Annotated in this window: 56 protein-coding genes and 1 riboswitch (2 of these 57 cut by a window edge); of the genes, 14 read left to right on the top strand and 42 right to left on the bottom strand. The window is 71.5% G+C overall.

The annotated features are described in order from the left end of the window. From QIS99_RS04460 to QIS99_RS04440, 5 genes are all read right to left on the bottom strand, one after another. Positions 1–553, bottom strand: the 5' portion of a protein-coding gene (locus tag QIS99_RS04460; RefSeq protein ID WP_282510566.1) for an enoyl-CoA hydratase/isomerase family protein. Its footprint begins 290 nt before the window's first position; 553 of the gene's 843 nt are visible here — the first part of the coding sequence; its start codon is at positions 551–553; its stop codon lies beyond the left edge, outside the window. A gap of 2 nt (positions 554–555) precedes the next feature. After that, entirely contained in the window at positions 556–1,926 is a 1,371-nt protein-coding gene (locus tag QIS99_RS04455) for a cytochrome P450 (RefSeq protein WP_282510564.1), read from the bottom strand. A gap of 456 nt (positions 1,927–2,382) precedes the next feature. Next, positions 2,383–3,012 (bottom strand): LutC/YkgG family protein, encoded by a 630-nt coding sequence (locus QIS99_RS04450; RefSeq protein ID WP_282510562.1) that lies wholly within the window; start codon positions 3,010–3,012, stop codon positions 2,383–2,385. Continuing rightward, positions 3,009–4,697 carry a LutB/LldF family L-lactate oxidation iron-sulfur protein gene (locus QIS99_RS04445; protein ID WP_282510560.1) on the bottom strand — a complete coding sequence of 563 codons (1,689 nt, stop codon included), beginning with the start codon at positions 4,695–4,697 and terminating at the stop codon, positions 3,009–3,011. The genes QIS99_RS04450 and QIS99_RS04445 overlap by 4 nt, the downstream gene beginning before the upstream one ends. Then, the gene (locus tag QIS99_RS04440) at positions 4,694–5,476 is read right to left on the bottom strand and encodes a (Fe-S)-binding protein (protein ID WP_282510558.1); all 783 of its coding nucleotides are present in this window, start codon (positions 5,474–5,476) and stop codon (positions 4,694–4,696) included. Before QIS99_RS04440 ends, QIS99_RS04445 begins: the two co-directional genes overlap by 4 nt. Positions 5,477–5,784: 308 nt before the next feature. On the opposite strand from QIS99_RS04440, the gene QIS99_RS04435 reads away from it, so the two are divergent. After that, entirely contained in the window at positions 5,785–7,458 is a 1,674-nt protein-coding gene (locus tag QIS99_RS04435; protein WP_282510555.1) for an L-lactate permease, read from the top strand. A gap of 88 nt (positions 7,459–7,546) precedes the next feature. Here the strand turns inward: QIS99_RS04435 and QIS99_RS04430 are convergent, their stop codons facing one another. Next, entirely contained in the window at positions 7,547–8,293 is a 747-nt protein-coding gene (locus QIS99_RS04430) for a FadR/GntR family transcriptional regulator (protein WP_282510554.1), read from the bottom strand. Positions 8,294–8,412: 119 nt separating this feature from the next. Further along, positions 8,413–9,624, bottom strand: coding sequence for an MBL fold metallo-hydrolase (locus QIS99_RS04425; RefSeq protein ID WP_282510551.1), 1,212 nt, complete (start codon positions 9,622–9,624; stop codon positions 8,413–8,415). Positions 9,625–9,849: 225 nt separating this feature from the next. On the opposite strand from QIS99_RS04425, the gene QIS99_RS04420 reads away from it, so the two are divergent. Continuing rightward, positions 9,850–10,413, top strand: coding sequence for a carboxymuconolactone decarboxylase family protein (locus QIS99_RS04420; RefSeq protein ID WP_282510549.1), 564 nt, complete (start codon positions 9,850–9,852; stop codon positions 10,411–10,413). A gap of 57 nt (positions 10,414–10,470) precedes the next feature. Here the strand turns inward: QIS99_RS04420 and QIS99_RS04415 are convergent, their stop codons facing one another. Further along, positions 10,471–11,292, bottom strand: coding sequence for an SGNH/GDSL hydrolase family protein (locus QIS99_RS04415; protein WP_282510547.1), 822 nt, complete (start codon positions 11,290–11,292; stop codon positions 10,471–10,473). Positions 11,293–11,504: 212 nt separating this feature from the next. Beyond that, positions 11,505–11,957, bottom strand: coding sequence for a MarR family winged helix-turn-helix transcriptional regulator (locus QIS99_RS04410; protein WP_282510545.1), 453 nt, complete (start codon positions 11,955–11,957; stop codon positions 11,505–11,507). 79 nt (positions 11,958–12,036) lie between these two features. Between QIS99_RS04410 and QIS99_RS04405 the strand changes: the two genes are divergently transcribed. Further along, a complete protein-coding gene (locus tag QIS99_RS04405) occupies positions 12,037–12,936 on the top strand; it encodes an alpha/beta hydrolase (RefSeq protein WP_282510542.1) in 900 nt (299 codons plus the stop codon). A gap of 8 nt (positions 12,937–12,944) precedes the next feature. Here QIS99_RS04405 and QIS99_RS04400 read toward each other — a convergent pair whose 3' ends face one another. The 11 genes from QIS99_RS04400 to QIS99_RS04350 form a co-directional block, all read right to left on the bottom strand. Then, positions 12,945–13,145: a hypothetical protein gene (locus tag QIS99_RS04400; RefSeq protein WP_282510539.1), complete on the bottom strand. Its 201-nt coding sequence runs from the start codon at positions 13,143–13,145 to the stop codon at positions 12,945–12,947. Beyond that, on the bottom strand, positions 13,142–13,333 hold the full coding sequence (locus tag QIS99_RS04395; protein ID WP_282510538.1) for a hypothetical protein: 192 nt from the start codon (positions 13,331–13,333) through the stop codon (positions 13,142–13,144). The genes QIS99_RS04400 and QIS99_RS04395 overlap by 4 nt, the downstream gene beginning before the upstream one ends. Before the next feature lie 40 nt (positions 13,334–13,373). Further along, on the bottom strand, positions 13,374–14,180 hold the full coding sequence (locus tag QIS99_RS04390) for a protein kinase family protein (protein WP_282510536.1): 807 nt from the start codon (positions 14,178–14,180) through the stop codon (positions 13,374–13,376). A 67-nt stretch (positions 14,181–14,247) separates the two neighbouring features. Continuing rightward, positions 14,248–14,394 (bottom strand): hypothetical protein, encoded by a 147-nt coding sequence (locus QIS99_RS04385; protein WP_282510535.1) that lies wholly within the window; start codon positions 14,392–14,394, stop codon positions 14,248–14,250. After that, a complete protein-coding gene (locus QIS99_RS04380) occupies positions 14,391–15,515 on the bottom strand; it encodes a radical SAM protein (RefSeq protein WP_282510534.1) in 1,125 nt (374 codons plus the stop codon). The genes QIS99_RS04385 and QIS99_RS04380 overlap by 4 nt, the downstream gene beginning before the upstream one ends. A 235-nt stretch (positions 15,516–15,750) precedes the next feature. Beyond that, the gene (locus QIS99_RS04375) at positions 15,751–16,266 is read right to left on the bottom strand and encodes a hypothetical protein (protein WP_282510533.1); all 516 of its coding nucleotides are present in this window, start codon (positions 16,264–16,266) and stop codon (positions 15,751–15,753) included. Between the two features lie 102 nt (positions 16,267–16,368). Continuing rightward, the gene (locus tag QIS99_RS04370; RefSeq protein WP_282510532.1) at positions 16,369–17,223 is read right to left on the bottom strand and encodes a helix-turn-helix domain-containing protein; all 855 of its coding nucleotides are present in this window, start codon (positions 17,221–17,223) and stop codon (positions 16,369–16,371) included. Positions 17,224–17,249: 26 nt separating this feature from the next. Continuing rightward, positions 17,250–17,711, bottom strand: coding sequence for a DUF6879 family protein (locus tag QIS99_RS04365; protein WP_282510792.1), 462 nt, complete (start codon positions 17,709–17,711; stop codon positions 17,250–17,252). 40 nt (positions 17,712–17,751) lie between these two features. Next, positions 17,752–17,985: a hypothetical protein gene (locus tag QIS99_RS04360; protein WP_282510531.1), complete on the bottom strand. Its 234-nt coding sequence runs from the start codon at positions 17,983–17,985 to the stop codon at positions 17,752–17,754. A gap of 213 nt (positions 17,986–18,198) precedes the next feature. Beyond that, positions 18,199–18,603: a hypothetical protein gene (locus QIS99_RS04355; protein WP_282510529.1), complete on the bottom strand. Its 405-nt coding sequence runs from the start codon at positions 18,601–18,603 to the stop codon at positions 18,199–18,201. Positions 18,604–19,041: 438 nt separating this feature from the next. Continuing rightward, positions 19,042–19,686: a TetR/AcrR family transcriptional regulator gene (locus tag QIS99_RS04350; protein ID WP_282510527.1), complete on the bottom strand. Its 645-nt coding sequence runs from the start codon at positions 19,684–19,686 to the stop codon at positions 19,042–19,044. A gap of 135 nt (positions 19,687–19,821) precedes the next feature. On the opposite strand from QIS99_RS04350, the gene QIS99_RS04345 reads away from it, so the two are divergent. From QIS99_RS04345 to QIS99_RS04330, 4 genes are all read left to right on the top strand, one after another. Beyond that, positions 19,822–20,643 (top strand): class II aldolase/adducin family protein, encoded by an 822-nt coding sequence (locus QIS99_RS04345; RefSeq protein WP_408909475.1) that lies wholly within the window; start codon positions 19,822–19,824, stop codon positions 20,641–20,643. Positions 20,644–20,715: 72 nt separating this feature from the next. Next, complete coding sequence (locus QIS99_RS04340) at positions 20,716–21,990, top strand: MFS transporter (protein ID WP_282510525.1); 1,275 nt, start codon at positions 20,716–20,718, stop codon at positions 21,988–21,990. Beyond that, positions 21,987–23,267 (top strand): amidohydrolase, encoded by a 1,281-nt coding sequence (locus QIS99_RS04335; RefSeq protein ID WP_282510523.1) that lies wholly within the window; start codon positions 21,987–21,989, stop codon positions 23,265–23,267. The genes QIS99_RS04340 and QIS99_RS04335 overlap by 4 nt, the downstream gene beginning before the upstream one ends. Before the next feature lie 71 nt (positions 23,268–23,338). Continuing rightward, positions 23,339–24,988 carry an amidohydrolase gene (locus tag QIS99_RS04330; protein WP_282510521.1) on the top strand — a complete coding sequence of 550 codons (1,650 nt, stop codon included), beginning with the start codon at positions 23,339–23,341 and terminating at the stop codon, positions 24,986–24,988. 196 nt (positions 24,989–25,184) lie between these two features. On the opposite strand, the gene QIS99_RS04325 is transcribed toward QIS99_RS04330, so the two are convergent. After that, on the bottom strand, positions 25,185–26,090 hold the full coding sequence (locus QIS99_RS04325) for a M23 family metallopeptidase (RefSeq protein ID WP_282510518.1): 906 nt from the start codon (positions 26,088–26,090) through the stop codon (positions 25,185–25,187). A 4-nt stretch (positions 26,091–26,094) separates the two neighbouring features. Further along, positions 26,095–26,253: riboswitch (cyclic di-AMP (ydaO/yuaA leader) on the bottom strand. A 401-nt stretch (positions 26,254–26,654) separates the two neighbouring features. On the opposite strand from QIS99_RS04325, the gene QIS99_RS04320 reads away from it, so the two are divergent. Then, entirely contained in the window at positions 26,655–27,452 is a 798-nt protein-coding gene (locus tag QIS99_RS04320) for a tyrosine-protein phosphatase (protein WP_282510516.1), read from the top strand. A 52-nt stretch (positions 27,453–27,504) separates the two neighbouring features. Here the strand turns inward: QIS99_RS04320 and QIS99_RS04315 are convergent, their stop codons facing one another. The 17 genes from QIS99_RS04315 to QIS99_RS04235 form a co-directional block, all read right to left on the bottom strand. Further along, on the bottom strand, positions 27,505–27,621 hold the full coding sequence (locus tag QIS99_RS04315) for a DUF6126 family protein (RefSeq protein ID WP_282510790.1): 117 nt from the start codon (positions 27,619–27,621) through the stop codon (positions 27,505–27,507). Between the two features lie 62 nt (positions 27,622–27,683). Next, on the bottom strand, positions 27,684–28,301 hold the full coding sequence (locus tag QIS99_RS04310; protein WP_282510514.1) for a helix-turn-helix domain-containing protein: 618 nt from the start codon (positions 28,299–28,301) through the stop codon (positions 27,684–27,686). A gap of 62 nt (positions 28,302–28,363) precedes the next feature. After that, on the bottom strand, positions 28,364–29,764 hold the full coding sequence (locus QIS99_RS04305; RefSeq protein WP_282510511.1) for an aspartate aminotransferase family protein: 1,401 nt from the start codon (positions 29,762–29,764) through the stop codon (positions 28,364–28,366). Positions 29,765–29,836: 72 nt separating this feature from the next. Then, positions 29,837–30,859, bottom strand: a complete 1,023-nt coding sequence (gene hpnH, locus QIS99_RS04300; protein WP_282510509.1) for an adenosyl-hopene transferase HpnH — start codon at positions 30,857–30,859, stop codon at positions 29,837–29,839. Positions 30,860–30,866: 7 nt separating this feature from the next. Continuing rightward, positions 30,867–31,508 carry a phosphorylase family protein gene (locus QIS99_RS04295; RefSeq protein WP_282510507.1) on the bottom strand — a complete coding sequence of 214 codons (642 nt, stop codon included), beginning with the start codon at positions 31,506–31,508 and terminating at the stop codon, positions 30,867–30,869. Beyond that, positions 31,508–33,517, bottom strand: a complete 2,010-nt coding sequence (gene shc / locus QIS99_RS04290) for a squalene--hopene cyclase (RefSeq protein WP_282510505.1) — start codon at positions 33,515–33,517, stop codon at positions 31,508–31,510. The genes QIS99_RS04295 and shc overlap by 1 nt, the downstream gene beginning before the upstream one ends. A 198-nt stretch (positions 33,518–33,715) precedes the next feature. Beyond that, complete coding sequence (locus QIS99_RS04285) at positions 33,716–34,837, bottom strand: polyprenyl synthetase family protein (protein ID WP_282510502.1); 1,122 nt, start codon at positions 34,835–34,837, stop codon at positions 33,716–33,718. Next, positions 34,834–36,204 carry a hydroxysqualene dehydroxylase HpnE gene (hpnE, locus tag QIS99_RS04280; protein ID WP_282510501.1) on the bottom strand — a complete coding sequence of 457 codons (1,371 nt, stop codon included), beginning with the start codon at positions 36,202–36,204 and terminating at the stop codon, positions 34,834–34,836. Before hpnE ends, QIS99_RS04285 begins: the two co-directional genes overlap by 4 nt. Next, positions 36,201–37,157 (bottom strand): presqualene diphosphate synthase HpnD, encoded by a 957-nt coding sequence (gene hpnD / locus QIS99_RS04275; protein WP_282510499.1) that lies wholly within the window; start codon positions 37,155–37,157, stop codon positions 36,201–36,203. Before hpnD ends, hpnE begins: the two co-directional genes overlap by 4 nt. Before the next feature lie 8 nt (positions 37,158–37,165). Then, positions 37,166–38,068 (bottom strand): squalene synthase HpnC, encoded by a 903-nt coding sequence (hpnC, locus tag QIS99_RS04270; RefSeq protein ID WP_282510497.1) that lies wholly within the window; start codon positions 38,066–38,068, stop codon positions 37,166–37,168. 282 nt (positions 38,069–38,350) lie between these two features. Beyond that, positions 38,351–39,145: an ABC transporter ATP-binding protein gene (locus QIS99_RS04265; protein ID WP_282510495.1), complete on the bottom strand. Its 795-nt coding sequence runs from the start codon at positions 39,143–39,145 to the stop codon at positions 38,351–38,353. Beyond that, a complete protein-coding gene (locus tag QIS99_RS04260; protein WP_282510493.1) occupies positions 39,138–40,082 on the bottom strand; it encodes an ABC transporter permease in 945 nt (314 codons plus the stop codon). The genes QIS99_RS04265 and QIS99_RS04260 overlap by 8 nt, the downstream gene beginning before the upstream one ends. 110 nt (positions 40,083–40,192) lie before the next feature. Then, positions 40,193–41,107 (bottom strand): glycosyltransferase family 2 protein, encoded by a 915-nt coding sequence (locus QIS99_RS04255; protein WP_282510491.1) that lies wholly within the window; start codon positions 41,105–41,107, stop codon positions 40,193–40,195. Next, a complete protein-coding gene (locus QIS99_RS04250) occupies positions 41,104–41,883 on the bottom strand; it encodes a CDP-alcohol phosphatidyltransferase family protein (RefSeq protein WP_282510488.1) in 780 nt (259 codons plus the stop codon). The genes QIS99_RS04255 and QIS99_RS04250 overlap by 4 nt, the downstream gene beginning before the upstream one ends. Then, positions 41,861–42,928, bottom strand: coding sequence for an iron-containing alcohol dehydrogenase family protein (locus QIS99_RS04245; protein ID WP_282510486.1), 1,068 nt, complete (start codon positions 42,926–42,928; stop codon positions 41,861–41,863). The genes QIS99_RS04250 and QIS99_RS04245 overlap by 23 nt, the downstream gene beginning before the upstream one ends. Next, complete coding sequence (locus tag QIS99_RS04240; protein ID WP_282510484.1) at positions 42,916–43,668, bottom strand: phosphocholine cytidylyltransferase family protein; 753 nt, start codon at positions 43,666–43,668, stop codon at positions 42,916–42,918. Before QIS99_RS04240 ends, QIS99_RS04245 begins: the two co-directional genes overlap by 13 nt. Beyond that, complete coding sequence (locus QIS99_RS04235) at positions 43,665–45,494, bottom strand: DUF5941 domain-containing protein (RefSeq protein ID WP_282510789.1); 1,830 nt, start codon at positions 45,492–45,494, stop codon at positions 43,665–43,667. The genes QIS99_RS04240 and QIS99_RS04235 overlap by 4 nt, the downstream gene beginning before the upstream one ends. 476 nt (positions 45,495–45,970) lie before the next feature. Between QIS99_RS04235 and QIS99_RS04230 the strand changes: the two genes are divergently transcribed. The 3 genes from QIS99_RS04230 (at position 45,971) to idi (ending at position 49,100) form a co-directional block, all read left to right on the top strand. Then, entirely contained in the window at positions 45,971–46,912 is a 942-nt protein-coding gene (locus tag QIS99_RS04230; RefSeq protein WP_282510482.1) for a cation diffusion facilitator family transporter, read from the top strand. 202 nt (positions 46,913–47,114) lie between these two features. Next, positions 47,115–48,368, top strand: coding sequence for a bifunctional class I SAM-dependent methyltransferase/N-acetyltransferase (locus QIS99_RS04225; RefSeq protein WP_282510480.1), 1,254 nt, complete (start codon positions 47,115–47,117; stop codon positions 48,366–48,368). Between the two features lie 141 nt (positions 48,369–48,509). Further along, positions 48,510–49,100 (top strand): isopentenyl-diphosphate Delta-isomerase, encoded by a 591-nt coding sequence (gene idi / locus QIS99_RS04220; protein ID WP_282510478.1) that lies wholly within the window; start codon positions 48,510–48,512, stop codon positions 49,098–49,100. Positions 49,101–49,150: 50 nt separating this feature from the next. Here the strand turns inward: idi and QIS99_RS04215 are convergent, their stop codons facing one another. Together QIS99_RS04215 and QIS99_RS04210 are read right to left on the bottom strand one after the other, a co-directional pair. After that, positions 49,151–49,672 (bottom strand): ATP-binding protein, encoded by a 522-nt coding sequence (locus QIS99_RS04215; RefSeq protein WP_408909474.1) that lies wholly within the window; start codon positions 49,670–49,672, stop codon positions 49,151–49,153. 92 nt (positions 49,673–49,764) lie between these two features. Further along, positions 49,765–50,460, bottom strand: a complete 696-nt coding sequence (locus QIS99_RS04210) for an HdeD family acid-resistance protein (protein ID WP_282510477.1) — start codon at positions 50,458–50,460, stop codon at positions 49,765–49,767. Between the two features lie 95 nt (positions 50,461–50,555). On the opposite strand from QIS99_RS04210, the gene QIS99_RS04205 reads away from it, so the two are divergent. Further along, complete coding sequence (locus QIS99_RS04205; RefSeq protein WP_282510474.1) at positions 50,556–51,332, top strand: enoyl-CoA hydratase/isomerase family protein; 777 nt, start codon at positions 50,556–50,558, stop codon at positions 51,330–51,332. On the opposite strand, the gene QIS99_RS04200 is transcribed toward QIS99_RS04205, so the two are convergent. Further along, the gene (locus QIS99_RS04200) at positions 51,323–51,961 is read right to left on the bottom strand and encodes a DJ-1/PfpI family protein (protein ID WP_282510473.1); all 639 of its coding nucleotides are present in this window, start codon (positions 51,959–51,961) and stop codon (positions 51,323–51,325) included. The genes QIS99_RS04205 and QIS99_RS04200 overlap by 10 nt on opposite strands. A 51-nt stretch (positions 51,962–52,012) precedes the next feature. After that, positions 52,013–53,020 (bottom strand): GlxA family transcriptional regulator, encoded by a 1,008-nt coding sequence (locus QIS99_RS04195; protein WP_282510472.1) that lies wholly within the window; start codon positions 53,018–53,020, stop codon positions 52,013–52,015. A 113-nt stretch (positions 53,021–53,133) separates the two neighbouring features. Between QIS99_RS04195 and QIS99_RS04190 the strand changes: the two genes are divergently transcribed. Together QIS99_RS04190 and QIS99_RS04185 are read left to right on the top strand one after the other, a co-directional pair. Further along, positions 53,134–53,997, top strand: a complete 864-nt coding sequence (locus QIS99_RS04190; protein ID WP_282510470.1) for an SCO6745 family protein — start codon at positions 53,134–53,136, stop codon at positions 53,995–53,997. 187 nt (positions 53,998–54,184) lie between these two features. Beyond that, positions 54,185–55,492: the 5' portion of a Tex family protein gene (locus QIS99_RS04185; RefSeq protein WP_408909473.1), read on the top strand. It continues 1,161 nt past the right edge of the window; 1,308 of the gene's 2,469 nt are visible here — the first part of the coding sequence; it begins with the start codon at positions 54,185–54,187; its stop codon lies off the right edge, out of view.

The following is a 55,492-nucleotide window of genomic DNA, read 5'->3' as shown; positions in this document are numbered from 1 at the left end:
CGGCGATCAGCCGGCTCAGCGCGCCGCCCCAGGCCGTCGGCAGTCCGAGGCCGAGTTCGGGCATCCGGAAGGTGCAGTCGGCGGTGCCGACGCGCAGGTCGCAGTAGAGGGCCAGGGCCACTCCGGCGCCCACGGCGGGGCCGCGGACGGCGGCGATGGTGGCCACGTCGGCGGACTCCAGGCCGTCGAGGACCCGTCGGGCCTTCTCGGCGACCCGCAGGACGGCCTCGCCGGTGGCGTCGGCCTCGGCCAGAGCCTCCAGTTCGCGGCGGTCACCGCCGAGGCAGAACTCCGTCTCCTCGCCCGCGAGCACCAGCACGCGCAGGTCGCCGCGGACGCGCACGTGGGCGAGGACTTCTGACAGGTCGTCGAGGAGGGCTTCGTCGGCGACGTTCTTGGCGCCGTCGCGCCGCATGCGTACGTGCAGGGTCGCGCCACTCTCGGTGACGTCGAGGGTCTTCAGGTCCAGGGAAGAGGTCGGACGGTCCACGGGGAGCGCCTGCCGGTCCGCCGGGATCGCCTGCCGGTCCGCTGGGAGGGTCTGCCGGTCCATCGTCACGCTCCGAAAGAGTAGAAGCGCGGCTTGGGCGCGAGGCCCACCCGCAGACTTGCCATCCGGCGGAACGCCGCCCTCGACTCCCAGACCGGCTCGGCCACCACGCGCAGCGTGGGGAAGCGGGTCAGCACCTTCCGGAGCAGCACATTGCTCTCCAGCCTGCCGAGACCCGCCCCCAGACAGAAGTGAGCGCCCTGCCCGAAAGCGAGATGCCGGACAGGTCCGGGGCGTCGCACATCGAAACGATCGGGGTCCGCTATGAACCTCGGATCATGATGTGCCGAGCCTATGCACACGTACACCAACTGCCCCTTGCCTACGGCAATTTCTGACGGAGAGTCACTGCCGGACCCTACACGAGTGGTTATCGCGACCGCCGGGTCATACCTCAGAATCTCTTCTGTTGCTGCGGGAATCCCCTCGGGGTGGTATCGGAGCCAGTCGGCCTGCTCCGGGTTCCGGTCGAGGAGCCACATCCCGGCGTTGACGAGGTTCGAGGTGGTCTCAAGTCCCGCCATGATGGCGAAGCTTGCAAGGCGGGCCACGATGGTCGCGGCCTGCTCGGGGTCCTCCTCCGCCTCGGACCACGCGCGGATCCAGGAGGACAATACGTCGTCCCCCGGCGACTTGGTGCGCTCGGCCACCAGATCCTGGAAGTACGCCTTGAGACTGAGCGCGGACTCGTCCGCGAACGCCATCTGCGAGGCGGTGGGGAAGAGTTCCTGCGCCCAGGACTGCCCGTGCGTCCAGACGCACAGGTCGGCGAAGTCCGCGGCGGGCACCCCGAGCCAGTGTCCGACGGCGGCCACGGGCAGGCCGTCGCCGACGATCTCGGCGTAGTCCGCCGAGCCGTCCTCCTTCATCCGCAGTTCGAGCTCGTCCAGTACGGAGTCCACCAACCCCTCGATCACCGGGGTGAGCCGTTCGAGCGTCGCCCGGTCGAAGGTGTTGCCGAGCACGCGGCGCTGCCGGGTGTGCTCGGGCGCGTTGAGGAGCATCATCATCTGGCTGAGCTCGGTGTTCGCCGGCGAGTTCCACCGCACGTCGCCCTGCTGCTGTCGCCATTCGAGGTCCGGCGTGCGGAACGAGCGGTCGCGGAGCACCGCGTTGGCCGCTTCGTACGAGGTGACCATGACGCCGCCCCACGGCGAGGGCACCACATCGCCGCACTCCCGCAACTGTTCGTACGTCGGCCACGGATTGCTCTGCCCGTCCCCGAATTTGCGCGCCGACCGTAACCGCGAGAGCAGCACGGCGACCCGCCGGGTGGCGTCGGCCGCCGGCGGCGTCGCTGTTTCGGCCGGAACCGACCGCGTGGCGCGTTGCGGGGGAACGGATTGTGGACAGGCTATCGAGGCGTCAACGGACATGTGCTCCTCCAACCCACTGGGCAGGGCGCGTGCGCGTGCCGGATGAACTTGTAGGACTCATATGCCTGTTGACCTTGGCAGATCTCACAGGAAGCGTGAAGGACGCTTTTCCGCCACTGCGGCCGACGGGGACCGCCCGGTCTCAGCCAGCGAGACGTACGCTCCGCTTTTGAACCACCCAACACCGGCCGACCAGTGGTGTTCTTGAGACGTACGTGATTCCGGGTAACCCTTGGGGCTCCTGTTCACCGGAATCCCACCGTGTCTTGAATTCGCCCTACACGGAGTTTTCGATCGCGCGTTCGGCGGACAGTTAAACCTCGCCGTCCGCTCGTTCTGCGGCGGCGCCGACTCTGTCCGGCAATCGACGTTCGTGCGGGGTGCGTGCGGGGTGCGCCACTCCGCACGCACCCCGCACGCACCCCGCACGCATCCCGCCCCGTCGCCGCCCGTCCCCTACACGTCCGTGCGGATCACCACGTCCAGGGTGCGCGGACCGTGCACGCCCTCGACGCGCTCCAGCTCGATGTCGGACGTGGCCGACGGCCCGCTGATCAGCGTCGTCGGCCGCTCCGGCACGAGCCGCGCGACCGCCTCCGGCACGCCCGCCGCCACCGAGGACAGGTCGACCACGCACACATGCAGGTCGGGCACGAGCGACAGCGCCCGCCGCCCCTGGTCCGCCGAGCCGTCCAGGAAGATCGTGCCGGTCTCCGCGCAGCTGACCGCCGAACCCGTCACCACCCCGTCCAGCTCGTCGAGGCGCGGCGCCGGGATGTTCGAGTCGTCCTCCCTGACCTCGCCGTCGTACCCGGCGAGGAGCCCCCGGTCGAGCCCCGCGGGCACACCGACCTTCCGCGCTCCGCGCTCGCGCAGCACGTCGGCGATCACCTCGGCGGCACGGTCGGCGGTGCAGGTGTGCACCTGCGCCCGGTAGTCGGTGAGCCGGTCGACGAAGAGCGCGAGCCGCTCACCGTCGGGCAGGGTGCGGCCCGTGCGGTACTCGCGGGGGACGGTCACCTCGGGCCGGGGCGCGAGGGCCAGGGCGTCCCGTACGCGTCCGAGCACGGTCTCTCGTGCGGTCATCCCTGGTCTCCGTCCTCGTCGTCACGGCCGGGGCTTACGTGCTCGCCGTCATGGCCGGGGCTTACGTGTGTGCCGTCGCGGCCGGGGCCCACCTGCTCGGCGTCGCGGCCGGGGCTTACGTGTGTGCCGTTGCGGCCGGGGCCCACCTGCTCGCCGTCGTGGCCGGGCTTCCGTGCGCCTTCCTCTGCCGCCGCCCGCAGCTCCGCCGCGCCCTCGGCGGAGGCCAGCCAGGCGCGGAAGGTCTGCTTGGGCGGGGCCGGGATGTCCCGGCTGTCGGTCCAGCCTGCGAAGGGCGGCGGCAGGTGCGAGATCCTGCCGTCCCGCCCGGCGACCACCCGGCCCGCGCCGGCCGCCTTCTGCGCCGCGGTGTAGAGCCTCGGCCGCTTCATGACCTGGGCCGCGGCCTTCATCGCCAGCTTCTCCGCCGTCGTACCGGACTGCTCCGTGTGCTGATGCCGCAGCTCGACCAGGAGCGAGGGGATGTCGATCTTCACCGGGCAGGCGTCGAAGCACGCGCCGCAGAGCGTGGAGGCGTACGGCAGCGAGCTGTTGGGGTCGTCCTTGGCCGCGTGCATCCCGGCGAGCTGCGGGGTGAGGACCGCGCCGATCGGTCCGGGATAGGTGGAGCCGTACGCGTGGCCGCCCGCCCGCTCGTACACCGGGCAGACGTTGAGACAGGCCGAGCAGCGGATGCAGTTGAGCGCATCGCGGCCCACCTCGTCGGCGAGCGCGGCCGTGCGCCCGTTGTCCAGCAGCACGAGGTGGAACTCCTGAGGACCGTCGCCCGGCGTCACGCCCGTCCACATCGAGGTGTACGGGTTCATCCGCTCACCGGTCGAGGAGCGCGGCAGCAACTGCAGGAAGACCTCCAGGTCCTGATAGCGCGGCAGCACCTTCTCGATGCCCATCACCGTGATCAGCGTGCGCGGCAGCGTCAGGCACATCCGGCCGTTGCCCTCGGACTCGACCACGGACAGGGTGCCGGTCTCGGCGATCCCGAAGTTCGCCCCGGAGACGGCCACCTGGGTCGTCATGAACTTCTCGCGCAGGTACGCGCGCGCCGCGGCCGCCAAGTGCGCCGGTACGGAGTCGAGTTCGGGGTCGACGCCGGGGATCGCGGCGCGGAAGATCTCGCGGATCTCCTCCCGGTTGCGGTGGATCGCGGGCACCAGGATGTGCGAGGGCTTGTCGTCGGCGAGCTGCACGATCAGCTCGGCGAGGTCGGTCTCGTACGCGGTGATGCCCCGGCTCGTTAGGTGTTCGTTGAGGCCGATCTCCTGTGTGGCCATCGACTTGACCTTGATGACCTCGTCGCTGCCGGTCTCCTGGACGAGCCGGGTGACGATCTCGTTGGCCTCGACGCCGTCGCGCGCCCAGTGCACGGTGCCGCCGTGCTCGGTGACCTTGCGCTCCAACTCCTGAAGGAGTTCGGGCAGTCGGTTCATGGTGTCGGTCTTGATCGCCGAGCCGGCGTCCCGCAGCCGCTCCCAGTCGGGGAGTTCGGCGGTGACGTCGAGCCGTTTGCCGCGGATGGTACGGGTGGCCTTGCCGAGGTTGCGGCGCAGCTGCTCGTCGCGCAGCTCGTCGTGGGCGGCCGCGGGGAACTTCCGCTCGCCGCGCAGGTTGCCCGTCCCGTACGGGGAGCGGGGCGGGGCGGCGGGCATGCCGAGGAAGGTGCTGCTCATCGTGCGGCCTCCGACAGCTGATCGGTCTGCATGACGTACGGCGTACTGCGCGTCGAGGCGAGGATCTGCGCCAGGTGCAGCGTGCGCGTGCCGGACCTGAGGCGGGACAGGCCGCCGCCGATGTGCATCAGGCAGGACGAGTCGCCCGCCGTGCACACCTCGGCGCCGGTGGCGGCGACGTTGCCCAGCTTGTCCTGGAGCATCGCGGTGGAGGTGTCGGCGTTCTTGACCGCGAAGGTGCCGCCGAAGCCGCAGCAGGCGTCGGCCTCCGGCAGCTCGACGAGGTCGATCCCGTCGACCGCGCGCAGCAGCCGCAGCGGCTTCTCGCCGACCCGCAGCATCCGCAGCGAGTGGCAGGTGGGGTGGTAGGTCACGCGGTGCGGGAAGTACGCGCCGACCTCGGTCACGCCGAGCACGTCGACCAGGAACTCCGACAGCTCGTACGTCTTGGCCTGCACGCCCGCCACCCCGGCGCGCAGCGCGGCGTCGCCGTACCGCTCCGCCACGATCCCGTGCTGGTGGCGGACCGAGCCCGCGCAGGATCCGGACGGCATGACCACCGCCTCGATCGAGGCGTCGCCGAACTGCTCGGCGAAGCCGCGCACCAGCGGGAGCGGTTCGCGCTGGTAGCCGGTGTTGACGTGCATCTGGCCGCAGCAGGTCTGCTCCGGCGGGAACACCACGTCGTGGCCGAGGCGGGCCAGCAGGACGGCGGTGGATCTCACCGCCTCCGGGAAGAGCGTGTCTCCCAGACAGGTGGCGAAGAGTCCGATGCGCATGGGACCTCCTCGGTCGGTTCTGCCGTTCCAGAACGTTCCGGAACGCTCCGGAACCCTCCAGAACCTTCTCGAACGTTCTCACAGCGGGAATTTATGGTCCGACCATACTAGCCACCAGCCAAAAGCGGAACCACAACAGTTTGGTCGGACCTTATTGACATGCGACATCTTCGGTGCGCTACTGAACCCGTTCGTCTGCTGAGCAGCGTCCACCACCTGCGCAGCGTCAGCCAGCGCCAGCGATGCGACAGCGATGCGCCAGCGCCAGCGATGCGACAGCGACCGGCACAGTCCGAAGGAGCACGTACGTGACCACCACGCCACCGGCCGCACTCGCGGCCTACACCCCCGATGTGGCAGCCGTCGGGAACAGCCTCACCGCCAGCGCCCTGCTGGGCCTGGTCCCGCTCGCGGCGTTCTTTCTGCTGCTGATGGCGGCCAAGCGCCCCGCGCTGCAGTCCGCGCTCGGCGCGCTGCTGACCGCGCTGCTCGTGGCGGTGCTCGGCTACGGCATGCCGGTGCAGCTCGGCGCGCTGTCCGCGGCCCAGGGCCTGCTCTTCGGCCTCTTCCCGGTGATGCTGATCGTGGTGGCGGCCATCTGGTTCTACGAACTCACCGTCGTCAGCGGCCGGTTCGAGGATCTGCGCCGCTCCTTCAGCGCGGTCGGCCGCGCTGATCTGCGCGTACAGGCGATGCTGATCGCCTTCTGCTTCGGCGGGCTGCTCGAAGCCCTGGCCGGGTTCGGCGCGCCCGTCGCGATCACCGCGGCGATGCTGATGGCGCTCGGTCTGCCGAAGCTCAGGGCGGCCGTGACGGTCCTGGTCGCCAACACCGCGCCGGTCGCCTTCGGCGCGATGGCCATCCCGATCACCACCGCGGGCAACCTCACCGGCATCCCGGCCGAGGAGATCGCCGCGGTCGTCGGCCGGCAGAGCCCGCTGCTCGCCCTCTTCGTACCGGTGCTGCTGCTCTTCATCGTCGACGGCCGGCGCGGCGTACGGCAGTTGTGGCCGATCGCGCTCGTCACCGGGGCCGTGTTCGCCGTCGCCCAGTTCTGGTGCTCGGCGCACTTCGCGTACGAGCTCACCGATGTGGTCGCCGCGCTCGCCGGTTTCGCCGCGGCCGTGCTGATGCTGCGGTTCTGGGCGCCGCGCACGCCCGACGACCAGCGCTCACAGGTCGAGGCGGAGCCGCTCACCACGCGCCAGGTCGTCCTCGCCGTGCTGCCGTACGTCCTGGTGATCGCGATCTTCGGCCTGGCCAAACTGCGGGTCGGCGCGCTCGACCTGCCGCGGCTGCTCGGCGCCCTCAACGTCGAGGTGCCCTGGCCCGGCCTGTACGGCAACCTGCTCGCGCCGGACGGGTCGCCGGCCGGCAGCGCGGTCTACAAGGCGGAGATCCTGGGCAACCCCGGCACTCTGCTGATCGTCTCCGGGCTGCTCGTGATGCTGGTGTACGGCCGCGCCCGCGACGCCGACCGCTACCCGATGACGGCCCGGATGGGCCTGTCCGCGGCCATCCGCACGGTGACGAACATGCGGACCGCCATCGCCACCGTCGCGACCGTCCTGTCGCTGAGCTACGTCATGAACCAGTCCGGCCAGACCGTCGCCATCGGCACCTGGCTCGCGGCCGTCGGCGGCGTCTTCGCGCTGCTCTCCCCCGTGCTCGGCTGGCTCGGCACCGCCGTCACCGGCTCGGACACCTCCGCCAACGCCCTGTTCGCCACCCTCCAGCAGACCGCGGGCAGGAGCGCGGGCATCGACCCGACCCTGCTGGTCGCCGCGAACACCTCGGGCGGTGTCGTCGGCAAGCTCGTCAGCCCGCAGAACCTGACGATCGCCGCGACCGCGGTCGAGGAGCCCGGCTCGGAGCGGATTCTGCTGCGCAAGGTCGCGGGCTACAGCGTCGCGCTGCTCGCCGTTCTGTGCGTTCTGGTGTATCTGCAGTCACTGCCGGTACTGGGGTGGATGCTGCCGTAGGGCCGGCGTGGGGCTGGTGGGGCTGGCGTAGGGCCGGTGGGTGGGAGTGAGGGAGGACGAGGCGGAGCGGCACGGAGCGGCACGGGTCCTACCCGGCCGCCTCGCCGCCCTCGTCCTTCTCGTCGACGAGAGTGCCGTGGAAGCCGCGGATGTGCTTCTCGGCCAGGTCGGCCGCCTCGGCGCCCTGGCCGGCCCGCACCAGGCGCAGCAGTTCGGCGTGTTCGACGTTGAGACCGTCGGCCGTGGCGGGCCAGTCCTCGGCGGCCTCAAGGGCCCGCAGGATCAGCGGGCGGACCGATTCGCGTACGGCCGAAGTCAGCGTGGACGTCAGCTGGTTGCCGGAGCTGCGGGCGATCTGGACGTGGAACCGGGTGTCCAGATCGTTGAACTCGGCCACCCCGACGGACGGTTCCTGCATGCGTACGAGCAGGGCCTCGGCCTCGTCGAGATCCTCGGCCGAGGCGTGTTCGGCGGCGGCCGCGAAGCTGGACCGCTCCAGGACGACCCGGGCCTCCAGGACGTCCTCCAGGCGGTAACTGCCGAGGGCGAAGTGCAGCCGGAGGAGGCGGCCGAGGGCGTCGTCGGGGTTCCTGACGATCCGCGCCCCGGCGTCCGGCCCCCGCCCCGCCTGGGCGACGAGGACGCCGATGGTCTCCAGTACGCGCAACGCCTCACGCAGCGCGGAACGGCTGACGCCGAGCACGGGCGCCAGCTCCCGCTCGGGCGGCAACCGGTCCCCGGCCTTGAGCTCACCGGCGAACACCCGCTGCTCGATGCTTTCGAGCACGAGCTCGTGCGTGCGGGACTGCCGCACGGGTTGCCACTCGACAGACATCCGCCACTCCCTCGATCGGCCGGTCCACCCGAACTCTCACTATGTCACACAGGCCATATGGTCAGACCAAACTGCCGACGCCTCCCACCGCACCAGCGACGGGCTCGGCATGCGGCGGCCTACCGGGCGCGGGCACGGTCATCGGGGAGGTCGGTCGCCTCGGCGATCTCGCGCGCGCTGCCGACCTGCTCCGCCGCCCGCCCGGTCCGCCACGGCCGGGCGGCGAACGGTGGGGACACGGGGCGCCACCAGGCCTCGGTGGGCAGCTCCCCCGCGGGCTCGAACGGCTCGCCCGGCCGTGGCGCGGCGATCGGCTGGGCGGCCCGTCCGGCGGCGTGTCCGGTCCACTCGCCGGGCTCGGCCCACGGGTGCGGCGCCAGGTTGAACGTGCCCCAGTGGATGGGAAGGAGCGCGCCGTGCGGCCGGCCGCCCTGGAGGTCGAGGTGGGCCTGGACGCCCTCCTCGGGGGTCATGTGGATGTCCGGCCAGTACTCGCTGTAGGCGCCGATCTGGATCATCGTCGCGTCGAACGGGCCGTGCTCCGCGCCGATGTCACGGAAGCCGGGGAAGTACCCGGTGTCCCCGGAGTGGAAGATGCGGTGCTCGTCGCCCGCCACGACCCAGGACGCCCACAGCGTGTGCTGCTCGTTGCGCAGGCCGCGGCCGCAGAAGTGCCGGGCCGGGGTGGCGGTGAGGGCGAGTCCCGCGATGTCCGTCCGCTCGTGCCAGTCCAGCTCGCGCAGCCGGTCCGGGGACACGCCCCAGTGCTCCAGGTGCGCACCGACGCCCAGCGGGACCGCGAAGACCGTGTCCGTGCCGGCCAGCGACTTGATGGTGGGCAGGTCCAGGTGGTCGTAGTGGTCGTGCGAGATGACCACCGCGTCCACGGGGCCGAGCGCGGTGAGCGGGACCGGCACCGGATGCAGCCGCTTCGGCCCGGCGAACGCGAACGGAGAGCAGCGCTCTCCCCAGACCGGGTCGAACAGCACCCGGCGGCCGTCGATCTCCGCGAGCACGCTGGAGTGCCCCATCCACGTCAGCCGCAGGCCGCTCGCGGGCGGGCGCGCGAGGTCGGCGAGGGTCGTCGGGTGCACGGGCACGGTGCCGGAGGGCGCCCGGCGCAGCCGCTCCTCCTTGCGGAAGTACGTCTTCGCGAACTGGACCTTGGAGCCGAGCGGGCCGACCCGCGCACCCACCGGGTTGGTGAACCGGCCGTCCGCGAAGTTCGGCGACCTGTGGATCCGCGCCAGGCGCTCACCGGTCGGATCGGCACCGAAGGATGCGGGCCGCCGCGAGCGGAGCCCGGAGCGTAGGGAACGGAAGCCGGTCACGGATCCTCCAGCGAAGCGGTTCGGTCAGGTTTTCCATTATGTGCGAGGGGTCTGACAACGCGTCGTGAGGCCTCCCGGACGACGCCCCCGTCACGCATCCTCGCCGTCCTCCCCGCGATGTCACATTCCGCCGCCCGCCGTCCGTCGCAGGGGTGACAGACGTACGGGCGACCGTACGACCGACCCGTACGGCGCCGCCGTACGGCCCCACCCGGAGGTGGCCCCATGGCCCGCATCTCTCTGACGCCGCGCCGCACTCTCCTCAACCGGTTCGTGGAGTGGTACTGCACGCGCGCGTACGGCAAGGTCATGGACCCGGTGAGGGCGTCCGGGCACCACCCCAAGTTGCTGTGGGCGCAGTTGCGGTTCGAGCAGAGCGTGAACCGATGGGACAAGCTCGACGCGGATCTCCAGGCGCTGGCCGTGATGGCGTCGGCGGCGTCGATCGGCTGCTCGTGGTGCATGGACTTCGGGTACTGGAAGGAGCACGGCCGCGGCATGGACGAGCGCAAGCTCCAGGACGTGCCGCTCTGGCGCGACAGCGACGCGTACTCGGACCTTGAGCGGGACGTCATGGCGTACGCGGAGGCCATGACCGCCAACCCGCCCGAGGTCACCGACGAGCTGGCCGCGCGGCTCGTGGGGCGCCTGGGCGAGCCGGCGTTCGTCGAGCTGACGATGCTGGTCGCGGTGGAGAACCTGCGCTCCCGCTACAACTCGGCGCTCGGCCTGAACAGTCAGGGTTTCAAGGACTTCTGCGAGATCCGGGACGTACGGGCGAGCGGCTGAGGACCCACGGCACCGCCGCCACTTGACCGCCGCCACGGGACCACCTCCACGGCAGCGTCAAGTGGCGGACTTCAGCTGGGACTTGAGGACGTACGGGTCGACCACGCCCTTGGCCGACACATGGTCGCCGGAGGACTCGCCGCGCAGCCTGCGCCCGATCCACGGCACCAGGTACTCGCGGGCCCACTGGATGTCGTCGCGCCGCACTTCGAGGGTGCCGCGCGGCGGCAGCGGCGGCCACGGCTGGTCGGGGTCGACCGGGACGTCCAGGCCGAGCACCTGGGCGGCGCGCAGCGCGACGCGGGTGTGTCCCTCGGGCGACAGGTGCAGCCGGTCGCCGTCCCAGGCACGGCGGTCCTGCACGGACTTGAGGGACCAGAGGTCGAGCACGGGGCAGCCGTAGCGGTCGGCGACGGCGCGGACATGCGCGTTGTACGTGGCGATCTTGCCCCGCAGGTGCCGGAGAACCGGCACGCCACGGGTGTCGAAGCCGGTGGTGATCATGACCGTGCCGACCGACTCCTTGAGGTCGGCGACGGCCCGCTCGAAGCGCTCGGCGACGTCGTCCGGGTCGGTGCCGGGGCGGATGATGTCGTTGCCGCCGGCACAGAAGCTGACCAGCTCGGGGGCGAGCTGCTTGGCCCGCGGCACCTGGTCGGTCACGATCTGGTCGAGCAGCTTCCCGCGTACGGCGAGGTTGGTGTATTGGAAGGTGTGCTCGGGGTGCCGGTCGGACAGGAGCACGGCGAACCGGTCGGCCCAGCCGACGAAGTCGCCGTCCGGGCCAGGGTCTCCGACGCCTTCGCTGAAGCTGTCACCTACGGCCGCGTAGGAGCTGGGGACCGGGGTGCTGTTGAGGGGGGTCGAATCGTCTGCCACGTCGGCACATCTTTCACCTTGCCGAGTGACTTACGCCACCGTATGTAACGTTCGGACGAGCGAATGACCCGTTTTGCACACCTTCTGACTTTGCATCGTGAGGAAGCCCACCAACCGAGCCAAGATGGGCACGCTCGCCCCCTGGGCGCCAATTGGCACGTACAGCCATATTCACCAAAACACAGGCGGTAGCCCATTGCCGGGACACGCTCCTAGCCGGCAGGCATTCCCGCCGAGGCGTCCTCCAACGTCCTGCGCAGCAGGGCGACGGTGGACGCCAGCTGCTCCAGCGAGCCGGCCGTCAGCGGCTCGGCGAGCCAGGAGCGCAGACCTTCCTCGAAAGTGGGCGTGGCAGCGGCCAGCAACTTGCCGCCATCGGAGGTCACCTCCAGCAGGGACGAGCGGCGGTTGCTGGGATTGGGGCGCCGGACCACCCAGCCTGCGGCCTCCAGGCGGTCCACTCCCTTACTGGTCGCCCCGACGGTGATGGCGGCCTCCTCGGCCAGGTCGTTGACCCGGCAGTCGTCCCGACTGTCGATGATGCGCAGGAACTCGAACTGACCCATCGTCAGACCGTGCTGGGCGCGCAGTCGTTCGCCCAGCGCGTTGTAGAGCCTGGTCTCGTAGCGGACAAGGTCCATGAACGCCTGCGTGAGGTCGGTCACACTCTGCTCCAGATTCGAGGGAATGATATTCCCAGGAATATCATTCCTGGTGAAGAACAGCACTCATCTGGAGGATGGCATGAGCAAGGCCCAGCGCGCGACAGTCGACGCTCTGATGCGGCAGGCCCCGTTCGAGGCCAGCCTCCCGCCCGAGCAGCTGCGCAAGGAATTCGAGACCCAGATGACCTCGGACCCGGCCCCGGCCGGGGTGACCGTCACCCCCTCCGTACTCGGCGGGCGTCCCGCCCTGACCGTCGAGCCCGAGGGCAGCCCCGCCACCGGGACGATCGTCTACTTCCACGGCGGAGGCTGGGTCTTCGGTTCACCCGCCACGGCCCTGCAACTCACTGCCGCGCTGGTACGCCGCACCGGCGTCCGCGCCGTCTCGGTCGACTACCGGCTCGCCCCCGAGCACCCCTTCCCCGCTGCCGTCGAGGACGGCCTCGCCGCCTACCGCGACCTGCTGGACCAGGGCATTCCGGCCGAGGAGATCGTCCTGGCCGGGGAGTCGGCCGGAGGCGGCCTCAGCATCACCACCCTGCTCACCGCCCGCGAGGCCGGACTGCCGATGCCGGCCGCCGCGGTCGCCTTCTCCCCGGGCCTGGACGCCACCCTCTCGGGCGAGAGCATGACCACCAAGCACGACGCCGACCCGCTCTTCACCCGCGCGAGCCTGACCACCATCTTCGCCCACTACCTGGCCGGACAGGCCCCCGACCAGCCGCTGCTGAGCCCGGCTCTCCACGCCGACCCGACCGGGCTGCCCCCACTGCTGCTCCAGGCCGGCTCCAACGAGGTCCTCCTGGACGACTCCACCCGATTCGCTGTTCGGGCGGCCGCGGCCGGGGTCGACGTCCAGCTCGACATCACCGCCGACGTCCCCCATGTCTTCCAGACCTTCGAAGGCACACTGGACGAGGCCGACGCGGCCTTGACCCGCGCCGCCCGCTTCATCACCGCCGCACTGGCCCGCATCTGAACTGTTCCTCATCGCTGCGGAATACCAGTCGCTTGCACGTTGCTGACTGCCGGACGTGAGTGCCGGCCGGAGCTGGGTTCGATGGCATGGAACACCGTTTCCACGTATCCGAACATCGAGTACGCGACGTCGAGTTCGGGCAGGCGGCGTGTGATGGTGCAGGCGTCGCCGAGCCACCATTCGAGCCGGTCGTCGCGGTAGCGGGTCATGGCGGTGTGGATGCAGGTCGGGGACACGTCGACGCCGATTCCGCGCTGGATGCCCAGTCGCCGAGGATGTCGAGGCCGGGGCCGGGGGCGGTGCGGAACAGCCAGGAGACTTCGTCGGCCTCGGTGCGCATGGTGGAGGCGATCTGGTCCCAGGTGCGGGCGTTGAGTGTGGCGTCGCTGTGCGGCAAGGGCCTCTCCTCACATCTCAACGGCCGGGCTGCCATCCGGTCAGCTGTGCCGGGTGCGGTGTGCGGTCCACTGCTTGGCTGCGGCGTGGACGCGTTGGGTCCACGGATCGGGATCGTCGGCCGCGATACCGGACCAGAGTTGTTCGTTGGCGCTCGCGAAGGCGTTCACCCCGACGGAAGGGGCCGTACGGAAGGCCGGGATGTGAGCTGCCCAGCGCTCTGCGGCCTCGGGGCTGTGGCCGTCGGCGACGAGCCACAGCACCCAGTACGCGGCGTCCAGCCAGGGCGCGGCGCGGGTGGCCCAGGCCCAGTCGACGAGTACGGCGCGGCCGTCGCTGATCAGGATGTTGGTGGGGTTGGGGTCGGTGTGCGCGAGGGTGTCCCCGGCGAAGTACGGCAGGGCGGCGGCGGGTGCGTATGCGGCCAGGCGCTGTTCCGCGTGGCGCAGGTCGAGGCCGTCGGGCGCGCGGGTTTGGGAGAGGTGGGTGAGGGTGTCGGCGACGCGGACGAGGTTGTCGCTGTCGTGGAAGTCCGCGTGCGGACCATCGATCGCTTCGAAGGCCAGGACCTCCCAGCCCGCGACCTGCACGTGCCATACGAGGCTCGGGGAGACGTGGGTGACGTGCGCGTTGATGGCGACTTCACGGTGCAGTGTGTCGATGCGGGGGTGGTCGGCGGGCAGGCCCTTGAGGAACACGATGCCATGCCCGGTCGTCAGCCGGGCGGAGATAGCGGAGTTGAACCCGGCCTCGACGGTGTGGACTTGGCGGATGGGTCCGGCCTGTTTCTCGATCGCGGCGCGAAGACCGGCGGGGAGCACGTCATAAGGGATGCGTTCGGTGGGCACGATGCAGGCTCCAGGGGGTGTCGGCTGCCGCCCCGCCGGAGGGGCGAGGCGGCAGTCAGGGTGCTGCTTACCGGTAGGGGTTGTCGTCGCCGCATCCAGGAACGGCCCCGTCGGTCAGTGCCTCCAGGTCCTCGACGAGGACGGGGGCAGTGATCTCCTTGGGTTCGACGGGCGCGACGGATCGGGGGGTGATCTCTACGGCCACGGCAGTCATGCGGGCACTCCCTTTCGTTGTCCGTGCTGGCAGTAGGTTTCCAGTGGTGCCTTCGCCTCCTGGGAAGCCTTGGCAAGCGGGCGGCAGACTCGGCAGGTGCCGGAGAGTTTGCAGCCCGCACAGCCTCCGGTGCGAAGCATCTGAGCATCGGCGATTCGAGGCAGGCGAGTGAGCCCGTCGAGGCCGGTGTCCAGAAGACTGATGGGGTTCTCCCGGCCGACCTTGCACATCGTGGCCTGGCCGAACGGGTCGACGTGGAAGAACGTGTGACCGGCCGGGCAGCCGGCGAACGCGCTCTGTCGGTCGTGGAATCCGGGCGCCTGGGCCGCGAGCGGGTGGGGCTGCCCGTCGTAGGTCGGGGAAATCGTCGCGTACTCGGTCACCGTGTCGGCCAAGTCGCGGGCAAGGGCGCGCATGGCATCGACCTCGTGGGCGTTGTGGCGGGTGATGATGATCGCGATCTCGGTGTTCAGCCCCGCCGCCTGGATCGCGGTCAGCCCCTTCAGGAGGCGCGTGAACGCTCCGGGCGTACGGGTCAGGGCTTCGGCGGACGCATCGCTCGCCCCGTACAACGAGACGGTGGTCTTGTGGGGGCGCAGGCGGGTCAGCAGGTCCAGGAGCGGACGGTGGGCCAGGCGGGAGCCGTTGGTGAGGATCTCCAGCAACATGCCCTGCCGGTAGGCGTATTCGTACGCGGCGGGAAAGTCCTTGTCGATGGTCGGCTCGCCGCCGGTGAACTGGAGCCACAGCACCCCGGCGTCCCAGAGCATGTCGATCAGGCGGAACTTGTCCTGGAGGGTCATGCCCTCAAAGGTGCGCTGGGCCAGGTAGCAGTGCTCGCAGTTGAAGTTGCAGCCCTTGTTGACCTCCCAGGTGGCCCGCGAGTAGTTCCACGCGGTACGCGGCCGCACCAGCACCGTAGGGTTCATCGGCTGACCGGCCAGGTCCAGGCCCCACGCGTCGGCAGCCATCCGGGCCAACCAGGCGGGCACCGGTTCGTCTGATGCGGCCGCGTCGAGGAGCTGGTTGTAGTGGGGTTCGGGGAGCCGGGCACCGTTGCGGTATCCGGGCAGCGCGAGCAGGTAGGTGTTCTGCTGGGGACTGGCGACGAGCTGGTGCACGTGAGTCCTCTCGCTGGGCCCGCGCCCTTACCGACCGGGGATTCAGAGCGGGAAGGGGCGGAGTTGAGGGCCCCGGCCCCCGTCGGCGTGCGTCGGCGTGCGCGCGCCGTCGAGGCGGGGAGGCTTCAGGGGCGTACGACGACCTGGTAGAGCAGGGCGCTGAACGTGATGATCACCGCGATGGCGATCACGGCGGTGGCGAGTGCTTCGCCGAGGTTGTGGCAGCGGTGGCGGCTCACGGCTGCTTCCCGCAGTAGCAGAGCGCGCCGGGCGGCTCGATGGCGATGCTGCGGCCGCAGTGCGTGCAGCGCACGGCCGGGTAGTCATTCACCGGCCACCCCCGCGCCCGCGGAGTCCTGGGCAGACGCAGCGCGCGTACTCCGGGTCCTGGCAATGTGCACACGCCTGCATGGGTCGGCGAGACGCAGGTATTCCTGGCGAGGCGCCCCAAGTCCATGCGGTGAGCGGCCCACGTGCTCCTGGTGGCGTCCTGGGACGGCCATGCCTGGACGTCGAGGAGGCGACGAGCGTCCCGGCGCAGGGTGGCATCGTCGGTGGCGATGGACTCGTGGAGCGCGTTGGGGTAGTCGCGCAGCCGGCGGCATTCCACGCCCAGCGTTTCGTGCGACGCGGGCGCGGGAGGCAACAGGGACAGCTCTTTGACCACGCGGTTCATCTCGTCGAGGTCGGCGTTTCCGGGCGCTCTCGTGTGGTCGGCTTGCGCCGCCTTGTACCGAGACGGACTGTGCATGCGGATCACCTCTGGGCTGCGAAACGGCTGTTCATCTGCGTTTCGTTGAGGATCGGCTCCGTTGAACCCGCGGCTCAATGAACTTCTATGGACTTGCGCGGCTCATCCGAGGGCGTCGATCGCCTTGGTGATCAACTTGCGCGCGGCGGCGCCGTAGACCGCGATGTTGGACAGCTCGGAGAAGGTCCTGAGGTAGTCGCCGATCTCCCCCGGCTGCGTGACCGTGAGGTTGGCCGACACAAGTTCCACGCACGTCTGGGCGTTGTCGTACACGGTGAAGGATTCCGTGGGCCAGGCGTCGCCTCGCGGTACGCCCATGGGGATGATGCCCAGGCTCACCGATGGGAGCGCGGTCGAGGCGATCAGGTGGCCGAGCTGCGTGGCCATGACGTCCGCATCCCCGATGACCGTGCGCAGCACCCACTCCTCCAGGAGCATGGCGAACTGCTTCGGCCGTGTGTGCAGAACCTGTTGGCGATCGACTCGGACCTGCAGGGCGTCATCGACGTCGTCAGGCGCGCCTCGCAGGGAGACGGCGGTGTTCAGCACAGCTCGCGTGTACTCGGGGGTCTGCAACAGGCCGGGAACGACCCAGGACTGGTAGAAGAGGAAGCGGTTGGTGCGCTCGAACAGTGGCAGCACCGACTCCTGCACCCGCTTGAGTCCTGACCGCTCCAGGCGGCGCCACTCGATGTACATGCCTTCGATGCCACGTGCGGTGGCTATCAGGTCCTGCTCTTGCTCCCATGCGTGGCACAGGCGGGTGTACGTGCGGATGTCGTCGTCGGACGGCGGTGTCTTGCCGTTCTCCAGGCGGGACGCCTTCGACTCGTGCCAGCCGGCCGCCGTCGCCAGTGCGCGTGCGGTCAGGCCACGGTCCTTGCGGATCTCCCGTAGGCGCTGCCCGAGAGCCTTCTGGGCCTGCTGGACGCTGGAGACTGGCGACGACGGCGACACGTAGTTCTGCCTGTTTCACTGGTAGTTCAGGACAGGTGGTAGTCCTGGTGCGGGACGGCGATGTCCCAGACGGCCTCGAAGGCCGTCGAGCACATCTGCACCACCGTGGCGTCGGTGGTGCGTTCCTCATCATCGTGCGGGGCGAGTTCACCGTCACCGGCGAAGTGGAGAAACACGGTGAGGCTGTCGTCGAACAGCCAGAAGTCGTTGCCGGGCAGGGCCAGTTGGGAAGCTTGGCGGCGTGGCAGCCACCGGATCTGCTCACCGGCTTTGACGTTGGCGTCGCTCAGGTGGTGTTCGAACCTGATGTAGTCGGACTCGGGCACCGAGACGACACGGGCGCGCCGTACCTCCACCCCGCGTGCGGTCGTTTCCTGCATCAGCTGAAGCCACGGCCGCTGCCCAGGATCAGTGTCGGCCGACCTGTCACGTTCCCCCCTGCGCCATGCCTGGTACGCAGGGTCGGAGGCCATGTAGCTGTCGCGCATCTCCAGGTGGACCGCGCTGCGGCGTGCCTGACGGAACAGGTCAGTGAACGTCGGGCTCTGTGCTGTCACCGTTCACCTCCGGGAAGAACTGCGCCATGTACTTGGGGATCTCGACCACGGTCTCGTAGTCGGGCAGGTCCATCTGCGAGAGCCGCTCCTCGTCCAGGACCTTCAGCCCCTGGACCAGATAGCGGTCTCTGACGTCGTCGTAGTAGATCGTCGCGGACTTGCCGTCAGGCGAGTTGGGGTCCTTGCCGAGCATGCGCAGGGTCATCCTGGCCTCCGTTGGTGAGACTCACGATCTCTTTGCATCAGCTTGCAGTCGCATCCCCGCGCGGCGCAGCGAACTTCTACGAACTTGCACGGCTTCATGGGTCTCGGCTTCGACCGCGCCCACCTCGTCCTCGCACTTATGGCGGTTCACCGAGTCCTGCCCGCTGACGGCAGCACTGACCGGCCCTTGAACACGCGCCGGTCAGTGCTGCCGTCAGGCCCCGGCCGGGGTGAGGGTGACCAGCTCGTTGGAGAACGGCAGGAATGTCATCCCAGTCGGGCGCCACTGCATGGAGTTCACGAGCTGCGCTTCGCCGGTGTAGTTGCGGTACAGGTGGCGGGTGTGGATCACGCGGGTCTGGCGGGGTTCGATCCACGTCGAGGAGTCGATCGTGAAGGATTCCTTGGCCGTGTACTCGCGTGCGGCCGTCGTGGAGACGCATTCGTTGACCGGGCCCCAGCCGGGTTCGGGGTCGTTGTCGTACCAGACCTTCGCGTTGGACCCTCCGTGGCCGAGGACCGGCATGCGTACGTAGGTGCGGAACATCATGATGATGTGCGCCCACATGCGTACGCCGGTGCGGTTGGTGATCGACAGGTCGTCGTAGACCGCTTCCATCAGCTGGCCTTGGGATCCAGCCGGTCGTGGGCGAAGTCTGGTAGCCGTCGCACGAGATGACGTACGACTCCTGGGGTGGACCCACAGGCCCTGCTCGGTGTCGAGCATGAGGCCGTTGTCGTCGGTGATGTCGGAGGGGTAGGGCCAGGCCAGGGGGCGCGGGGGTTCGGATCTGGAGATCGCCGCAGGCGTCCACGCCGAAGGGCCGGGCCGGTGCAGCTCGAGGTGACCATCAGGGTTGTCCGTTCAGATGCTCATGCCCCCAACCCCCGCATCCGTTCGCGGACTCCGGCGCAGTACGCTCCGCCAGGGTCAGCTCGGTGGTCCCGTGTGTGCCGATCTGCGCCAGGGCCACCGGGTCGTCGAAGCGGCTGTCCACCAGCGGAGGGGCGACCTCACAGGCCCGAGCCCCGCGAGTCGATCAAGCCGGAAACGCAGTCACTCCGCGCGCCGCCGGCCACGCGCCCGAGGCCGCTCCGACACCGCGTCCATCAGCAACGGCAGGAACGTCACCGCAAGTTCCTCCGGCGCCAGTTCGTCCGGCTCGACCAGGCTCTGGGCCAGCGAGCCCTCGTGGACGGCTGCCGTGAGGCGGGCCAGGGTGTTCAGGTCCACGGTCGGGCGCCGGCCGAGGCGGTCGAAGAGGCGGCCGAGGAGGGCGGCGATCTCCTCGCGGAGGCGCCGGTCGTGCTCGGCGAGTGTGCGGGCCGCGTCCGGGTGCCGGATGGCGTGCAGGGTGAACTCGGTGGAGAGCAGGTACCAGCGGCGCTCGGTCTCGTCGAGGGCGCTCATCCGCGTGAGCACCGTACGGACGGGGTCCTCCGTGTCCGGCAGCTCCGCCAGCTCGTCGACCGCGCGGGTCAGGCGGTCGACGACGCGCTGTGCGTGCAGGTCGAACAGGGCGAAGAACAGGGCTTCCTTGGTGCGGAAGTTGGAGTAGAACGCGCCGCGCGTGTACCCGGCGCGCTCGCAGATCTCCCCGATCGACGTGCCGTAGAACCCGCGCTCGGCGAACGTCTCGAACGCCGCCTCCAGCAGGCGCGCGGTGGTCTGCGGACGCCTCTTCGTGGGCCCCTTCGGCAACGTGACCCTCCCTGGGCATTGACACGTCTGCGTGACGCCGCCGACGATACAGCACCGTATTCGATACAAGTGTGTATCCGATACGAGTACGTATCCGGCTGTGCTGCGCATCCGTGCGCCCGAGGAGGCCCGTCCATGGACACATCCACCGCCCCCGCACCCACGCCCGACCCCCACCTCGGGCTCGGCCCCGTGCCGCCCGGGTTCCGGGCGATGCTGCCACCCGAGTTCGAATCCGTGGCCGAGGAGCGGCTGCATCGCAAGCAGGAACTCGCCGCCGCCTTCCGGCTGTTCGGGAAGTTCGGCTTCTCCGAGGGCGTCGCCGGGCACCTCACGGCGCGGGACCCGGAGAACCCCCAGTGGTTCTGGGTCAACCCCTTCGGGATGAGCTTCAGCCAGATCAGGGTCTCCGACCTGGTGCTCGTCGACCACGACGGCAACGTCGTCGAGGGCGACCGCCCGGTGAACCGGGCCGCGTTCTGCATCCACTCCGAGGTGCACAAGGCCCGCCCCGACGCCGTCGCCGCCGCGCACGCGCACTCGTTGCACGGCAAGGCCTTCGCCTCGCTGCGCCGCCCGCTCGACCCGCTCACCCAGGACGCCTGCGCGTTCTTCGAGGACCAGGGGCTCTACGACGACTTCCGCGGCGTGGTCAACGACACCGAGGAGGGCCGCAGGATCGGCGCCGCGCTCGGCCCGCACAAGGCCGTGATCCTCGCCAACCACGGGCTCTTGACGGTGGGTCGGAGTGTGGCCGAGGCGGCCTGGTGGTTCATCACGATGGAGCGCTCCTGCCAGGCGCAGCTGCTCGCGATGGCCGCCGGCGACCCCCATCCGATCGACCGCGAGACCGCGCTGGAGGTGCGCGAGCAGATCGGTACGCCGCTGTCCGGCTGGTTCCAACTGCGGCCGCTGTGGGACCAGATCACCGCCGAGCAGCCCGACCTCTTCGACTGAACCCGGCCCCCACCCGGCCCCCACCCGGCCCCCAGGTGTTCCCGCCCCGCAGCCGTACCAGAGAGGCCCGCCGTGCCGTTCCTCCGTGCTCCCGCTGCAGTCCGCAAGTCCCGGCCGAAGATGAGCCCGCCGGTCAGAACCACCGTGGGGCTGCTCTTCGCGGCCTGGTTCATCGACTACGTCGACCGGCTCGCCATCACGGCCGTACTGCCCACGATCGGCGCAGAGTTCGACATCGGACTCGGCCAACAGGGCCTGCTCGTCTCCGTGTTCTTCGTCGCCTACGCGCTGTGCCAGATACCGGGCGGCATGCTCGCCGACCGGTTCGGCGCCGGGCGGGTCACCTGCTGGGCGCTGCTCGCCTGGTCCGTTTTCACCGCCGCCACCGCTCTGGCCTGGTCGTTCGCCGTGCTGCTGGTGGTCCGGTCCGCGTTCGGGGCGGCCGAGGGGATCTTCCCGTCCGCGTCCACGAAGGCGCTGGTGGAGCGGACCTCGCCGGCGGAACGGATGGGCGCCCAGGGCCTGGTCATGAGCTCCAACGCCCTGGCCGCCGTGGCCGCGCCGCTCGTCGTCCCGGTGCTCGCGGCCGCCATCGGCTGGCGCGCCACATTCTGGGTCACCGCCGCGGCCGGGCTCCTGGTGTACGGGGCGGTCCGGCGGTGGCTGCCCGCACCGCAGCACCGGGCCGCGGAGAGCGGCGGAGCCTCGGCGCGCGTGCGGGACGTACTGCGCATGGGCGTGCTCTGGCGCTTCGCCGGGATGCTGTTCGGGTACGCGACCCTCACCTGGGGCCTGAGCACCTGGATCCCGTCGTACCTCTTCGCGGAGCGCGGGGTGTCCCTGACCACCGCCGGGGTCCTGATGGCGGTGCCCTCGCTCGGCGCCGCGGTGGCCACCCTGGCCGGCGGGCGGCTGGCCGACCGGTTCGAGGGGCGGCACCGCAAGGTGATCGTGCCCGCCATGGCGGTGGCCGCCCCGGCGCTGTGCCTGATGGCGCTGTCGCCGAGCCTGGCCGGTGCCGTGGTGTGCGGCACGGTCGCCGTCTTCGCCGCCTCGCTCTGCTACATGCCGATCTTCGCGGTGCCGCTGCGCAGCCTGCCGCCTGAGCAGGTCGGCGTCGGCAGTGCGGTGGTCGTACTCGGCGGGCAAGTGGCAGGCATGACCGCGCCCGCGCTGATCGGAGTCATCGCCGACGCCTCCTCGTTCGAGCTCGCGTTCTGTGTGCTGGCCCTCGGTCCCCTGCTGACGCTCGCCCTCTCCCTCGTGACCCCGCAGGACACCGACTCCTTCCTCGCGGCCCTCCGTAGCCGCCCGCCGCGCTCCCGTACCGAAGGGACCCCCGCATGACCTCCTCGCCCCTGCTCGCCGGCCTCGACCGGCGGCTCCCTTCCCTCCAGGCCCTCTACCGCGATCTGCACGCCCACCCCGAGCTCTCGCACCAGGAGGTGCGGACGGCGGGGATCGTCGCCGAGCGGCTGCGCGGGCAGGGCTGGTCGGTCACCGAGGGCGTCGGCGGCACCGGGGTCGTCGGCACCCTCGCGAACGGGCCAGGACCGGTGGTGCTGCTGCGTGCGGACATGGACGCGCTGCCGGTACGGGAGGGCACAGGGCTGCCGTACGCCTCGACCCGTACCGCCGTGGACGCCGACGGCCAGGAGGTCCCGGTGATGCACGCCTGCGGCCACGACATGCACGTCACCTGCCTGCTCGGCGCGACCGCGCTGCTCGCGCAGCACCGGGGGGCCTGGCGCGGCACGGTCGTCGCGGTGTTCCAGCCCGCCGAGGAGGTCGGCGGCGCCCCGGCGATGATCGACGACGGGTTCCTCGACCGCTTCCCGCGCGCCGACGTATGCCTCGCCCAGCATGTGGCCCCCGCCCCGGCCGGGCTCGTCGCGCTGCGCCCCGGCACGATGACGGCCGCCTCGGACGCCCTGGCCGTACGGCTGCACGGCAGGGGCGGGCACGGGTCGGCGCCGGCGGCGACGGTGGATCCGGTGGTGATGGCGGCGGCGGTCGTGCTGCGGCTGCAGACCGTGGTGTCGCGCGAGGTGGACCCCGACCGCACGGCCGTGCTCAGCGTCGGCTCGGTCAACGCCGGGACCAGGGACAACATCATCCCGGACACGGCCGACCTGAGGCTGACGCTGCGCAGCACCACACCTGTCGTACGGGCGCAGCTGCTCGCGGCCGTCGAGCGGATCGTGCAGGCCGAGGCGGCCGCGTCGGCGGCGCCGAAGCCACCCGAGACGACGGTGCTCAGCAGCTTCCCGATGACCGTCAACGACCCTGCCGCCACCGATGCCGTGCACCGCTCCCTGCGTGCCGCGCCCGGCGCCGGACAGGTGCTGACGCTGCCTCGACCCACCACCGGCAGCGAGGACTTCGGGCATTTCGGCAGCGCCCTGGAGGCACCGTGCGTGTACTGGGTGTTCGGCGGCCTCGACCCGGCCGCGTTGGCCGGGCTCGGCACGGCCGACCTGCTTGCGGACGGGCTGCCGCCGCACATCCCGCGCAATCACTCGCCGCTCTTCGCCCCGGCACCGGACCCGGCGGTGGGCCTCGGTGTGCGGTATCTGCTGCTCGCGGCGGCGCCGTGGCTGGTCCCCGCGGCGAACCGTTCCTGAGCGCCCTGCACCGTGCCCTCGGCGCTTGAGCGTCCGACTCAAGCCACGACCGTCCTCCAGGGAGACCTCCCGTGCCCGACACCACTGCTCAGCTCATCCTCACCGGCGGCCCCGTGCTCACCATGGACCCCGCGGCCCCGCACGCCGAAGCCCTCGCCGTCCGCGACGGCACCATCACCGCCGTGGGCGCCGCATCCGACGTACGCGAACTGCGCGGCCCCCGCACCGAGGTCGTGGACCTGCGCGGACAGGCGCTGCTGCCGGGGTTCGTCGAGGCGCACGGGCACCCCACGATCATGGGGCTCGCCATCGCCCCGCCCGCCCTGGACGTCCGGCCGTTCACCGTGCCGACCGGGCGGGCCGTCCTGGAGAAGGTGCGCGCGGCCGTCGCCGGGGCTCCCGGCGAGGCCGTCGCCGCGTACGGGATCGATCTGCTCCTGCAACGCGATCTCCCGTTCCCCACACGGGAGTTGCTCGACTCGCTCAGCCCGCACGCACCCCTCGTGCTGATCACCAACAGCGGGCACGCGGCCTACGCGAACACCGCCGCCGTACGCGCCGCCGGGCTCACCGCCACGACGCCGGACCCGGCCGGCGCCCGCTTCGTCCGCGACGCGCACGGCGAACCCACCGGCGAGGCGCACGAGAGTGCCGCCGTCATCGCCCTGATGAACACCGTGGCGGGCGACCGGCTGGACGGGGCGAACGTCGCCCGCTCCCTGCGCTGGTCCTTCGAGCAGCACGCACGCGTGGGCATCACCACCGTCACGGAGATGGCCGCCGAGCCCCGGCTGCTGCCCGCGCTGCGCGCCGCCGCCGAGGACCCGGAGGCCGCGGTGCGGGTGCGCGCGTACATGATGGGCACCCCGGAGGCGGCCGCCGACCCGGCGCACCGCTTCGCCGGGCACGCCCCCGCGCGGGCGGGCTTCGGCATCTCCGGCGTGAAGCTGTGGGCCGACGGGACGCCGTGGCAGGGCAGCATCGCGACCAGCTTCCCGCTCAAGGACAGCGCGGCCGCCCGCCGGCTCGGCCTCACCGGCTGCACGCACGGCACGATGAACTACGGGCCCGGCCAACTCGCGGAGCTGGCCGCCGCGTTCACCGCCCAGGGCTTCCCGCTCGCCTGCCATGTGCACGGCGACATCACGGCGGAGGCGGTGCTCTCCGCGTACGAGAAGGCCGCCGGGCCGGACCGGCTGCGCGCCCTGCGACCGCGCCTGGAGCACTGCGGCGCGCTCACGCCGGACCAGTTCCGGCGGGCGGCCCGGCTCGGGGCGACGGTGAGCCTGTTCATGGACCACGTGCGCTGGTGGGGCGACGTGCTCGCGGACGACCTGTACGGACCTCAGGCCGCCGCGCGCTGGATGGCCGCGCGGTCCGCCGTGGACGCGGGTCACCGGATCTCGCTGCACAACGACGGCGTCTGCTCCCCCACCGACCCGCTGTCCGGCGTCGCCACCGCCCTCACCCGCCGCAGCCACCCCGGCGGCCGGGTCCACGGCGCCGAGGAGCGCCTCACCCTCGACGAGGCGCTGCGCGCCGTGACCGTCAACCCGGCCTGGCAGCTGCACCTGGAGCACGAGACCGGCATGCTGCGCCCCGGTATGCGCGCCGACCTCACCGTGCTCAACCGCGACCCGCACACCGTGCCCGCCGAGGCCCTGCACGACGAGGTCCACGTCACCGCGACGTACCTCGGCGGCCGCCCGACCTGGCCCTGACCCCCAGCCCCGGCCCCAGCCCCAGGCCCCGCACCGCGCCGCGCCGCACCGCGCCGCACCGCACCCGCCCGGAAACGGAACAACCCGCCCTGCACCGGGGCACGTTCGCCTCGTATCGGAACGAGATGGCGTACGTGAGCCGGGGAGGGGCGGGGTGTCCGGTCGGCGCCGTGCGCGGCGCCGTGCGGGTGCGGTGTCAGACGGTGACGCCGTGCGAGCGGAGGTAGGCCAGCGGGTCGACGTCGGAGCCGTAGTCCGGGCCGGTGCGGACCTCGAAGTGCAGGTGCGGGCCGGTGGAGTTGCCGGTGGAGCCGGACAGGCCGATCTGCTGGCCGCCGCTGACCGTCTGGCCGCTGGACACGTTCAGGGAGGTCATGTGGGCGTACTGGGAGTAGTGCCCGTCGGCGTGCCGGATGACGACCTCGTTGCCGTACGAGCCGCTCCAGCCGGCGGAGACGACGGTGCCGTCGCCGATCGCCTTGATGGGCGTGCCGGTCGGAACGACGAAGTCGGTGCCGGTGTGGTAGCCGCTGGCCCACATGCCGCCCGCGGTGCGGTAGGCGGTGGAGATGCTCGCCTCGACCGGGGCGGTGAAGCCTCCGGCGGCAGCCTCGGGCTGGGCCTGCGCGGTGTCGGACGCGGACTCGGCCTTCGCGGGCTTCGCGGGAGCCTCGGCCGCCTTGGGCGCCTTGGGCGCCGCCTTGGCCTCGGCCTTCGTGCCGTCGACCGTCAGCTTCTGGCCGGGCAGGATGAGCGACGGGTCGCCGCCGACGACCTTGCGGTTGTCCTCGTACAGCTGCTTCCAGCCGCCGTCCACGTCGAGCTGCGCGGCGATCCCGGAGAGCGTGTCGCCGGAGACGACGGAGTACGACTCGGGGGCGGCCTTCTCAGCGGCCTTCTTCGCGGCCTGCTTCTCGGCCGCCTTGACGGCGATGTGCGCGGCCTGCGGGGCGGCGGCGGGCGCGGCCGCCGGGGTGGCGGCGTTCGCTCCGGTCGCGCCGAGCAGCGGCAGCGCGAGCGCGGCCGAGCCGGTTCCCGCGACGGCGAAACCGCGGGTGAGACGCAGGGACTTGGGACGGCGGTGCTTACCCTTCGCGGGCATGGCGAATTCCTCTCCGGCGCCTGCGAGGTGAGCTGTCGGGTTCGGGCTGGAGATGCCCGGCCGCGTCGCCGCGACTTCACCCCAAGCCGCTCCGGTGGACCGGATCCGGCATTGAACCGTGGGTCCCCCGCTCCTGCCGTGCACGGGTGGGTGTGCGGAAATCCGAGCGGCGGCAGGATTGGGCGTCCACCCGGACGTCGGCGAACTTAATGGAGCGATGAGCGGGGCGACAAGCATTCAATTCCCGGGCCATTGTGGAACGGTGATCCTTTTTCGAATTCACGGTCACACTCCGTCGATACGCATGGCGCAAAGGCACTCGCCCGCAAGGAAATTGCCCGGCGGAGATCGCCACGCACGGTCACGAATATGATCCCGCTCACCACGGAATACCCCACCACCCTTTACTCCAGGGCCAGTTACCGCGAACACCCTTAAACGGACATTGAAGGCGAAGTGCCGAATGTGCCGTTATTACGCCACGGGCTGCGGTGGCCCGTGTCGTATCGTCGAACACGCGCCCCGCCGGCGAGCAGCGTCGGCGGCCGAATGGGAGGAGCCCCCGTGACGCAGCAGGTCCCGTCGACCGAGCCCGAACTCGCCGGAGTACGCAACTTCCGTGATCTGGGCGGGCTGCCGACCGCGGACGGACGGCGGGTGCGGGCGGGACGTCTCTTCCGCAGCGGTCACCTCGCGCACGCCACCGAGGCCGACGCGGGATTCCTCTCCTCCCTCGGCCTGCACACGATCTTCGACTTCCGCAATGCCGCGGACCAGAAGCTGGACGGCCACGACGTCGCCCTCCCCGGCGTACGCCATGTGAACCTGCCGCTGACCGACCCGGCCGACGGCGCCGAGTTCTGGAAGATGGTCCGCGAGGGCGACATAGCCGAGCTCCGCGCACTGCTCTCCGACGGCCTCGCGGCGAACCGGATGATCACCTCGTACCGCGCGATCATCAAGGACCGCACCGCCGAGCACAGCCGCGTGCTGCACGCGATGGCGGACGACAGCGTGCCCGCCCTGATGCACTGCGCCGCCGGCAAGGACCGCGCGGGCCTGTCCATCGCCGTCACCCTGCTCGCCGTCGGCGTGGAACGCGCGGCGATCGAGGAGGACTACCTCCAGTCGAACGCCGCCCACCGCCGCTACAAGGTGCACCGCAGCAGCACGTCCCCGGACGCGATGTCGCCCGAGGTGATGGAACTCCTCAGCCCGCTCTTCGACGCCCGCGCGGAGTACCTGGCGGCGGCGTTCACCACGATCGAGGAGACATGGGGCACGGTGGACCGCTACCTGGAGGAGGGCCTGAAGGTCACTCCGGCGGTACGGGAACGGCTGCGGGCCAACCTGCTGGACTGAGACGAGCCGTACGAGCCGTGCAAGCCGTGCGAGCCGTGCGAGCCGTGCAAGCTCACTGGCTCTGCCCGCCCAGCGTGAACAGCAGATACACGAAGGCCGAGAAGAGATGGCCGACGGCCACGTAGATGATCAGCCGGACCCACAGCCCGCGGGGGAACTTCTCCTCCATGGAGCTGCGGCCGGGCTTCTGCGGCTTGTCCTCGGTGGTTCCCTCGGTGGTTCCCTCGGTGGTCATCGCGGTTCTCCCTGAGTGGGCCCGCCCAGGCACAGCGCGGTGGCCGGGCTCTGCAGCAGCGTGTGGACAAAGAGCAGGTCGGCGCCGCCCTCGTCGGCGGCCCCGATCCGGTGCGGGGTGAGCGAGTCGAAGTGCGCGCTGTCGCCCGGGGCGAGGGTGTGCGCGGTGTCCCCGAGGTGCAGCCGCAGCCGCCCGTCGAGTACGTACAGCCACTCCTCGCCGGGGTGCACCCGCACGATGTCGCCCTGCGCGCCGCGCGGCACGTGCACGCGCAGCGCCTGCATGCCCCGGCCCGCGGCGCCCGCCTGCCAGTACGTCCAGCCGCCCGCCGCCGTCGGCTCCATGTCGGCGGAGCGCACCACCGCGTCCCGGTCGGCGGCCGTCTCGCCGAGCAGCTCCGAGACCGTCGTACCGTAGATACGCGCGAGCGAGAGCAGCACCGGCAGCGAGGGCTGGCGGTGACCGGTCTCCAGGCGGGAGAGGTGCGCGGGCGAGAGTCCGGCGGTGCGGGCCGCGGCCTCCAGGGTCAGCGCGGAGCGGCGGCGCAGTGCGCGCAGCTGCGGGGCGACGACGGCAGGCAGGTCCGGTGCCGCCTCCGGATCGGCGGGGCTCATACCGTCGATTCAGCCAGAGCCATGCCTGTGGGGCAAACTTTTTGCCCCACAGGCAAAAGAGCTCAGCGGCCCGCGACGGCCTGCTTCACGAGCGTCCTCCCGAAGTCCCACATCAGGCCGCCCCCGCTGTGTGCCTCGTCCATCACAGCCGTGAACGCGGTGACGAACCGCTCGACCTCCCGCTCCCCCACGACCAGCGGCGGAATCAGCTTGATCACCTCCAGGTGGTCCCCGGATACCTGCGTGAGAATGCGGTGCTTCTGCAGCAGCGGTACGACGACCATCTGCGCGAACAGACCCTTGCGGGCCACCTGCAGCGCGGCCCACCTGCTGCGCAGCCGCAGGGAGGACGGCCGCCCGAACTCGATGCCGATCATCAGGCCCCGGCCCCGCACGTCGTGCAGCAGCTCATAGCGGTCGACGAGCGCCGCAAGCCGGGCCTTGAGCAGGTCCCCGGTGGCCCGCGCGTGGGCGACCAGCTGCTCGTCCTCGATCACCGACAGGACCGCGAGCCCGGCGGCCATGGCCTGGGCGTTGGACCCGAAGCTCGCCGAGTGCACCAGGACCCGGTCCATGGACGAGTAGACCTTCTGGAAGATCCAGTCCTTGCCGAGGGTCGCGCCGACCGGCACATACCCGCCGGAGAGCGCCTTCGCCACGCACACCAGGTCCGGCTCGACCCCGTCCTCGTGCTGGTACGCGTAGAAGTCGCCGGTCCGGCCGAGCCCGGTCTGCACCTCGTCCGCGATCAGCAGCGCCTTGTGGCGGTGCAGCAACTCCTGGGCGGCGCGCAGGAATCCGGGCGGGGACGCGTGCACCCCCTTGCCCTGGACCGGCTCGACGACGAGCCCGGCCACGTCGCCGTGCCGCAACTCCCGTGCCAGCGCGTCCGGATCGCCGAGCGGGATCGCCGTGTCGGGCAGCAACGGCGCGAACCCGTCGCGGAAACCGGACTCGCCGTTGACCGACAGCGCGCCGGCGGTCAGGCCGTGGAAGGCGTGCGTGCAGTACAGGATCCGCGGCTTCCCGGTGGCGTACCGGGCGAACTTCAGCGCCGTCTCCACCGCCTCCGTACCGCTGTTGCCGAAGAACACCCGGTCCAGGTGCGGGCTGTGTGCGAGCAGCCGCTCGGCGAGGAGTCCGGGCAGCGGCTGGCAGTCGAAGCGGGTGAGGTCGGCGAGGGAGGCGTCGAGGACGTCGTGCAGCGCCTTGCGTACGACGGGGTGGTGACGGCCGACGCCCATCACGCCGAACCCGGCGAGCATGTCGAGGTAGTCGTGCCCGTCCGCATCCCAGAAGTACGCGCCCTCGGCCCGCTCGTAGACCTTGTCGAAGCCGATGGTGTGCAGCATCCGCGGCAGCTGGTGGTTCAGGTGCCGCGCGTGCAGCTCGTAGCGTTCGGCGCCGCGGGCGGCGAGCAGCGCCCCCAGGTCGAACCCGCTGCCCGGTCCGTCCGTCCTCACTGGTTCTCCTCTCGAACGGCACTGCCTCCCGGCGGTCGCGGCCGGCCGCCTCCGGCCGGCCGCGTCCCGGGGTCAGCCGCGGTGGGCCGAGACGGTCTCCCGCATCGCCCGCAGGGACTCCTTGAGGGAGCCCATGGTGGCGAGCACGGCCGTCGGCTCGTACCCGCAGTGCGCCATGCAGTTCGCGCAGCGCGGGTCCTTGCCGCGGCCGTACGCGTCCCAGTCGGTGTCCTCGATGAGCTGCCGGTACGTCGGCACATAGCCGTCGCTCATCAGATAGCAGGGCTTCTGCCAGCCGAAGAGCGAGTAGTTCGGAATGGCCCAGGCCGTGCACGGGAAGTCGACCTTGCCTTCGAGGAAGTCCAGGAAGAGCGGCGAGTGGTTGAGCCGCCAGCGGCCGCGATTCCCGCCCGCGAAGGTCTTCTTGAAGAGTTCCCTGGTCTGTTCGACGCCGAGGAAATGCTCCTGGTCGGGCGCCTTCTCGTAGGCATAGGCGGGCGAGAGCATCATCTCGTCCACCCGCAGATCGTCGTTGAGGAAATTCAGCACTTCGATGACGGTCTGCGGGGTGTCGGTGTTGAAGAAGGTCGAGTTGGTGGTGACCCGGAAGCCGCGCCGCTTGGCCTCCTTGATGGCCTCGACCGCCTCGTCGAACACGCCTTCCTTGGCGACGGATTCGTCGTGCCGCTCCCGCATCCCGTCGATGTGCACGGCGAACGCGAAGTACGGCGAGGGCGTGAACATGTCCATCTTCTTGCGGAGCAGCATCGCGTTGGTGCACAGGAAGACGTACTTCTTCTTCGCCACCAACTGCCGTACGATCTCGTCGATCTGAGGGTGCATCAACGGTTCGCCGCCGGCGATGGACACCATCGGCGCACCGGACTCCAGAACCGCGCCGACGGCCTGCGCGACCGGCATGCGCTGCTTCAGAACCCCCGCCGGGTGCTGGATCTTTCCGCAGCCCTCGCATTTCAGATTGCAGGCGAAGAGCGGTTCGAGCTCGACGATCAGCGGGAACTTGTCCCGCTTGCGGAGCTTCTGTTCAAAGAGGTACGTCGCCACCTTGATGGACTGCCGAATCGGCATGGCCATAACTCGCTCACCTCCTGGGGAGCAGCAAAGAACGGTGCCATTCAGAGAAAGCCGGAAGTACTGCACGAAGTACGCGGAAAGCCGATATTCCACCGCGTACCGTGCCGATCCGGACCAGTTCATGTTCTGGAGCGTCCACGACCACCCGTACGGCCGCAACCGGGCGGGGCCCGTCCCGTACCGCCGTGCGCAGCGTCGCCGCGGACTCCATGTCGACGGCGATGGCGCCCCTGGCGAGCAGTTCGGCCCGCTCGTGGCCGCGCACCACATGGTCGGAGCCGATCAGCGGGCCGGTGTGCACAGTGCGTCCCGGAACGACCCTGACCAGCTCTTTCACCAGCAGCTCCGGAGCGTCGCAGGACGTCGTGCCGTGTCCGTCCCGGGTCTGCCCGGCGACCACCAGGTCACCGGGGTGCATGCCGGGGGCGAGCCCCGCGCAGAACCCGGTGGCGACGACCGCGGCCTCCTCGTGGGCCGGGTCACCGAGCGTGCGCAGCACCGCACGCTCGGCCGCCTTCGGGCCCATGCCGGTCCGTACGACGGTGCGCGGCCCGGACGCGGCGCCGCGCTCGCCCGTGCGCAGCGCCAGGCACTCGATGCGCAGCGCACAGGCGATGAGCAGCGGCGGTACGCGCTCCGCGGCAGCCATCAAGGCGCCCCGTGTCCCGGCCCGTGCCCGTGTCCCGGCCCGTGTCCCGGCCCGTGTCCCGTGCCGTGGACGTACCGGCCGAGCGCGGTCAGCGGGAAGACCTGCCGGTACAGGTGGTAGTTGATCGAGAAGTCCCACGGGAACCCGGTGCCGGTGAAGTACGGCTCGTCCCAGGTCCCGTCGTCGTTCTGCGTCCCGGCGAGCCAGGCCACGCCGCGCTCGACGGCCTTGGAGCCCCGCTCGTCCGCGGCCAGCAGGGCGAGCAGGGCCCAGGCGGTCTGCGAGGCGGTGGACTCGCCGCTCGCCACCCACGCAGGGTCGGCGTACGACCGCAGGTCCTCGCCCCAGCCGCCGTCCTCGTTCTGCACCGACTCCAGCCAGGTCACCGCCCGCCGGATCGCCGGGTGCGCGGTGGGCAGCCCTGCGGCGACCAGGGCGGGCACCACCGAGCCGGTCCCGTACAGGTAGTTGACGCCCCAGCGCCCGAACCACGGACCGCCGGCCTCCTGTTCGGCGAGCAGCCACGCGAGGGAGCGCCGGGCGCGCGGGTCGGACGCCCGGCCCTCATACGCCAGCATCTCCAGGACATGCGCGGTGACGTCGGCGGAGGGCGGGTCGATGACCTCGCCGAAGTCGCAGAACGGGAGGCGGTTGGGGAAGGCGCTGGTGTTGTCGGCGTCGAAGGCGGCCCAGGCGCCGTTCTTCGACTGCATGCCGAGCGTCCAGTCCATGCCCCGGCGGATCGCCGCGTCCACGCGGGCGGGGTCGGGGTGGCGTACGCGGCGGAGCGCGAGGGCGACCTCGGCGGTGTCGTCGATGTCCGGGTAGTTGTCGTTGTGGAACTCGAACGCCCAGCCGCCGGGGGCGAGCCCGGGCCTGCGCACCGACCAGTCGCCGGGCCGGGTGATCTGCTCGGCGAGCATCCAGTCGGCGGCCTTCACCAGGCGCGGGTCGTCGGCGGGCACGCCCGCGTCGGCGAGCGCGATCGTGGCGAGGCAGGTGTCCCAGACGGGCGACTGGCAGGCCTCGATCATCCGCGCCCCGTCCTCCCGCCGGACCGCGAACCGGTCGAGTGAGGCGAGCCCTTCGCGCAGGACCGGGTGGTCGAGGTCGTAGCCGAGCAGGTGCAGGGCGATGACGGAGTACACGGCCGGGGGCTGGATGCCGCCCCAGCAGCCGTCGTTCTCCTGCCGCTCGATGATCCAGCGGCCCGCGGCGCGCATCGCCATCCGCCTGAGCCCCGGCACGGCCACCTTCTGGTACGCGTGCAGCGCCTGGTCGAGCCGCTGGAACAGCCCGTCCCAACTCGCCAACGGCGCCGGGGGCTTGGGCGGATTCGGTACGCGCGCATCGGTGTGCAGCTCGTCGAGCGGGAACGGCGCGGGGCGGACCGGCCGCTTCGCGGAGACGATGGTGAGCGGCACGATGGTCTGCCGGGCCCAGCAGCCGAAGTCGTAGATGTTGAGCGGGAACCACTTCGGGAACCAGATGAGTTCCGGCGGCAGTTCCGGCAGGTCGTCCCACTTCCACCAGCCGAAAAGGGCCAGCCAGATCCGGGTGAACACCCGGGCCGAGGCGATGCCGCCGCGGGCGCGGATCCAGGCGGAGGCCCGCGCCATGTGCGGGGCGTCCGGCGCGTCCCCGGCCAGGCGCAGGGCGACGTACGCCTCGATGGTGGTGGAGAGTTCGCCGGGCCCGCCGTAGAACGTGGCCCAGGTGCCGTCGGCGCGCTGCTCGCCGCGGATGAACAGGGCGGCGGCCCGGGTGGTCCTCTCGTCCCCGATGCCGAGGAACTGGCGCAGAAGCAGGTCTTCCGCGTCCATCGTCACGTTCGTCTCAAGGTCGCCCTTCCACCAGCCCTCGCTGTGCTGCCGCGAGAACAGCAGCCGGGTGGCGCGTTCGGTGGCTCTGAGGGCCGCCTCGAACGTGTCGGGGCTCTCCTCGGTCTCCCTGGCCGCGGCCGCGCGGGGCCCGAACGCCCCGCCGCTTCCGTCGGTCGTCGCTGTCATGGCTTCCCCTCCGTGCAGATTCGTGAACTCTCGAAGTGCTGCTGTGCTGGGGTCCGCCGTCGGCCGGTGGCTGCCGTGCTGCTCGTGCCGCTCTTGCTGCTCTGCTGCGCGTGCTGCTCGTGCTGGTGTGGTGCTGGTCAGCGCACCGGCCGGCGACCGCGATTCATATGAGGGTGCTGCGGGTGACGCGGATGGTGATCATCTCTTTCGTACGACGACGAAGTCGGCCAGGGCGACCAGCTGCCGTCTGACCTTCTCCGGCATGTCCACGCTGTCGAGGGCCTCGACGGCGATCGTGTGCTGGCGGCGTGCCTCCTGGGCGGTCCAGTCGCGGCCGCCCGCCTCCTCGATGAGGGCGGCGCGGGCGGCGAACTCCTCCTCCGAGAAGTTCTCGAAGTCGCTGCTCTTGGCGTCGGCGGCGAGCAGTTCGCCCAGCCGCTCGGCGGCCTCGCCCTCGGCGCTCAGGGCGGCCACCACGGGCAGCGACTTCTTGCGCTGGCGCAGGTCGCTCCAGGTCTGCTTGCCGGTGGCCTCCGGGTCGCCCCAGATGCCGAGCAGGTCGTCCACCGCCTGGAAGGCGAGGCCCAGGTGGTAGCCGTAGCGCTCCAGGGCGTCGGCGGTGCGCTCGTCGGCGCCGCCGAGGACCGCGCCGATGGAGACCGCGCAGGCGAGCAGGGCGCCCGTCTTGTTGCCCTCCATCTCCAGGCACTCCTCGACGGTGACCCGCTCGCGGTGCTCGTAACTGATGTCCTGGGCCTGGCCGTCGATCAGCTTCCGGGAGGCGGTGGTGAGCCGGCGGGTGGCACGGCCCGCCTCCACGGTGCCCAGTTCGAGCAGGATCTCGTTGGCGAGGGCGAACAGGGCGTCGCCGACGAGGATGGCCTGCGCCGGGCCGTGCACCTTCCACACCGTGTCGCGGTGGCGGCGCTGCTCGTCGCCGTCCATCAGGTCGTCGTGGAGCAGCGAGAAGTTGTGCACGAGCTCGACGGCGACCGCGCCGGGGATGCCCACCTCGGGCGCGGCCCCTGCGGCCTCGGCGGAGAGCAGCGCCAGGGCCGGGCGTACCGCCTTGCCGCCGTCGCCCGCGGAGGGCCGGCCCTCGGCGTCGATCCAGCCGAAGTGGTACGCGGCCACGGTGTCCATGGGCGGCGCGAGGCGGTCCACGGCGGCGCGCAGCACCGGCGTGGCCAGGGTGCGCCCGCGGTCGAGCACCCCGCTGATGTCCACGCCGTCCACGTCGTCCACGTCGTCCGCGACGCCGGCAGCCGAAGGCACAGTCGGCACAGTCTCTCCTCTAGATCCGGTACTGCTGCTGCTCATGCCGCCTCCTGAAAGAGATGGTCGTGGGGGCGGCTCAGGGCGGAGAGCGCGGCGCGTGCCGCGGTGGTCCCGCTGCGCACGGCGCCCTCCATGGTCGCGGGCCAGCCGGTGGCCGTCCACGCGCCGGCCAGGTACAGGCCGGGTGCCTCGGTGCGGGCGCCGGGCCGCAGGCGGCCGACGCCGGGGGTGGGAGCGAAGGTCGCGGTGCGCTCCCGGGTGACGAAGAAGTCCCGTACGTGGGCGCCGCGTGCCGCGGGCAGCAGCCGCTCCAGTTCGGGCAGATAGCGGGCGCGCAGCCGGGCGACGGGTGCGTCGATCTCGTCCTGCGCGGCGGACTGGGACAGGGCGAGGTACTGCCCGCCCCCGTACCCGGAGGCGTCGGTGCGGTCGAAGACCCACTGCACCGGCGAGCCGACCGCGGCGAAGAACGGCCTCTTCAGCACCTTGCGGTCGTACAGCACATGGACGTTCAGGATCGGCGCGGTGCCGATGGCGAGCAGCGTCCCGGGGTCGTCGAGCGCGCCCTCGGGCAGCAGGCCGTGGGCCTCGCGCTGCGGTACGGCGAGCACGACGGCGTCGGCGTCAAGGCGTTCGCCCTCGGCCGTGACGCGCCAACTGCCGGTCTCCGTACGGGAGAGGGAACCGGCCTTGGCCCGGGTCTCGACCCGCACTCCGGCCTCGGCCAGGGCCTTGCGGGCGAGGGTGTCGTGGAGTTCGCCGAGCGGGACGTGGGACCAGCCGATGTCGGCGGCGCCCGGGTCGGTGAGCAGGCCGGTCTTGAAGACCATGGCGGCGAGGGCGAGCGAGGCGTCCCGGGCGGTGGCGTTCAGGGTGGCCACGCCGACCAGGTCCCACAGCGCCTCGACCGCCCGCGGCGACTGCCCGCGCGCGGCCAGCCACGACCCGAAGTCCTGTCCGTCCAGGGCGGGGTCGTCGAGGTCGAGCGCCTTCAGGGCGAGCGCGGCGCGGCCCACCTTGGCGCGCTCGGCCAGGGAGAGATGCGGGTACGTGGAGAGGCCGGCGGCGAGGTGCAGGGGCACGGGCAGCGCGGTGCGGCGAAGCCTGCCGAGCCGCATCCGGTCGGCGTCGAGCACGGGGACGTCGAGCCGGTCCTGCAGCGGGGCGAGCGCGGCGCCGCCGATCCGGTCGAGGAACCAGCGGTAAGCGGTGCAGCAACGCAGGTACACGTGCTGGCCGTTGTCGACGGTGAGCTCGCCGCGCCGGAAGGAGAATGCGAGCCCGCCGAGGCGCGGCCGGCCTTCGAGGAGGGTGACGCGCAGTCCGCCGTCGGCGAGCGCGAGCGCGGCGGTGACCCCGGCGAGGCCGCCGCCGACGACGACGGCGGACTTGCTCTCGTACCCGCTCATGCGCGCCTCCTCGTGGTCCTGCGGGCGATGTGCCGGGCGTCGAGCCCGGAGAGGCCGCGCACGGCGACGTACGCCTTCTCGTGGCCGGGCAGCGAGACGCGGCCGCGCAGGACGGCCTCGGGGTCGCGCTCGATGCGGTCGAGGAGGCGGCGGTAGATGCCGGCCATGGCGGCGACGCAGGCGCCGCTGCGGCGGTCGAGCATCGGCAGGAGCCGGTACCCCTCGACGAACAGGGCGCGGGCGCGGCGCACTTCGAAGTGCACGAGCCCGGCGAAGTCGGCGTCCTGTGGCGGCTTCGGTCCGCGGAAGGCGTCGGTGCAGCCGAACTTGGCGAGGTCGTCGGCGGGCAGATAGACGCGGCCGCCTTCGGCGTCTTCCCGAACGTCCCTGAGGATATTGGTGAGTTGGAGGGCGAGTCCGAGTGTGTCGGCGTACTCCGGGGCGCGTTCGGCCTGGTGTGCGCCCGGCTCGGTGCCGAAGACGCCGAGTGAGAGCCGCCCGATGGCCCCGGCGACGCAGCGGCAGTACGTCTTCAGCTGGTCCCAGGTCTCGTAGGTCTCGCCGCGTACGTCCATGAGGACGCCGTCGATGAGTTCGTCGAGGCCGCCGAGCGGGATCGGGAAGGTGCGCGCGGCGTGGCTGAGGGCGACGGCGACCGGGTCGGTGTCGTCCTCGTCGACGGCGCCGTCCCTGATGCGGTCGAGCAGCTGCCGGGTTGCCTCCAGGCGGGTGCGCTTGACGTCGGGGGCGAGCGTGCCGTCACCGATGTCGTCGACCCGCCGCGAGAACGCGTACAGCGCGGACATGGCGCGCCGCTTGGGCGTCGGCAGCAGTCTGATGCCGTACGCGAAGTTGCGCGCCTGCCCGCCGGTGACGGCCTCGCAGTAGCTGTATGCGGCGAGCACCGGCGCGGTCGGCGGTGCGTCGTTGTCCGTGTCGGCTGCGGCACCCATGGTTTCGCTCACCCCTCACCTCGCAGGGTCGCCCCGACCTCACGCAGCAGCCCGGCCCTGGTCGGCTTGGGCGGTCCGGGGAGTACGTCGTGCCGGGCGGCCTCGACGGCGCGCAGGGCGGCGCGGCCGCCGCCGACGAAGCCGGCGAGCAGCAGCCGGAGCCGTCCGCGCACGCTGTGCACCAGCGGCGCGCCCTCGTCGAGCAGGCCGCGGGCGCGCTCCGCCTCGAAGGCGGTCAGGGCCCGCACGTTCGCGGTGGCCGCGGGCGCCGCGAGGTCGGACTCCTGCACGCCGAAGCGGGTCATGTCCTCGGCGGGCAGATAGATCCGGTCCCGGGTCAGGTCCTCGGCGATGTCCTGGACGTGCTCGACGATCTGCAGCGCGGTGCACACGGCGTCGGAGCGGCGGAGGCGCTCGGGGCTCGTGGTGCCGGTGACGGCGAGGACGAGGCGGCCGACCGGGTTGGCGGAGAGCTCGCAGTACGCGAGCAGGTCGTCGTACGTCGCGTACCGGCTGACCAGCTGGTCCTGGCGGTTGGCCGCGATCAGGCCGAGGAACGGCTCGGGCGTGAGGCGGTGGCGTCGGACCGTGGGCTGGAGGCGCCTGAGCAGCGGGTGGTTCGGGGTGGAGCCGAAGACCCTGCGCAGGTCGGCCTCGTACGCGTCGAGGAGGGCGAGCCGGTCCTCCGCGGCCGCCGGGTCGAGGCCGAGGAGGCGGGCGTCGGCGCCGCCGGGGGCGAGGTCGCCGTCGCCGATGTCGTCGACGAGCCGGGCGAAGCCGTAGATCGCGAGGAGGTCGTCGCGCCAGGCGCGGGGCAGAAAGAACGGGGCCACCGGGAAGTTCTCGTCGGCAGCCTTGTCGAGAGTCGCGCGCTCCGGGAGGGCGGGGCGCGCCGCCCTGCCTCCCGTCACCGGGTGCTGCCCGGCGCGGGGACGGCGGGGGCATTGGGGCGGAGGATGCTTTCCGTAGCCATTGCCGTCACATCTCCCGTTCTACACTGCCAACCCGAGACGGCTCATTTCGGACACGCCGCCGACCAGCCCAGCTTACGTTGTACGCCGCCGCGCGGTGTTCCGGGGGTGCGCCGCGCCGCAGGTCGGCGCGGATTTCCGGGTCAACATTCCGCTTTCGTACGGGAGTTGACGGCCGGGGCCCCGCCGGGACGCGGCCAGTGGGGCCCTGGCCTGAATGTGCTACTTGCCGGTGAACTTCTCGTACTCCTTGAGCACCTCGTCCGTGGGGCCGTCCATGCGGAGCTCGCCGCGCTCCAGCCACAGGACACGGTCGCAGGTGTCGCGGATCGACTTGTTGTTGTGGCTCACCAGGAAGACCGTGCCGGCCTCCTTGCGCAGCTCGCGGATGCGGGCCTCGGAGCGCTTCTGGAACTTGCGGTCGCCGGTGGCCAGGGCCTCGTCGATCATCAGGACGTCGTGGTCCTTGGCGGCGGCGATGGAGAAGCGCAGGCGGGCCGCCATGCCGGAGGAGTAGGTGCGCATCGGCAGGGTGATGAAGTCGCCCTTCTCGTTGATGCCGGAGAAGTCGACGATGTCCTGGTAGCGCGCCCGGATCTGCTCGCGGGACATGCCCATCGCGAGCCCGCCGAGTATGACGTTCCGCTCGCCCGTCAGGTCGTTCATCAGGGCCGCGTTCACGCCGAGCAGGGAGGGCTGGCCGTCGGTGTAGACCTTGCCCTTCTCCGCCGGGAGCAGGCCCGCGATGGCGCGCAGGAGGGTGGACTTGCCGGAGCCGTTGGAGCCGATCAGGCCGACGGCCTCGCCGCGGTACGCGGTGAAGGAGACGCCCTTGACGGCGTGCACCTTGCGTACGCCGCGCTCTTCGCCGCCGCGCTTCACGATGCGGCTGAGGGCCGCGGTGGCGCTGCCCTTGCCCTTGGAGCCCGCGTTGACGCGGTACACGATGTGCAGCTCGTCGGCGATGACCGTCGGGATGCGGGGCTGCTGTGCTTCTTCGGGGGTCTGCTCAGCCACGGCCGTACTTCTCCTCTGACTTCCAGAAGTAGATGAACCCGCCGATACCGAGCAGCAGCGCCCAGCCCAGGCCGAGGGCCCAGACGTGCTCGGGCAGCCCGGGCAGGTCCTCCGAGCCGTTGCCGGTGATCAGCGCGTCACGCATCAGGTCCATGTACACCGCCGCCGGGTTGGCGAGCAGCGCCTCGGCGATCCAGCCCGGGGCGGTGACCTTGGTCAGCATGTAGTCGAGCGGGAACATCACGCCGGACGCGTACATCCACGTACGCATCACGAACGGCATCAGCTGGGCCAGGTCCGGGGTCTTGCTGCCGGCCCTGGCCATGATCAGCGCGAGGCCGGTGTTGAAGACGAACTGCAGCGCGAGCGCGGGCAGGATCAGGAACCAGGACCAGGACGGGTAGTGCCCGAAGCCGATCAGGATGAGCAGCAGCACGATCATCGAGAACAGCAGCTGCTGGAGCTGCTGCAGCGAGAACGAGACGGGCAGCGAGGCGCGCGGGAAGTGCAGTGCGCGCACCAGGCCCAGGTTCCCGGAGATCGAGCGGACGCCGGACATCACCGAGCTCTGCGTGAAGGTGAAGACGAAGACACCGGTCACCAGGAACGGGACGTACACCTCGATGTCCATGTTTCCCCGGCCGCCGAGCAGCAGGCCGAAGATCAGGAAGTAGACCAGCGCGTTGAGCAGCGGCGTCGCCACCTGCCAGAGCTGGCCCAGCTTGGCCTGGCTGTACTGCGCGGTCAGCTTGGCCTGCGAGAAGGCGAGGATGAAGTGCCGGCGGTCCCACAGCTGTCCGACGTACTCGAAGAGCCCGGGTCGGGCCCCGGACTGCGCGAGCCCGTACTTGGCGGCGAGTTCGGCCGGGGAGAGGCCGTCGTCGGGCGACGGTGGTGCGCTCACCGCGACTGGACCGTCATGCGTTGTCTCACTCACAAGGGGAAACTTTCGTCTTCAAGATGCGCTGCCGGGATGGGCGCAGCGGAAACCGCGGCCTGGGGCTGCCGGACACCCCCTAGGCCCGAATGCTCTCAGACCAGAGCTTGTCAGATGACGGGAGGTCGGCCCAGTCGGGTCAGCCGCCAGACCGTGCGCCACTTCATGGGGCGGCGCGGGCCGCACGGGCTCGTCCAGCCCTCCTTGAAGCCGCCGAGCCACGCCTTGAGCGCGGGCTTCGAGGGCCGCCGCGCGAGCGTGAGCAGCAGCCACACCCCGAGGTACACGGGGACGAGCGGCGCGGGCAGGTTGCGGCGGGCGAGCCAGACCCGGTTGCGGGCGACCATGCGGTGATAGACCGCGTGCCGGGACGGGGCGGTCGTCGGGTGGTGCAGGACCATGTCGGCCCGGTAGTCGATCAGCCAGCCCGCGTCCAGGGCGCGCCAGGCGAGGTCGGTCTCCTCGTGCGCGTAGAAGAAGTCGTCGGGCAGGCCGCCGACCTGCTCGAAGACCTTCGTCCGTACGGCGTTGGCGCCGCCGAGGAACGTGGTGACGCGGGAGCTGCGCATCGGGTCGGCGGCGCGCAGGCGCGGCACGTGGCGGCGCTGGGTCTCGCCGGTGTCCGGGTCGGCGATGCGGAAGCTGACGATGCCGAGCTCGGGGTCGGATGCGAACGCCTCGCGGCAGAGCTGGGCGGTGTCGGTGCGCGGGAGGAGGCCGTCGTCGTCCAGGAAGAGGAGTACGTCCACGTCCTGGCCGCCGGGGCCGAAGGCCTCGATGCCGACGTTGCGGCCGCCGGGGATGCCGAGGTTCTCCGGGAGTTCGATGGTCCGTACACCCGACGAGAACGCTGTGACGTCCGGGACCGGGGAGCCATTGCCGACCACGACCACCTCGACCCGGTCGCCGTCCTGCTTGGCGACGGAGTCGAGGAGGGCGCGGAGCTCCTCGGGGCGGTTGCCCATCGTGATGATGACCGCGCCGACCTTGAGCTGCTGACCGGTTCGCTGTGCGGGGGCCGTCATTTGAGCCTGCTGGAGACGAGGATGGACACGAGGTGCAGCACCGTCTGCAGGAGCGCGATGCCGGCGAGGACCGCGACGCCGAGCCGGGAGAAGAACAGGTCGCCCCGGATGCTGTCGACGACCGCGATGGCCAGGATCAGCAGGGACGCCTCCACGCCGAGGATCAGGCGGTGGAACTTCAGCGCGGCGGCGGCCTTGCGGGCCAGGGCCATACCGGAGGAGCGCGGCTCGGCTGCCGACTCCTGCACGGGGGGCTTGCCGGTCTGGTGGCGGGCCACGCCGACCAGGTCCGTCTCGGCCTTGATCAGGATCGCGCCGAGCGCGGCGAGCGTGCCGAGGAAGGCCCACAGCCAGTCGATGCGCCCGGAGCCCCACAGGTCGGCGGCGCGCAGGCCGAAGCCGACCAGGACCGCGGCGTCGCACAGGTAGGCGGCGACGCGGTCCAGGTAGACGCCCGCCATCGAGTACTGCTTCTTCCAGCGGGCGATCTCGCCGTCGACGCAGTCGAGCAGCAGGTAGAGCTGGACCGCGAGCACACCGAGCACGGCGCCCGTGATCCCCGGCACGAGCAGCGCCGGGGCCGCGAGGGCGCCCGCGAGGGTCATCACGTAGGTCAGCTGGTTGGGCGTGACCTTGGTGTTCACCAGGTGGCGGTCGATGCGCAGGGAGACCTCGCGCATGTAGAGCCGGCCGGCCCAGTGCTCGCCGCTCCGCCGGTCCTTCACACCCGGGGGGTGAACGACCGGCCGGAGCTCAGCTACCGATGGCTTTTGCATAGTCGGCGTAGGCGTCCCTGATCTGGTGGGCGTTGAGGTCAAGGTGTTCGAGGATGGTGTAGCGGCCCGGCCGGGTCTGCGGAGCGAACTCCACGACCTGCACGAACTCGTCCACGGTGAAGCCGATCTCCTCGGGCGTCACGGGCAGGCCGTGGCGGCGCAGTACGTCGGCCATGTAGCGGGACTCCTCGCGGGCACCGCGCAGGTGCATCGCGAAGGCAGCGCCCAGGCCGCACTGCTCGCCGTGGCTGGCGGCGCGCTTGGGGAAGAGGAGGTCGAAGGCGTGGTTGATCTCGTGGCAGGCGCCGGAGGCGGGGCGGGAGTCGCCGGACACCGACATGGCGATGCCGGTGAGGACCAGGCCCTCGGCGAGGACCTGCAGGAAGCCGTCGTCGCCGACGCCGCCGGGGTGGCGGAGCACGGCCTCGCCGGCCTGGCGGGCCATGGCGGCCGCGAGTCCGTCGATGTCCTCGCCGCGCTCGCGGGCGGCCAGCTCCCAGTCCGCGACCGCGGAGATGTTGGACAGGGCGTCGCCGATGCCGGAGCGCACGAAGCGGACCGGCGCCTCCCGGATGATGTCGAGGTCGATGACGACCGCGATCGGGTTCGGCACCCCGTACGAGCCACGGCCCGCGTCGTTGTCGAGGGTCGCGACCGGCGAGCAGAGGCCGTCGTGCGACAGGTTCGTCGCGACGGCGACCAGCGGCAGGCCCACCCGGGCGGCCGCGAACTTCGCGCAGTCGATGATCTTGCCGCCGCCGAGGCCGACGACCGCGTCGTAGCGGTTCGTCTTCTTTATGTCGTCGGCGAGCTTGATCGCGTCGTCCAGGGTGCCGCCGCCGACCTCGAACCACTCGGCGTTGGGCAGCGAGGGTTCGAGGCGGGCGCGCAGGGCGGCGCCCGAGCCACCGCTGATCGCGATGGCCAGGCGCCCCGTGGACGAGGAGATCCGCTGGTCGGCCAGGACCCCGGCGAGGTCGTTCAGGGCTCCGGCGCGGATGTCGACGACGACCGGCGAGGGGATGAGCCTCGTCAGTACTGGCACGCGATCTCCCGGGCCTTGGCGAGGTCGTCGTGGTTGTCGATCTCGACCCACGACACGTCGCCGATCGGGGCGACGTCGACCTTGAAGCCGCGGTTGACGAGCTCCTGGTAGCCGTCCTCGTAGTAGAGCTGCGGGTCGCGCTCGTACGTGGCCTTCAGCGCGTCGGCGAGCTCTTCGGCGGCGTCGCCCTCGATGAGGGTGACGCCGATGTACTCACCGGTGGCCTCGGAGGGGTCCATCAGCTTGGTGATGCGCTGCATGCCCTTGTCGGGGTCGGCGACGACCTTCATCTCCTCGTCGCCCAGGTCCTTGACGGTGTCCAGGGCGAGGATGATCTTCTTGCCGTCGCCGCGGGCGGCGAGCAGGGTCTTCTCGACGGAGACCGGGTGCACGGTGTCGCCGTTGGCGAGGATCACCGAGTGCTTGATGGCGTCACGGCCGCACCACAGGGAGTAGGCGTTGTTCCACTTCTCGGCGACGTCGTTCTCGATGAGCGTCAGCTTCAGGCCGTACTTCGCCTCAAGGGCGGCCTTGCGCTCGTACACGACCTCCTTGCGGTAGCCGACGATGATGCCGACCTCCGTGAGGCCGATCTCGGCGAAGTTCTTCAGGGTGAGGTCGAGGACGGAGAGCTCGTTCTCGGTTCCCTCGCCCACCACGGGCACCAGCGCCTTGGGAAGCGTCTCGGTGTAGGGGCGAAGCCGACTGCCGGCGCCGGCGGCCAGGACGAGGCCGATCATGCGGGTTCTCCTTCATCGTGTACGGCGGGTGCGCCTTCGTTGTGGGCGGTCACCCAGAAGCGGATGCTCTCGACGAGCACCACCAGCGCCACGGCCACGGCGAGAACCGTGAGCGCGACGGTGAAACCTGGTGCGGGCAGCAGTGCGGCGGCGAGTACGACCGCCAGCGTCCTGCCTTCCTGCCCCCCGATCGCGCGCACCAGCCAGGACGGCGGCGCGCCGGCGTCACCGCGGATGCGGTACACCGTGTCGTAGTGATGGTAGGCGACCGCGGCCACCAGTCCGAAAGCCGCGGGCAAGGCTCCGTTCACGTCCGCGGCGGCCGCGAGCACCAGGACCGTCAGGTACTCGGCGGCCCGGAAGAACGGCGGGACCAGCCAGTCCAGGGCGCCCTTGAGGGGCCGGGCGAGCGCGAGGCCGGAGGCCGCCACGTACACCGCTGCGACGACGATCACCCAGGTGCTGCCGTACGACGTGAGAGCTGCCACAGCCACGAGGAGCGCGGTCCCGGCGAAGGCGATCGCCGGGGCGGGCAGCGGCAGCGGCTTCAGGGCGGCGAAGGCGTCGGCGAGCGGGCCGTTGTCGGCGAGGTCGGCGAGGGCCTTCGCGGCGCGGTCGGTGCGGTGGGCCTTGCGGGTCACGGAGCGCAGGACGCGGCCCGCCGTGGTGTAGCAGGCGGCGAAGGCGCAGCCGATGAGCAGGACCCAGAAGGTGATACGGGGCGTGGTGACCGCGGTGAGCAGGGCGATCAGGGCCCAGCGTTCGCCGATCGGCAGGACGATCATGCGGCGCACCCAGACGGTCCAGCCGACGCTGTCGAGCCTGCCCGAAAGGGCCGCGGTGGGACTGGTGTTGGCGGTCGCGGCAGTGCTTCCGACATGCGCCTCGTTGAAGGAGAAGTCGACGACGTGGCGGCAGGTCTGCAGCACCATCGCGCCGAGCGCGAGCGCCCATACGTCGTCGCCGTCGCCACCGCCGCCGCTCGCGTGGGCGGCGCCGAGGGCGAGGCCCGCGTAGTAGGCGTACTCCTTGGCGCGGTCGAAGGTGGCGTCGAGCCAGGCGCCCATCGTCGAGTACTGCAGCGAGTAGCGGGCCAGCTGGCCGTCGGTGCAGTCGAGGACGAAGGAGAGGATCAGCAGGATGCCGGCGGCGACGAAGCCGAGGCGGGTGCCGGTCGCCGCGCAGCCCGCCGCGATCAGGGCGGTGGCGAGGGAGGCGGTGGTGACCTGGTTCGGGGTGAGGCCGCGCCGGGCGCACCAGCGGGCGAGGTACTTCGAGTACGGGCTGACGCAGTGCGTGGTGAAGAACCCGTCGCGGGACTTCACGGCCGTACGGAGGCGGATGTCCTCGTCGTCCACGGCGGCGACGGCCTGGCGGGCCTCGTTGCGGGCCTGCGGGTCGCCGGGGACGGTGGCGACGAGGGCGCCGAGTTCGGGGCGGTGCAGCTCGGTTCCGTCGGCGGTGAGCTCGGCGGCTATGCGGTCGGCCAGGACGTCCGTACGCAGGGCCGTGTCACCGGCGGGCGCCTGCGCGGCGGCGCGGACGGCGCGGGTCAGGGCGGCGCGGGCGGACGGCTGCGCGGTGACGGCGCCGGGGACGGCGCTCGCAGGGAAGCGCGGGTCGGTCAGGCCGAGGCGCAGGGCGTGCGCATGGCCGACGAAGCCCGCGTCGACGAGCGCGACCCGCTCGCCCGCCGGGGCCTCGGCGAGCAGGACCTCCACGTCCGCTGCTCGGGAGGCGACCCGCACGTCGAAGCCGAGGTCCCTCAGGTCGCCTTCGAGCGACGAGCCAGGGACCGGCTGACCGGTGAGGATGGCGGTCGACAGACGAACTCACTCCTTGGGGGTCGGCGCGCGCGGGCGCCGGGCAGCGTGCGAGGCGCCTCCGGCCGAGGGACGGCCGGGCGGCACGTCGGCGAAGGCTATCGGATGATGGGAGGCGGTAATTCACCGCCCGTTCACGGCCCGATAAGCGCGGTCTGCAAGGGGCTGACCGCATGGGTCATCATCCTCGAACGGGTGGCCGCCCGACAAACTCCCGACGGATCGCACCCTCGTCGACCGGCGCCCCGGACGATCTTGCCAGCTCTCTGACCTGGAGTCATTTCCGCAGGTCAGAGCAGATGACAACGGTGTTCAGTGCCGTGTTGCCCCATACCCCTCCCCCGTAGTTCACTGGCTGTCGCCGCCGGGGAACCGGCACGGAGAGAACGACCACGAGCGCGACTGACCGGCACGACTCACGAGCACGTCCGCCGAGACGCACGACTCACGAGCACGTCCGCCGAGACGAGGGAGACCCCATGGGGGCCGGGCACGACCACGGACACGGACACGGCCACGGGGCGCCGCTGACCGGTACGGCCGCGGCCGCGTACAAGGGGCGGCTGCGTATCGCGCTGAGCATCACGGTGTTCGTGATGGTGGTGCAGATCGTCGGCGGCATCACCGCCAACTCGCTCGCTCTGGTCGCCGACGCCGGGCACATGGCGACGGACGCGCTCGGCCTCGCGATGGCGCTGCTCGCCATCCACTTCGCCAACCGCCCCGCCTCCGGCAACCGGACGTTCGGGTACGCCCGCGCGGAGATACTCGCGGCGCTCGCCAACTGCCTGCTGCTGCTCGGCGTCGGCGGCTTCGTCCTGGTGGAGGCGGTGCAGCGGTTCATCGAGCCGTCGCCGACGCACGGGCCGCTCGCGATCGTGTACGGCGCGATCGGCCTGGTCGCCAACGTGATCTCCCTGACGCTGCTGCTGCGCGGCCAGCGCGAGAGCCTCAACGTCCGCGGCGCCTTCCTGGAAGTCCTCGCGGACGCCCTCGGCTCGGCCACCGTGATCGTCGCGGCGACCCTGATCGTGCTCACCGGCTGGCAGGCCTGGGACCCGATCGCCTCGATCGTGATCGGCCTGATGATCGTGCCCCGTACGGTGAAGCTGCTGCGCGAGACGGTGAACGTGCTGCTCGAAGCCGCACCCAAGGGGGTCGACATGGCCGAGGTGCGGACCCACATCCTGGAGCTGCCCGGGGTGCGGGACGTGCACGACCTCCACGCCTGGACCATCACCTCGGGAATGCCGGTGCTCTCCGCGCACGTGGTCGTCGACCACGACATCCTCGACTCGGTGGGCCACGAGAAGCTGCTGCACGAGCTGCAGGGCTGCATCGGCGACCACTTCGACGTGGAGCACTGCACGTTCCAGCTGGAACCGAGCGGGCACGAGGCGCACGAGAAGGTCTGCCACTGACCAGGGCGACCCGCGCGACCCGCGCGACCCGCACAGGTGTTCACCGATCGTGATACCGTGGCCATCGATCTTGGAGGTGGGTTGATGACTGTCGCGTTCCGCGCTGCCGTGCGCAGCGACGAGGTCGTCCCCATGCTCCGGGCTCGCGGCTGACCGGCGAGAGCGCCGCCCGCGGACCCACCCCACCCAAAGGGTTCTCACGTTGTCCGACAACAACGACGCCGTTTACGACGCCTTTTTCGCCCTGCACCACGGACTCCCCCGGCAGGGCCCCGGCTCCGACGCCACCACCCGGCGCCTCCTCGCCCTCGCCGGGCCGCTGCCCGAGCGGCCGCGCGTCCTCGACCTGGGCTGCGGCCCCGGCCGTGCCGCGCTGCTGCTCGCCGCGGAGGCGGGCGCCGAGGTGACCGCCGTCGACCTGCACCGCCCGTTCCTCACCGAGCTCGACGCGGCCGCCGCCGAACGCGGGCTCACCGACCGCATCACCACCCTCCACGCCGACATGGGTGAACTGCCGCTGCCCGACGGGTCGTACGACCTGGTGTGGGCGGAGAGTTCGGCGTACAGCATCGGCTTCGACACCGCGCTGCGCTCCTGGCGCCGACTGCTCGCGCCCGGGGGCGCACTGGTGCTCACGGAGTGCGAGTGGAGCACCCATGCGCCGTCCCGGGAGGCCCGCGCCTTCTGGGACCGGCACTACGCGCTGCGCACGGGCCCGGCCAACCGCTGGGCCGCGGCGGCCGCCGGGTACACCGTGCTCGGCGTGCACCCGCAGCCCGAGTCCGACTGGGAGGCGTACTACGGGCCGCTGGCCCGGCGGGCCGACGCGGCCGATCCGCGGACGCCCGGCATGGCCGAGGCGCTGGCCGCCACCCGCGAGGAGATCCGGATGCGGGCGGAGCACGGCGGCGAGTACGGCTACACCGGCTATGTCCTCAGGGGCTCGCGCCGGCGCGTGCGCCCCGAGCGGGCGGCGGACGTCACCGCCGTGCACGCCGTCAACGCGGCGGCGTTCCCCACCGAGGACGAGGCCCGGCTCGTCGACGCCCTGCGCGCCGACCCGGACGCCTGGATCGACGGGCTCTCGTACGTGGCCGAGGGGCCGGACGGCAGGATCGCCGCGTACGCCCTGCTGACCCGCTGCCGGGTCGGTGGCGAGGCTGCGCTGTGTCTGGCGCCGGTCGCCACGGAGCCGGAGTTCCAGGGGCAGGGCGCGGGTTCCGCCGTCGTCGCGGCGGTGCTGGACGCGGCGCGGGCGCGCGGCGAGGAGCGGCTCGTGGTGGTGCTGGGGCACCCCGAGTACTACCCGAGGTTCGGCTTCACGCGCGCCTCCGGTCTCGGGGTGGGCGTGGCCTTCGACGTACCGGACGAGGCGTTGATGGCGCTGGCCCTGGACGCCTCGGAGCGGGAGCTGCCGCGCGGCACGGTCCGCTATCCGGCGGCGTTCGGCGTCTGAGGCCGCCGCCTGCCGTCCCGTCCCCCGGGGTGCGCGATGCGCTTCGGGGGCGGGACGTGACATGCGGTGCCGAGAAGTGTCCGGTTGCGTCGTATGCGTACGGCAGACTTGTGGGGTCGAAGTCCGAAGCGAAGGATGGTTATGCCGATCACACAAGGCGCCGCGGCGAACACGACGAACGGCTCCGCCGCAGAGATCCTGCTCGAACTCGTCGACGAGGACGGCAACACGATCGGCACCGCGGAGAAGCTCGCCGCCCACCGGGCACCCGGTCAGCTGCACCGGGCGTTCTCGGTGTTCCTCTTCGACGAGCGCGGCCGGCTCCTGATCCAGCGGCGCGCGCTCGGCAAGTACCACTCCCCCGGCGTGTGGTCCAACACCTGCTGCGGGCACCCGTACCCCGGTGAGTCGCCGTTCGCGGCGGCCTCGCGGCGTACGTACGAGGAGCTGGGGGTGTCGCCCTCGCTGATGGCGGAGGCGGGCACGGTGCGCTACAACCATCCGGACCCGGACTCGGGCCTGGTGGAGCAGGAGTTCAACCACCTGTTCGTCGGCATGGTGCAGGCGCCGCTGCGGCCCGATCCGGAGGAGATCGCCGAGACCGCCTTCGTGACGGCGGACGAGCTGGCCGTGCGCCACGACCAAGTGCCGTTCTCGGCCTGGTTCATGACGGTGCTTCAGGCGGCGCGTCCGGCAATCGAGGAGCTGACGGGGCCGTCGGCCAACTGGTAGCACCGGCCGGCCGGACCCTGCGCGGTCACGGGCCCCGCACCTTCCGAGGCCTACACGGGTGCGGGGCCCGTCGGCTTGAGGGGCAGGGCGGCCCAGATGATCTTGCCGCCGGTCGCGGTGTGCTCGGCGTCGCAGGCGCCGCCGGCCTCCTTGGTGATCTCCCGGACGAGCAGCAGCCCGCGGCCGCCGGTCTGGCTCTCCTCGGCGACCAGGGCGGTGGGCCGGTACGGGTGGTTGTCCTCGACCGAGACGCGGACCCATTCGGCGCCGACGGCGACCTCGACCGCGATCATCGGGGAGAGCAGGGCCGCGTGCCGTACGGAGTTGGTGACCAGCTCCGAGACGATCAGCAGGAGGCCCTGGACGACGTCGTCGGAGGCGGGCACCCCCTGGCGGGCGAGCAGGTCGCGCACCGCTCGGCGGGCCTGCGGGACCGAGGCGTCGACCGCGGGCGCGGTGAACCGCCAGACTCCTTCGTACGGCAACGGTGCGGCCGCCGATGTCGGGTCGGCTGCCGCGCTGCCGTGGTCGCCCATCGTCCGGTCCCTGCCCTCGCGCTCGACTGTCGCCACAGGTCGAGTGTGGTGAGGAACGGCCCCCGACCGCCGAAGTGATCAAAACTGGTCGCCTATCGATGACTTCTGATCGCAGACGAGCGCCAGAGTCAGGTCGACGACTGATCCTGCTCGTCTTGTTCTGTCTTCAAGCTCCCCTTGCCCAGGCGGTCCTCCGGCACGCCGCCGGCCTCCGCGCCACCGGGCGTCACCGAGTCCGCCACGTACCCGACGAGCCGGCGGCCGCCGAGACCGAGGGCGATCAGGCCGAGACCGTCGAAGAGCAGCGCGAGCGAGAAGAACGTACCGATGACGTACAGGCTGCTGCCCGGCCACTCGGCGAGCACCAGGATGCCGAGGAGCAGCCCGAATGCGCCCTGCACGAGGGTCAGGCCGAAGTGCGGGCCGCGCACCACCACGCTCCCGGCCAGGCGGAACACCCCGCCGGTGAGGAAGAGCAGCGCGGCGAACATGGTCAGCGCCTCCGCGGTGCCCTCGGGGTGGCGCAGGACGACCACGCCGGCCGCGATGTTGAGCGCCGCGACCACCACGCCGAGCCAGAACACGCTGGTGCCGCGCAGCGACACGGACTGCAGCAGCCCGACGAGGCCGCCGACGAGCAGCAGCCAGCCGAAGAGGAGCATCGAGGTGAGAGTGGCGACGCCGACGTAGACCAGTCCGACGAGACCGCCGACCACCAGGATCGCGCCGAGGAAGGCGAGCACGCCGAAGCCGCGCCTGAGCTGTCTGCCGTCCCGGGCCGCGGCACCGGCGGTGGCTGTGTGCCTGGCTGTGTCCTTGGCCATCGAACGCCTCCTCGGGCGGGGCCCCCGCCGCTGCTCTCGCCTGCGCCCACCCCTTGCCGATCGTACGTTCGCACCGTACGGATAGCATCCGGCGCATGGCGCACTCCCAGCTCACCGGGCCGCGGCTGCGGCACACGGCCGACGGCTCCGTCGCGACCGTCGTCATCGACCACCCGGCCAAGCGCAACGCGATGACCACCGACATGTGGCGCGCGCTGCCGCCGCTCCTGGACGGGCTCGCGGCCGACCCCGAGGTGCGCGTGGTGGTGCTGACCGGCGCGGGCCCCACCTTCTGCGCCGGTGCGGACATCTCGGGCCTGCGGGCCTCGGCGGCCGAGGCGCAGGACCTCGCCGTGACGGCCGAGGAGGCCCTGGCCGCCTTCCCGAAGCCGACCCTCGCGGCGGTACGGGGCTACTGCGTGGGCGGCGGCGCCCAGTTGGCGGCCGCCTGTGACCTGCGGTTCGCCGAGGAGGGCGCGTCGTTCGGGATCACCCCGGCCAAGCTGGGCATCGTGTACGCGGCCTCGTCGACCCGGCGTCTGGTGGACCTGGTCGGTCCGGCGACCGCCAAGTACCTGCTGTTCTCCGGGGAGCTGATCGGCACCGCGCGGGCGCTGCGCACCGGGCTCGTGGACGAGGTGCACGCGCCGGGCGAGCTGGACGGGCGGGTGGGCGAGTTCGCGCGGGTGCTTGCCTCCCGGTCGCTGCTCACGCAGGCGGCGGCCAAGGAGTTCGCGGCGGGCCGCGCCGACCGGGCCGCGCACTGGACCGAGCAGGCGCGCGGCAGCGGCGACACCGTCGAGGGTGTCGCCGCCTTCCTGGAGCGCCGGGCGCCGCGGTTCACCTGGAGCCCGGCCGCGGATCAGGCCTGAGCGGCCTCCTCGGCACGGAACTTCTCGACCAGCTCGGCCGGGGCCTTCTCCGGTGAGCCCGCGTCGTACGGGGGCTGCGGGTCGTACTCGATCATCAGCTGGATGCCCTGCGCGTACGGGTCGCCCGCGATCTTGCCTGCCAGGGTCAGGCCCATGTCGATGCCGGAGGAGACGCCGGCGGCGGTGACGTACTTGCCGTCGAACACCACGCGCTCGCCGGTCGGTTCGGCGCCGAAGGTCTTGAGGGCGTCCAGGGCCAGCCAGTGCGAGGTGGCGCGGCGGCCCTTCAGGAACCCGGCGGCGGCGAGCAGCAGCGAGCCCGTGCAGACGGAGGCCGTCCAGGTGCTGTGGGCGTCGGCCGCGCGCAGCCAGTCGATCACCGCCGGGTTCGCCATCTGCCGCTCGACGCTGTCCGGCGGCCCGCCCGGTACGACGACCAGGTCGGGGCGCTCCACCTCGGCGAGGGTCTGGGCCGGGGTGACGGTCAGGGTGCCGTTGTCGTCGGTGACGGGCCCGGCGTGCTCGGCGACGAAGACGACGTCGGCGTCCGGGAGCGGGTTCAGGGTCTGGTACGGGCCGATGGCGTCGAGGGCGGTGAAGCCTTCGTAGAGGAGGATCGCTGTCTGCATGGCGGGGCCTTTCGGTTGGGTCGGGAGTTGAGTGGTACGGGGCGGAGCGCGTCAGCGTGCCGTCGTCGTGCGGAAGCGGCGGCGGTACTCGGCCGGGCCCGTGCCCAGGTTCCTGACGAAGGCGCGGCGCATCGCCTCGGGTGTGCCGTAGCCGCAGGCGCGGGAGATCTCCTCGACGCCGTCGGCGCTGTCCTCAAGGAGCCGCCGCGCGTGTTCGAGGCGGACCCGGTCCACGTACCGGCCGGGCGTCGTGCCCGTCTCCGCCCGGAAGGCGCGTGCGAAGTGCCGGGGCGAGAGCCTGGCGCGCTCGGCGAGCGCCGACACGGACAGGTCGGACGCGGGGTGCTCGGTGATCCACTGCTGCACCTCGCGCAGCGGCTCGCGCTGCGCGGTCTGCGCGGCCAGCTGGGCGCTGAACTGGGCCTGGCTGCCCGGCCTGCGCAGGAACACCACCAGGTGGCGGGCGACGGTCAGGGCGATGTCACGGCCGAGGTCCTCCTCGACGAGGGCGAGGGCCAGGTCGATGCCCGCGGTGACGCCCGCCGAGGTGGCGACCTGCCCGTCGCGTACGTAGATCCGGTCGGCCTCGACCCGCACCTCCGGGTGGTCGCGGGCCAGCTTCTCGCCGAACATCCAGTGCGTGGTGGCCCGCCTGCCGTCGAGCAGTCCGGCCTCGGCGAGCAGCAGGGCGCCGGTGCAGACCGAGACCAGCCTGCTTGCGTGCGGGGCGAGTTCGCGTACGGCGTCGATCAGCCGGGGGTCCCGGGAGCGGGTGCCGTCCCCGCCCGGTACGAGCAGGGTGTGCGGGGCGGGCCCCTGGCCGAGGGCGCCGTCCGGTACGAGGGTGAGCCCGCTGGACGTACGGACCGGGGTGCCGTCGAGGGAGGCGGTGCGGACGCGGTAGCCCTGGCGGGCGGGGCGGCCGGCGGCCTCGGCCGCGTACGTCGCGCCGGTGAAGACCTCGACCGGGCCCGTCACGTCGAGGCTCTGGACCTCGTCGAAGAGGACCACGAGCACGTCCTGGTCCGCTCGGGCGCACCCGGCGCGCTGGGGATTCATGCGGTCGATTCTTCTGCCGGGCAGGGGTGGCGGCAATGACGAGGACCCCACCTTTCCTGCCGTCGGGGCCCCGGCCCTTCCACGCCGTACCAACCAGTCGGTAACGTGCCGTCATGACCACTTTGCCCGCGCGCGCCGGACGCCGCTGTCACAACGTCGTGAACCCGCTGCACTCCACCGTCTACTTCTCCCCCGACTTCACCGCCGAGCTCGCCGCACTCGGCGTCGACGACCCCAACGACGCCTACTTCGCCGGGCGTGCCGCCGCCTTCGGCCGGGTCGGGCCGGGTGTCGTCTCGGCATCCTTCTACAACTTCAAGCACGACCTGGTCGCCAAGGCCCTGCCCGCCGTCTGGGACACCGCCGCGCCCGAGGACGTGCTCGCCGCGCGCCTGAGCTCCGTCGACTCCACGCTGCGGCGCCTCCTCGGCGCCGAGGCGCCGGCCTCGGACGCGATGGCGGAGGCCGCCCGGCTCGCGCTGCGCGCCACCGAGGCCTGCACCCGGCACGCCCGGCCCCTGTACGCGGCCCACGCCGACCTGCCCGTACCGCAGGAACCGCACCTCGCCTTCTGGCACGCGGCGACGCTGCTGCGCGAGCACCGCGGCGACGGCCACCTCGCCGTGCTCCTGGACGCCGGGCTCGACCCGGTCGAGGCGCTGGTCAGCCACACCGCCACCGGCAAGGGCATGGCGCCCCAGTGGATCTTCGCCACCCGCGGCTGGACCCAGGACGACTGGGACGCGGCGGCCGGGCGGCTGCGGGAGCGCGGACTGCTCGGCGCGGACGGCGAGTTGACCGAGGCGGGCGTCGCGCTCCGCGCGGAGGTCGAGCTGGCCACGGACCGTCTCGACGCGGCCCCGTACGAGCATCTGGGCGCCGCAGGTGTGGAACGCCTGACGGAGCTCGCGACCGCTTTCACCGGCACGGCGCTCGCCGCGGGCGCGTTCCCGGCGGATCTGCTCGGCAAGGGCTGAGGCACTCCGCCTCCCCGGGACTCCCGCCCCCGTTCGACGACGGCTCCCGGCGACGCGCCGGGCGCACCGGGTCTGACCGGCGGCGGGACCCCCGCGCGGGGCGGGCGGAGCCCCACCCGATCCCGGACTGTCACTGCGACCTGCCACAATGCCACTTCAAGCTCAGCGAGAAGGCGGTAGGGGAATCGTGACCACTGGGGCGACACCGACACCGGTCGTAGGGTCCGTCGAGAGCAGGATCGCCGAGGAGCTCGGCGTGCGGGAACGGCAGGTGAAGGCCGCCGTCGAGCTGCTCGACGGCGGTTCGACGGTGCCGTTCATCGCCCGGTACCGCAAGGAAGCCACCGAGATGCTCGACGACGCGCAGTTGCGCACGTTGGAGGAGCGGCTGCGCTACCTGCGGGAGCTGGAGGACCGGCGGGCCGCGATCCTCGACTCGGTGCGGGACCAGGGCAAGTTGACCGAGGAGCTGGAGGCGCAGATCCGGGCCGCCGAGACCAAGGCGCGCCTGGAGGACATCTATCTGCCCTTCAAGCCCAAGCGTCGTACGAAGGCGCAGATCGCGCGCGAGGCGGGCCTCGAACCGCTGGCCGACGGACTGCTCGGCGACCCGTCCGTGGAGCCGCTCGCGGCGGCCGCCGCGTTCGTGGACGCCGAGAAGGGCGTCGCCGAGCCGCAGGCCGCGCTCGACGGCGCGCGGGCCATCCTCACCGAGCGCTTCGGCGAGGACGCCGACCTGATCGGCGAGCTGCGCGAGCGGATGTGGACGCGCGGGCGGCTCGCGGCGAAGGTCCGCGAGGGCAAGGAGACCGACGGCGCGAAGTTCGCCGACTACTTCGACTTCGCCGAGCCCTTCACCGAACTGCCCTCGCACCGCGTCCTCGCGATGCTGCGCGGCGAGAAGGAGGAGGTCCTCGACCTCGTCCTGGAGCCGGAGGAGCCCGCAGAGCCGACCGCTCCAGGTTCCGCCGCCACGTCCTCGTACGAGCCGATCGTCGCGCACCGCTTCGGGATCGCCGACCGCGGCCGGCCGGGTGACAAGTGGCTGCTCGACACGGTGCGTTGGGCCTGGCGGACGCGGATTCTGGTGCACCTCGGGATCGACCTGCGGCTGCGGCTGCGTACGGCCGCGGAGGACGAGGCGGTCAAGGTGTTCGCGGCGAACCTGCGGGACCTGCTGCTCGCGGCGCCCGCGGGCACGCGCGCGACGCTCGGCCTGGACCCCGGTTTCCGTACGGGTGTGAAGGTCGCCGTGGTCGACGCGACCGGCAAGGTCGTCGCGACGGACACGATCTACCCGCACGTCCCGGCCAACAAGTGGGACCAGGCGCTCGCGAAGCTCGCCGGGCTGGCCGCGCAGCACTCGGTCGACCTGGTCGCGATCGGCAACGGCACGGCGTCCCGTGAGACGGACAAGCTGGCCGGTGAACTCATCGCCAAGCACCCGGAGTTGAAGCTCACCAAGGTGATGGTGTCCGAGGCCGGCGCCTCGGTC

The organism is Streptomyces solicavernae (genome assembly GCF_029968095.1).
Taxonomy (GTDB): Bacteria; Actinomycetota; Actinomycetes; order Streptomycetales; family Streptomycetaceae; genus Streptomyces; species Streptomyces solicavernae.
Note: the sequence above shows the minus strand (reverse complement) of the source record. Positions and strands in the feature narration are given on the sequence as shown.

Excerpts from the sequence above, each read along its gene's own strand:
- QIS99_RS04455 (WP_282510564.1), bottom strand. The coding sequence starts at position 1,926 with ATGTCCGTTGACGCCTCGATAGCCTGTCCACAATCCGTTCCCCCGCAA.
- QIS99_RS04450 (WP_282510562.1), bottom strand. The coding sequence starts at position 3,012 with ATGACCGCACGAGAGACCGTGCTCGGACGCGTACGGGACGCCCTGGCC.
- QIS99_RS04445 (WP_282510560.1), bottom strand. The coding sequence starts at position 4,697 with ATGAGCAGCACCTTCCTCGGCATGCCCGCCGCCCCGCCCCGCTCCCCG.
- QIS99_RS04440 (WP_282510558.1), bottom strand. The coding sequence starts at position 5,476 with ATGCGCATCGGACTCTTCGCCACCTGTCTGGGAGACACGCTCTTCCCG.
- QIS99_RS04430 (WP_282510554.1), bottom strand. The coding sequence starts at position 8,293 with ATGTCTGTCGAGTGGCAACCCGTGCGGCAGTCCCGCACGCACGAGCTC.
- QIS99_RS04420 (WP_282510549.1), top strand. The coding sequence starts at position 9,850 with ATGGCCCGCATCTCTCTGACGCCGCGCCGCACTCTCCTCAACCGGTTC.
- QIS99_RS04405 (WP_282510542.1), top strand. The coding sequence starts at position 12,037 with ATGAGCAAGGCCCAGCGCGCGACAGTCGACGCTCTGATGCGGCAGGCC.
- QIS99_RS04400 (WP_282510539.1), bottom strand. The coding sequence starts at position 13,145 with ATGACCCGCTACCGCGACGACCGGCTCGAATGGTGGCTCGGCGACGCC.
- QIS99_RS04385 (WP_282510535.1), bottom strand. The coding sequence starts at position 14,394 with ATGACTGCCGTGGCCGTAGAGATCACCCCCCGATCCGTCGCGCCCGTC.
- QIS99_RS04375 (WP_282510533.1), bottom strand. The coding sequence starts at position 16,266 with ATGCACAGTCCGTCTCGGTACAAGGCGGCGCAAGCCGACCACACGAGA.
- QIS99_RS04365 (WP_282510792.1), bottom strand. The coding sequence starts at position 17,711 with ATGCGCGACAGCTACATGGCCTCCGACCCTGCGTACCAGGCATGGCGC.
- QIS99_RS04360 (WP_282510531.1), bottom strand. The coding sequence starts at position 17,985 with ATGACCCTGCGCATGCTCGGCAAGGACCCCAACTCGCCTGACGGCAAG.
- QIS99_RS04355 (WP_282510529.1), bottom strand. The coding sequence starts at position 18,603 with ATGGAAGCGGTCTACGACGACCTGTCGATCACCAACCGCACCGGCGTA.
- QIS99_RS04345 (WP_408909475.1), top strand. The coding sequence starts at position 19,822 with ATGGACACATCCACCGCCCCCGCACCCACGCCCGACCCCCACCTCGGG.
- QIS99_RS04335 (WP_282510523.1), top strand. The coding sequence starts at position 21,987 with ATGACCTCCTCGCCCCTGCTCGCCGGCCTCGACCGGCGGCTCCCTTCC.
- QIS99_RS04325 (WP_282510518.1), bottom strand. The coding sequence starts at position 26,090 with ATGCCCGCGAAGGGTAAGCACCGCCGTCCCAAGTCCCTGCGTCTCACC.
- QIS99_RS04315 (WP_282510790.1), bottom strand. The coding sequence starts at position 27,621 with ATGGAGGAGAAGTTCCCCCGCGGGCTGTGGGTCCGGCTGATCATCTAC.
- QIS99_RS04310 (WP_282510514.1), bottom strand. The coding sequence starts at position 28,301 with ATGAGCCCCGCCGATCCGGAGGCGGCACCGGACCTGCCTGCCGTCGTC.
- hpnH (WP_282510509.1), bottom strand. The coding sequence starts at position 30,859 with ATGGCCATGCCGATTCGGCAGTCCATCAAGGTGGCGACGTACCTCTTT.
- QIS99_RS04295 (WP_282510507.1), bottom strand. The coding sequence starts at position 31,508 with ATGGCTGCCGCGGAGCGCGTACCGCCGCTGCTCATCGCCTGTGCGCTG.
- shc (WP_282510505.1), bottom strand. The coding sequence starts at position 33,517 with ATGACAGCGACGACCGACGGAAGCGGCGGGGCGTTCGGGCCCCGCGCG.
- QIS99_RS04285 (WP_282510502.1), bottom strand. The coding sequence starts at position 34,837 with ATGAGCAGCAGCAGTACCGGATCTAGAGGAGAGACTGTGCCGACTGTG.
- hpnE (WP_282510501.1), bottom strand. The coding sequence starts at position 36,204 with ATGAGCGGGTACGAGAGCAAGTCCGCCGTCGTCGTCGGCGGCGGCCTC.
- hpnD (WP_282510499.1), bottom strand. The coding sequence starts at position 37,157 with ATGGGTGCCGCAGCCGACACGGACAACGACGCACCGCCGACCGCGCCG.
- QIS99_RS04255 (WP_282510491.1), bottom strand. The coding sequence starts at position 41,107 with ATGACGGCCCCCGCACAGCGAACCGGTCAGCAGCTCAAGGTCGGCGCG.
- QIS99_RS04250 (WP_282510488.1), bottom strand. The coding sequence starts at position 41,883 with ATGCAAAAGCCATCGGTAGCTGAGCTCCGGCCGGTCGTTCACCCCCCG.
- QIS99_RS04240 (WP_282510484.1), bottom strand. The coding sequence starts at position 43,668 with ATGATCGGCCTCGTCCTGGCCGCCGGCGCCGGCAGTCGGCTTCGCCCC.
- QIS99_RS04230 (WP_282510482.1), top strand. The coding sequence starts at position 45,971 with ATGGGGGCCGGGCACGACCACGGACACGGACACGGCCACGGGGCGCCG.
- idi (WP_282510478.1), top strand. The coding sequence starts at position 48,510 with ATGCCGATCACACAAGGCGCCGCGGCGAACACGACGAACGGCTCCGCC.
- QIS99_RS04210 (WP_282510477.1), bottom strand. The coding sequence starts at position 50,460 with ATGGCCAAGGACACAGCCAGGCACACAGCCACCGCCGGTGCCGCGGCC.
- QIS99_RS04205 (WP_282510474.1), top strand. The coding sequence starts at position 50,556 with ATGGCGCACTCCCAGCTCACCGGGCCGCGGCTGCGGCACACGGCCGAC.
- QIS99_RS04200 (WP_282510473.1), bottom strand. The coding sequence starts at position 51,961 with ATGCAGACAGCGATCCTCCTCTACGAAGGCTTCACCGCCCTCGACGCC.
- QIS99_RS04195 (WP_282510472.1), bottom strand. The coding sequence starts at position 53,020 with ATGAATCCCCAGCGCGCCGGGTGCGCCCGAGCGGACCAGGACGTGCTC.
- QIS99_RS04190 (WP_282510470.1), top strand. The coding sequence starts at position 53,134 with ATGACCACTTTGCCCGCGCGCGCCGGACGCCGCTGTCACAACGTCGTG.